Below are 49,389 nucleotides of genomic sequence, written 5' to 3'. Positions count from 1 at the left end.
GGGGGGGGGGGGGGCGACCCCGGGGCGGGGGGGGCGCGCGGGGGGGGGGGGCGCCCCCCCCCCCCGGCGCGGGGGGGGGGGGGGGCCCCGGGGGGGGGGGGGGGGGGCGGGGGCCCCGGCCCCCGGGCCGCTTCGCGATTGTCCGGGGTCAGGCCTTCAGCACCTGGTCGACCCAGCCCCGGGCGGCCGGCTCGAACTGCAGCGCCACGTGGGTGGAGATGGCGGTGACGTCCCGCCACAGCCGCTGCATGGGACCGGAGACCGCCTGCCCGCGGGTGCCGGACTGGCGGAACAGCCGGTCCACCGCGGTCACCGACAGATCGACGGCGAGGGCGCAGTCCCGCAGGTTGCGTGTGGTCTCCAGCGGGCTGGTGGCGGCACCCTCGTCGGCGAGCCGGGCGGCCCTCTCCAGCAGCAGCCGGGCCGCGTCCACCTCGCCGGCCGAGCGGGCCAGCGCCTGCTCGGCGGAGCCCCGCACGCCCTGCACTCCGGTGGTGCCGGGCAGTTGAGGGGCGTTGCCGACCTTCTCCGCGAAGTACGCCGAGAAGATGCGGACCATGCCGAGGGCGGCGCCGACCGCCGGCGCGGCGAACATCAGACCGTTGACCGCTTGGAGCGGGGCGCGGTGGCAGGCCGCCGCCACCCCGCCCCACGCCTCGCTGGTGCGCCCGGCGAACAGGTCGGCCCGGTCGAAGGAGAGGTGCTCGGGCACGAACACCTCGTCGAGGACCAGGGTGTTGCTGCCGGTGGCGGCCATGCCGACGCTGTGCCAGGTGTCCTCGATCCGGTACGCGGAGCGCGGCAGGGCGAACAGCCGGGCCTCGCTGCCCGTGCCGGACTCCACCAGACCGCACATCAGGGCCCAGTCCGAGTAGGCGACGCCGCTGATGTACGGCCAGCGGCCGGCGACGAGCCACCCGCCGGGGGCCGGCCGGGCGGTGCCGAACGGCGTCACCGACCCCACCAGCACCGCGTCGGGGCCGGCCGCCCAGATCGCCGCCTGGCCCCGCTCGGGCAGGAACGCCCCCGCCATCCGGGCGATGGAGGCGATCAGCGAGGCGCACCAGGAACTGGCCGGGCACTCCTCGGCGATCACCTCGACCGCCTCGACCAGCTCGGTGAAAGAACCGGCGTCGCCGCCGACCGCCGCGGGGGCGAAGTGCCGGGCGAATCCCGCCCGGACGAGCTCCCCCATCACGGCGGGGTCGACCTCGCGGACCCGTTCGGCGGCCTCGGCGCGGCGGCCCGCGGCCGGCGCGAGCACGGCCGCGGCGGTGGACAACCCGGCGGTGGGCATCTGTCTTCTCCTCAGCTCTCGGGTGTTCGGGAGGCGGCAGCTGTCGGTGTTCAGGAGGCGGCAGCTCTCGCTGTTCAGGGGGCGGCAGCCCTCGGTGTTCAGGAGGCGGCCGGCAGCCGGTGGAAGGTGTTGCGGAAGAAGGTCAGCGGCCCCTCCTCGCGCTGCACGGCCAGGTCGATCACCTCGCCGATGACGATCACGTGGTCGCCGGCGTCCACCTCGCGTTCGATCCGGCACTCCAGATACGCCAGCGCGTCGGAGAGCACCGGCACGCCGCTGATCCCCGGCCGGGTGTCGGCCTTGGCGGTGTGCCGGGTGTGCCGGCTGGCGAAGGACCGGCACAGCTCCTCCTGGTCGGCGGCCAGGATGTTCACCGCGAAGGCGCCGGTCCGCCGCAGGACAGGCAGTTCACCCGAGTCGTTGTGGATGCAGACCAGGATCAGCGCCGGATCGAGCGAGACCGAGGTGAAGGAGTTCACCGTCAGTCCCGTCGTGCGCTCGGTGCTGCCGCTGGTGATCACCGTGACGCCGGTGGCCCAGTTGGCGCAGACGCTGCGCAGCGCCTGCGGGTCCACCAGGGCCGGGTCCGGCTGCAGTACGCCCGTCGTGCCGCGCTCGCTCATGCCGCACCGTCGAGCAGCGGGTCGACGAAGAGGCCCTGGCTGCCCTCGGAGATCTCCTCCGCCTGGGCCAGCGTCAGCAGCACGGGCCCGGTGTACAGGCCGTCGGTCTGCCAGTTGTCGGGACGCAGGCTGATCGCGTACGGGTTGACCGGCGTCTCCGGGCTCAGGGTGACGCCGAGCTTGCGGGCCGCCCGGTGGAAGATGGCGACCGCGAGCGCCTCGGCGACCCGGACGTCGCGGGCGATCTCGGCGGCCAGCTCGTCGTCGCTGTAGTCGACCACGAGAGTGGCGTGGCTGTCCTTGATCGCCTTGGCCGGCACGTAGGCGTTGGCCGGGCCGTCGGTGACGACCTTCTCCAGCTCGTTCCAGTCGCGGAAGATCTGCTGGACGCGGTCGTTGACCGCGAACAGCTTCTCGATGTCGCCGCGCACCCGCTGCATGAACCCGTAGTCCAGGAAGCGGTTCTTGACGAAGATCAGCACGACGCCGACGTGGTTGAGCATGGCGTCCCAGCACAGCTTCGGCACCATCACCGCGGGGTTGCCGAAGGCCAGGTAGTGGTCCTCGACCTTGGAGACCACGAACCGGAAGGTCCGCAGGTGGAAGTCGTTGTAGAACTCCAGCCGCTCGGCGATGTCCTCGCCGGCGAAGTCGCGGGTGACCAGGTCCGTGGTGACGCTGTTGCCGTAGCCGATCATGTCCGAGCCCGGGGAGTAGAAGGCGTCCGCGAAGGCGCCGGCCTCACCGACCAGCATCCAGCGGTCGGGCGAGTACACCCGCTCGGTGCCGAAGGCGAAGTCCTTCAGGGTGATGAAGTCCGCGACGTCATCGGTGCGCCCGTCGACCACCTCGGCCAGCTGCGGCTCGTTGGCGCGCAGCCACTCCTGGACCTTCTCGAAGGTCTGGATCTCCTCGTACGGGTGGATCCGCGGGTCGGCGCAGACGCCGACCGAGATGTGGTCCGAGCCCAGCGGGATCAGCCACACCCAGTAGCCGTCGCCCATCAGGTGGTTGGTGGAGAACTTGCGGATGCCGGTACGGTTCATCCGCTCCATCCACCGCGGGTCGTCCTTGCCCCACTCCTCCAGGTCGATGCCGCCCGTGAGGCGGAACCAGGAGGCGTTGATGGTGTGCGCCTCCTCGCGGGACAGGCCCAGCTTGCGCTTGACGAAGTGGGCGCGGCCGGCCGCGTCGACCAGCCAGCGGGCGCTGATCGCACGCTCCTCGCCGCCCTGGGTGTAGGAAACCGTGTGGTCCTCGTCGCCCTCGCGGAGCTCGACGTCGGTGATCGAGGCGCCCTGACGCAGGTCCACGCCGGCGTCCAGGGCCATCCGGGTCAGCTCGTTCTCGAACCGGCCGCGGTCGATCTGGTAGTTGTCGTGCGCCGGGAACTCCCGCGGGCCGAGTTCGATCCGTTTGGTGAGTTCCTCGTTGCCGCCCGCGGGCTGGAAGAACCGCAGGCCGTTCTTCTTCAGGTGGAACTTCTCCAGATGTTCCTTCATCCCGATGATCTGGGCGAAGTAGTGCGCGCCCGCCGGCACCGTCGACTCGCCGACCTTGAACGCCGCCTCCGGCGCCAGGCCCTCCCGCTTGTCGAGGATCACCACGTCCGTCTCCGGACGGGCGTTCTTGAGCTGGACCGCGAGCGTGAGGCCCGCGAGGCCGCCGCCGAGGATCACCACATCGGTCGTAGCCTGATCCACCATCGCTCCTCCTGCTGGTAACAAGACGTCAAGAAGTCTGTGCGGGCGCTCTCGTGGCCCGCTCAAGCCCGCGTGGAAGCGGCCGCCCGAGGGTCAGAGCACCTCGGCGACCACCTCGAACAGGCCCGGATTGGCCGTGGCGTACGGCGGGTTGACGGCCTTCCTGGCCTGGAACTCCGGGTCGGCCTGCAGGGCCTTCCACGCCTCGACGCTGGTGTAGTGCGCGACGTTCACCAGCGGCAGGGAGGCGTCGCCGACCGCCTGGTGCATGCGGAAGTCGACGAAGCCCGGTGACTCACTGGCCCGCTGCGCCCGGGGGCGCCAGGCGTCCAGGAACTCCTCGACCCGCTCGTTCGGCAGCTCGAAGGCGTTGACCATGGTCACGCCCGCGCCGTCCGGCCGCTGCCCGGACGCGACCTCGCCGATCACCCGGTACACACCCCGGTGGACGGTCTTGGCGTACTTCTGCGCACCCGGGCCGCCCTGCTCGCCGGCCACCGCGGCGGCCAGGTCCGCGGCGGACGCCCAGTCGGCCACCGCGACCAGCTGGAAGCGGTGGTCCGCGCGCAACGCCCGGTGCAGGCGGGCACCGCGGAAGCCGGGCGCGGTGCGCATCGGTTCCAGGTGGGCGCGCCAGCCCGCGATGAACTCCTCGGTGTTCTCGACCGGCGCTTCGAGCACCGCGATCAGGGTGACCGGGCCGCTCTCGTTGCCCTTGCTCACGTGTCCGTCCTCTCTCCGTGGGATGTGTGGATGGTGGGAATCGCCCGGTCGTCATGCGTGGCAGGCGGGGAAGCCGCCGTGCAGCTCCGCCATGCCGCGGACCATCTCGTCGATGCCGGCGAAGTCCTCCGGGCGTCCGCCGCGCAGTTCGCCGTAGGCGCGGTACAGGTTGGGCACCACACGTTCGGTGTCCAGGTAGTCGGCGAACTCGCCGAGGTCGGCGGCACGGGCCGCCTCCAGCGGGTCAGCGCCCTGGGCGAGGCCGGCCTTGGCCACGTCCAGCAGCCAGGTCAGATAGCGCTCGGTGGTCTCCAGCAGCTCCGGGCCGCCGACCGGGCCGTGCCCGGGTACGACGGTGACCGCGCCCAGCGCCCGCAGCCGGGCCACGGCGTCGCGCAGGCCGCCGACCGAGCCGGTCAGCACGAACGGGGTCACCCCGTTCATCACCAGGTCGCCGGCGAACAGCACCCGGCTCTTCGGCAGCCACGCCACCGTGTCGCAGGAGCTGTGCGCCGGGCCGAAGGCACGCAGCCGCACCTCCCGCTCGCCGACGTGCAGCGTGAGTTCCTCGGCGAAGGTGACGTGGGGCGCGGCCGGCTGGACCGCGCCCCAGTCCACGTCGGGCCACAGGGTGGTCAGATGCAGCCCGGTGCGGACGGCCTCCTGCCGGGTCCGCTCGGCGGCCACCACCACCGCTTCCGGGAAGAGGTGGTTGCCGAAGGTGTGGTCACCGTGCGAGTGGGTGTTGACCAGCAGCCGCGGAAGCCGCGGCGCGGCGCCCGCGACCAGCTCGCGCAGCCGCCCGGCCCGGGCCTCGGTTGCGGCGGTGTCGATCAGCAGCGCGGTGCCGCCGTCGACCACCAGCCCCGCGTTGTTGAGGCACCATCCGCCGTCGGGCTGCAGGAAGGCGTGGATTCCTTCGGCTATCTCTTCGAGTCTTGGTGCACCGGTGAAAGCTGCCATGCGGCCACTGTCGTACGGGGCGCTCGACGGCTGCTCGAAGCGGCTCGCGGCATGTGTCCCGGCGGGATCGGAGCGGATTCCGCCCGGGTTCTCATGGCCTGCGTGCCCCGGCCGTCTCCTGGGTCTGGGCGGGGGATTCGGCCGGGTGCAAGGCGCCTCCGGAGGGCTGTGACAGCCGGTCGAGCCGGAGCAGACGTAGGAGCGGGTCCGTCGCGATGGTGGTCACGAGGGTCATCACCACCAGCACCGCGAACAGCCGGGAGTCGATCACCCCCAGCGAGAGGCCGACGTTGAGCACCACCAGCTCCGTCAGGCCGCGGCAGTTCATCATCACGCCGAGCCCCAGTGCCTCCCGGTTGCCCTCACCGGCCAGCCGGGCCGCGGCGAACGTCCCGCCGACCTTTCCGGCCACCGCCACCAGCAGGATGAGCGCCAGCACACCGAGCGCTGAGAGCGAGAACGCCGACTGCAGCCGGGTCTGCATGCCCACCGCCGCGAAGAAGAACGGCAGCAGCAACCAGAGCGCCAGGCCCTCGGTCCGGTGTGCGAAGTCCCTCACCGTCCGGGAGGAACGCGGCATCACCACGCCCGCCAGGAAGGCGCCGAAGATCGCGTGTACCCCGAACACATTGGTGATCACCGCGCAGATCAGCACGAAGGCCGTGATCAGCATGCCGATCGGCAGCACCCCGCCGCGCCGGCTCTCCAGGACCCGCAACACCTGCGCCAGCGCAGGGCGCACCACGAACCACAGCACCAGCGTGAAGGCCACCACCTCGGCCACGGCGACCAGTACACCCAGCGGCGAGTCGTTGCGCGCCTCGGCGACCACCACGCCCAGCGCACACCAGGCGGTGACGTCGCCGACGCCGGCCATCGCCAGCCCCATCGCGCCCAGCCGGGTGCCGATCAGCTCGCGGTCGGAGAGGATCCGGGCCAGCACCGGGAACGCGGTGACCGACACCGACAGCGCCACGAACAGCAGGAACGGCGTGGCTTCCACACCGTCCGGCTGGTAGTCGTCGCGCAGCCACAGGGCCGCGGCCATGCCCAGCAGGAACGGCACCGCGACCGCCGCGTGCCCGGCGGAGAGAACCTTGCCGCCGAGCCTGCGCAGCATGGTCAGCGGCATCTCCAGGCCGATCAGGAACATGAAGAAGACCACGCCGACCTGCGCCAGGGTGTTCATGGCCGGCGTGACCTCCGGTGGGAACACCTCCTTGGAGACACCGGGAGCCAGCGCCCCGAACACCGAAGGTCCGAGCAGCAGGCCGGCCAGGATCTCGCCGACCACCGGCGACTGGCCGACCGCGCGGGCCGCGAGGCCCATCAGCCCCGCCGCCGCGACCACCACGACCCCGGCCACCATCACCTGGCCGAACAGGTCGGCCGGTTCGCTCGGCTTCGTCGCGCCTGCGGTCTCCTTCACCGGGTGGGCGATGCCGTACTTCAGGAGCAGCAGCGCCAGCGCCAGCGGCACGAGGACCAGCAGCCCGTACGTGACCACCGCACGCGCCGTGCTGCGGGAGGGGGGCGGGTCGTCTTTCGCCTCGCCCGCCACGGAAAGGGATGGATCATGCGTCATTGCCAGGGTTCTCCTCACGGGACGATGACTGCGTCGCCGCCCCGCCTCCGGGGGCGCAGCGGGCAGCCGCGAGCCGGTCCGGGACGCAGCGATCGCTGCGTCCCGGACCTCTCGGGTGGGTGGGTGACGCCGGGTCAGCCGGTGCGCAGCAGGGCGCCGCTCACCGAGCCGCCGCGTACGCCGCTGAGCACCTCGGCCTGCAGCCGCTGGACCTCCGGGGCGGGCTCAAGGCCCAGCTCGGTCTTGAGCACCCGGCGTAGATCCTGGTACGCCCGCAGCGCCTCGGCGCGACAGCCGGTCGCGCGCAGCGAGTCGATCAGCTGGGCGTGCAGCCGCTCGTTGAGCCGGTGTTCGGCGACGAGCGAGCGCAGTTCGGGGATCAGATCCTGGTGCCGGCCGAGCCGGGCGTCCGCCTGGATGCGCAACTCCAGCATGCGCAGCCGCAGTTCGCACAGGTGCGCCTTGTGGATGGTCAGCTCCGGCCCCAGGTTGATGTCGGCCAGCGCGTGGCCGCGCCAGAGGCCGAGCGCCTGCCGCAGCCGCTCGGCGGCCTCCGCGACATGGCCCTGGCGCCACAAGCAGCGGCCCTGTTCGGACAGGGCCAGGAAGCGCTCGGCGTCGGTCCGCCCCGTGCGCAGTTCGTAGCCCGGCGCCCGGGTGACGATGTCGCAGCGCCGCTCACCCTGCGGAGCGGAGTCCAGGATCCGGCGCAGTTGGTAGACGTAGGTCTGCAGAGTGGTGGCCGCACTGCGCGGCGGCCGGTCGTCCCACAGTTCGGCGAAGAGGGTGTCGGTGCTGACCACCCGGTTCGCGTTGAGCGCCAGCAGCGCCAGCACCGCCTTCACCCGCGGTGCGGTCGGCGCCAGGTCGCGCCCGCCCGCGATGACCTCCAATTGTCCCAGCACATTGATCGTGACCACGATCTTTTCCCCCGTCCAGAGTTGCCCGTTCCCCTCGATGCGGAATCGATTCGCTTTCAACCAGTTTCCAACCGAGCCCGCGGGTGCAACAATGCCCTTTCAGTGGGCCGCACGCCACAATCTTCCAAGCCTCCCTCGAGCCGGGCTTGAGCCACCGGGAACGCCAAAAGACGTAGGCGAATACCTCTTTGGATACCGCGGCCGCGAAACTCCACCACAAACAAGTAAAATCAGGTTCGTCAATTGTGAATTCCTTGTTACTGATCAGTCGGTCAGACCCCTCGTCAGCCGTCGGCACGCGGTGCCGCTCCGGTGCTGCCTCTGGTGATGCCTCTTTCGAAGCAGCGCCCTGAGACGCCGCGCGTGCTCACCGGTCGCGGCGCGCCGCCGGGGGCTGGATGACCAGGGCGTTGATCGCCTTGTTGACCGCGTCGATGCGCGAGGTTGCGCCCAGCTTGGAGAAGATGTTGCGCAGGTGGCGCTTGACCGTGGCCTCGGTGATGTCCATCCGCGAGGCGACCTGACGGTTGGTCAGCGCCTCGGCCACCAGGGTCAGCACCACCAGCTCCCGCGCCGAGAGCAGATCGGAAGCCGGCATGTCCCGGGCCGGTTCCGCCGCCGGCTGCGGCACCACGGTCCCGGCCCGCGCGCAGCCCGACGGCACGGTGATGGTGACCGTCTGCTGTTTGGCGCCCGCGATGTCCCGGACGGTCGACAGCAGCAGGCCCTGACTGACGCTCTTGTGCAGGTAGGCGCACACGCCCAGGTCCAGCAGCCGCTGCATGAGCAGAAGGTCGCTCTGCGCGTGCAGCACGACGATCCCCACCGGGTGGCCGCAGTCCAGCAGTTCGCGCACCGCCGACGCCGGGTCCGGGCCGGGCGTCGCGATGTCCAGCAGGACGACGTCAGGCCGGCACTCGGTGACCGCTCGCACCGCGGACGGGCCGGAGTCGACGCCGTGCGCCTCCAGATCCGGCTCGGAGTCCAGGACATGGCAGAGCGCTTCACGTGGCAGGCGATGGTCGTCGACGACGACTATCCGCACAGGTTCCGGAGTCACCTAACCTCCGAAGACGTCCGATGCGAACCGGCGGGCATCCGAAATTCCGCATCCGCGCGGACCCTCGGAAAAACGGAAAGGAGAATTCCACCTCGCCGGGCGATTGGTCGCTGTGCCGCTCTTTTCCACATCTCCCCCTGGATCCCCGTAACCGCGTTTCGAAGTCTACTGCAGCGGCAGTTACGGGAGCCTGTGGCCAGGGCCACGGAAATGGCCGCGACGGGCGCGGAGCGGGTGCCGGTCCGTCGCCGGTCCCGGCCGAAGGGGAATGGTCACGTCCTGTTTCCCCGTCACCGCGTGGTTTTCTTCTCTCAGGTCCGCCGACGGCGTCAACCGGCGCCCAGCGGCTGACCGCCGTACGCGCCGCCCGCCGGGTCGAAGCGCAGAGCGATGTGGCTCGCCGCACAGTGCACGTCACGCCAGATCCGCTGGAGCGGGTCGTCCTGCGCCTGCGCGCCGCAGCCGGCCGAGCGGAACAGCCGTTCCACCGCGTCGACCAACTGGTCCGCGGCCAGCGCGCAGTCCCGTGGCGCGCGGGCCTGTTCGTCCTCGCCGCCCGGCCCGGCGTCGCCGCCCTGGGCCACGCGGCGCAGCAACAGGGCCGCGCTCTCGATCTCGCCCTCGGCCCGGGCGAGCACGCCCCGCACCAGTGGGTTGTCCATGGGCGCGAGCGACTCCCGCGCGGGCTTGCCGGCCAGTCGCCCCGTCCAGGCCCGCACGGCCGCGCGGGCCGCGCCGAGCACGGGGGCGGCGAACAACGTGCCGCTGATCGTGCGCAGTCGGGCGGTGTGGCAGGGCGCGTCGGAGCCGACGGCCCGGCCTCGCCGTACGTCGCCGCGCGCGACGGACCGGTGCCGGGGAACGAACACCTCATCCGCTACAAGGGTGTTGCTGCCCGTGGCGCGCATGCCGACGTTGAACCACGTGTCCACGACGCGGTAGTTGCGGCGCGGCACGGCGAAGACCCGGGCCACCGTCCGCTCGCCCCGGGGCACCAGCGCGCACACCAGCGTCCAGTCGGCGAAGTCCACGCCGCTGACCATCGGCCACTCCCCGGTGAGCCGCCAGCCACCGGTGTCGGGGACGGCATGCCCGCTGGGGTTGAGCGCTGCGGCGATCACGGTGTCAGCGCCGGCGGACCACAGTTCGTGCTGCCCTTCCTCCGGCAGGTACGCGCCCATCCGGGCTGCGCCGGCGACGACCGCGGCGATCCAGGCGGCGGAGGTGCAGCCCTCGCCCACCACGGAGACGGTGTCCAGGAGTTCCGCGAAGCCGCCCGCCCGCCCACCCCAGCGGACCGGCACGAAGTGCCGTGCGAAGCCCGCCGCGATCAGCGCGGCCACGACCTCGCCGGGCAGCCGGCCCACGTGGTCCGCGGCCGCGGCGTGCCGGGCGGCCAGTTCGGCGGCCTCCCGGACCTCGCTCGCCGTGTCGGTGGGGGTGAGTACGAAGCCGGACATGGGCGCTGCCTCCTCGCCGCGGGCCTTGTCCTGAGACCTCGACCTCGCCACAGGCGCCGGAGGAGGCCTGGGGAAATCTCGGGCCTGTCGCCCGCTCAAGCGGGTCGCTGCTCCGACAGTTGACGGTGGGTGAGGTCGAAGATGCTCCCGAGGAGGTCGGTCAAGGTGTATTCGCCCAGGTCCGGCCCGACGGCGGCCGGCGTCTCGCCCAGGCGGGCCTCGTCGTCCCGGGCGTCCGGTCCGCGCAGGTGCACACGGAGACGGCGACGGTCCAGGAGGAGCCCGCCGCCGGACCCACCCCGCTGGACATCTCCCGCGACTTGGAACAACGCCTCGACCGCCGTCACGTCCATGGGCAGGCCACCCCCCGCATCACCGCATCCGAATGCCGGGCCATCCCCGGCGTCTCCAGATACTCGTCCCGGGTGCTGGAGGGTGGCTGGACCTGCGGTCGACGTCGCCTTGCGGCCGGGCCGGGGCGGGCAGTGCCGACCTGGCCGGGCCGGTTCAGGACACGAGGCCGGCCGGGCAGTGTCGGCCTGACCGGGCCGGTCAGGACACGAGGCCGGCCTTCGTCAGCCACTCCTTCGCGACCGTGCCGGCGTCCTCCTTGTCGTTGACGAGCTTCTTCATCATCTCCAGCAGGTCTTCGGTGGTGAGCTTGGCCGAGACACCGTTCAGCGCTGCCTTGGCGGTGTCGTCGACCGCGGACTTGTGGACGAGGGGCGTGACGTTCTGCGAGGAGAAGAGGTTCTTCGGGTCCTCCAGCACCACCAGCTTGTCCTCCACGATGGCGGGATCGGTGGTGTAGATGTTGGCGGCCTGCACCTTGCCCGAGTTCAGCAGCTTCAGCAGGGTGCTCTGGGCACCCGCGTCGAGCGGCTGGAACTTCCCGAACTCGACGCCGTAGATCTTCTTCAGACCGATCCAGCCCTGCGTACGGGTCTTGAACTCCGAGCCGGCGCCGATCGTCCACTCCCCCGCGACCGGCTTGAGGTCGGCGAGGGTCTTGAGGTTGTACTTCTTGGCGGTGGCCGCGGTGACCGTGACCGAGTCCTTGTCCTCGGCCTCGGCGGAGTCGAGGATCTCCACCGACGACGGAAGCTTCTTCTTCAGTTCGGCGTTGATGTCGTCCGTACCGGTCGCGGTGCTGGTCTTGTCGACCGCCGTCGCCAGCAGGGCGCCGTTGTACTCCGGGAAGACCTGGATGCCGCCCTTGACCACCTGGTCGTAGTAGACCTCACGGGCCCCGATGTCGAACTTGCGGGTCACCTTCAGGCCCTTGGCCTCCAGGGCCTCGGCGTAGATCTCGGCGAGCAACTGGTTCTCCGGGAAGTTGGCCGAGCCGACGACGATGGACTTGCCGTCGCCGCTGCCACTGCCCCCGCCGCTGCCCGTCAGCGGGTTGTCGTCGCTGTCGCCGGAGCCGCCGCAGGCGGTCAGCGACAGGGCTGAGATCAGAACGAAGGCGGCGCCGCGGTGGATGGCTCGCATGGGTGTTTCCTTTCTCGGAGCCCGAAGGCTCGGAACAAACCTGGTGAAGAACTCAGGACTTGGACGCCGCGACTCTGAGGCCCGGCGAGACGATGACGCGCCGCAGCGCGGTGAACAGGATCTGGACGACGAGCGCCAGGACGACCACGACGGTGGAGCCGCCGATGACGAGTTCGTAGTCGTTGCGGGAGAGCCCGTCGACGATGAAGCGGCCCAGGCCGCCGAGACCGGGGTAGGCGGCGACGGTCGCGGTCGCCACGACCTGGATGGCGGCGACCCGCAGGCCGAGGAGGATCAGCGGCAGCGCCATCGGCACCTCCACCCGCACCAGGACCTCCCACTCGGTCATGCCGACCCCGCGCGCGGCATCCCTGGTCGCGGGATCCACGCCCCGGACTCCCTCGAAGGTGTTGATGAGGATCGGCGGGACCGCGAGCGCCACGAGGGCGACCAGTACGGGAGTGGTGCTGAGCCCGGCGAGCGTCACGACGAGGACCACCAGGCCGAAGGTGGGGATCGCCCGCGCGAGGTTGGCGACGCTGGCCACGGCGAACGCCCCGCGGCCGGTGTGCCCGACGAGCAGCCCGAGCGTCAGCCCGATCAGGGCGGCGAACAGCAGCGCCAGGCCGCTGTAGGTGAGGTGCTCCAGGAGCCGCTGCGGGATTCCCTCCGCCCCGTGCCACTGCTTCGAGGACGTCAACCAGTCCGCCACGAGTCCGAGTTGGTTCAGGAGATCGTTCATGTCGCCGTCACCTTGTTCCGGGACCAAGGGGTGAGCAGGCGCTGCGCCAGGACCAGCAGTGCGTCGGTGGCGAGCGCGAGCAGCATGATCAGCACGATCGCGGTGACGATCGGGGTCGTGAAGTCGAGCTGGAGGCCCCGGGTGATGTAGTAGCCGAGGCCGCCCTGCCCGATCAGCTGTCCCACGGCGACGAGGCTGATGGAGGAGACGGCGGCGACGCGTACGCCGGCGATGACGACGGGTACGGCGATCGGCAGTTCCACCTGGACGACTCGGCGTACCGGGCCGAAGCCGAGTGCGGTGGCCGCCTGGCGGACCGGTTCGGGGACCGAGGCCAGCCCGTCCACGACGTTGGGCACCAGGACCGACAGGGTGTAGAGCGTCAGCGGGATCATCACGGTGCGTTCCGTCAGCCCGGTGTACTTGACGAAGATCATGAACAGGGCCAGTGACGGGATCGAGTACAGGATGTTGACCACGGTCAGCACCGGCGGGTAGAGCCGGCGCCAGCGGTGGCAGAGGATGCCGACGGGCACCGAGATGATCAGCCCGAACAGCACCGGCAGCAGGCCGAGTCGCAGGTGGACCACGGTGTAGTCGGTCAGCTCGCCGATGTGGTCGCCGATCCAGTCCCACCGGACCAGCGGTTCACCGTCGCTCATCGCTCGCCACCGCCCGGGATGCCGGCTCCGGCTACGGGCGCCGCGGCCGCCGTCTCCGCCGCGGCCGCCGTCCCCGCATCGACCGCGGCCGCCACCGCGGACAGTTCGTGCGCGTCGACGACCCCGACGACCGCGCCGTCCGCGTCCACGCCCACCGCCAGCCGGGAGGGCGACAGGAGCGCCGAGTCGAGGGCGGCGCGCGCCGAGTCGTCGACGATGCTGAAGGTGTGGCCGAGCGGTGTGAGAGGCACGTCGGCGAGAGTGCCGCTCTGCGGCAGCCGCGTGACCGCGGCCCAGCCGAGCGGCCGCCCTTCGTCGTCGACGACGAGCACCCACGGCTCGTCCGCGGCCCTGGCCCGGGTCACGGGCGAGGTCAGCGGCAGCACCGCGCCGTCGCGCAGCGGCACCTCGGCCGCCTTGACGAAGGACAGCCGGCGAATGCCCCGGTCCTGCCCGACGAAGCCGGCCACGAAGTCGTCGGCGGGGTGAGCGAGGAGCCGCTCGGGGGTGTCGAACTGCGCGAGCCTGCCTCCGGTACGGAACACCGCGATGTTGTCGCCGAGTTTGATCGCCTCGTCGATGTCGTGGGTGACGAACACGATCGTCTTGTGCAGCTCCTTCTGCAGCCGGATGAACTCCGCCTGCAACTCCGCCCGCACGATCGGGTCGACCGCGCTGAACGGCTCGTCCATCAGCAGCACCGGCGGATCGGCGCCCAGCGCCCTGGCCACCCCGACGCGCTGCTGCTGGCCGCCGGAGAGCTGGCTGGGGTAGCGCCCCGCCAGCTGGGCCGGGAGGCCCACCAGCTCCAGCAGCTCCGCCGCCCGCGCCCGCGCCCTCTTCCGGCTCCAGCCGAGCAGCAGCGGCACCGTCGCGATGTTGTCGAGGACGGTCCGGTGCGGGAACAGCCCCGCGTGCTGGATCACGTACCCGATGCCCCGGCGCAGCTCGGGGGCGTTGACCTCCCGGATGTCCCGGCCACGCAGGCTCACCGTGCCGGCGGTCGGCTCCACCATGCGGTTGATCATGCGCAGGGTCGTGGTCTTGCCGCAGCCGGAGGGGCCGACCAGGACCGTGATGCCGCCCTCGGCCAACTCCAGGGACAGGTCGTCCACGGCCGTGGTCCCGTTTGGATAGTTCTTGCTCACCGCATCGAATTTGATCAAGGCTGCCCCTCACCTGACTGCATATGCGTATGCACAGTTCCGAGTGCGTGAATGGCAGTCAATGGCCAACCGTGAACGCACTGTTACGTTCGTGCGAAATCAGGCCAGGGGCACCCGAAATGCCCACGTTCCGCGACTGATGTGCCGCTCACAATTGGCCAGCTCAGACGCAAGGGAGACACCCCATGGATCCGGTCTGGTTCACCTTCCTGAACGGCTCGGACATCGAACAGCTCAAGCTGACCGACATCGAGATACTCGACGCCGTCGAGGACGGGCTGCGCGCCCAGGGCCTCGGGGAAACGGTCATCGAACCGCGCGTCCACCTCATGCCCGATCCCGCGTTCAACGGCCACTTCAACGTCCTGCGCGGCTACGTCGCCCCGCTCGCGCTGGCCGGGGTCAAGATCGTGGGCGACTACGTGGGCAACTACCGGCAGGGCCTGCCCTCCGAGATGGCGCTGCTCAACCTCTTCGACCCGCGCACCGGTATGCCGGTGGCCGTCATCGACGCCACCGCCCTCACCGAGATGCGCACCGGCGCCCTCACCGCGCTAGGGGCGCGGCATCTGGCCCGCCCGGACGCCAAGGTGCTCGGGCACATCGGCGCCCGCGCCACGTCGTACTGGAACGTCCGCCTGCTCGACCGGATCTTCGACCTCACCGAGATCCGTGTCCACTCGCGCCGCCCCGAGAGCCGGGAGGCCTTCGCCGAGCGGCTTCAGCGGGAGCTGGGCAAGCCCGTCGTCGTGACCGAGGACTGGAAGACCTGCGTGGAAGGCGCGGACATCGTGGTGGAGGCCTCCCGGCTGGAGCGCCCGGAGCCGCTGCTGAGGACCGAATGGATCGCCCCCGGCTCCCTGGTCGTGCCCTACGGAACGAACAGCGCCGTCGAACTCTCCCTCACCGACGTCATGGACAAGATCGTCGTCGACGACTGGGGCCAGGCGCACGCCGGACCGTTCGGCGCGCTGCGCGCCCACGTCGACAGCGGCAGACTCGACGAGAGCAATCTGCACGCCGAGTTGGGCGAGATCGTCGCCGGCCGCAAGCCCGGCCGGGAGAGCGCGGACGAGACGAACCTGTTCTGGCACCGCGGGCTCTCCCTCTCCGACATCGCGCTGGGTGCGGCCATGCTGAGGAAGGCCGAAGAGCGCGGCCTGGGCCAGAAGCTGCGGTTCTCATGACGCGGATCGTCATCGACGGGCGGACGCTGTCCTACGACGATGTCGTCGCCGTCGCCCACCACGGCGCCGGGGTCGTCCTGGCGGACGGGGTACTCCCGCGCCTCACCCTCGACCGGGCCGTCGTCGACGACGTCGTCGACCGCCAGGTGCCGACGTACGGGCTGACGACCGGGCTGGGCACCCGTGCGTCGTACGCACTGCCACGCGAGGAACTAGGGGAGTTCAGCGTCCGTACCGTCCGAGGGCGGGCCAACGCCGTCGGCGATCCGCTGCCCGTCCCCCTGGTGCGTGCCGCCGTCCTCGCCCGCGTCAACGGGATCGCCGGCGGAGGCAGCGGGGTGCGGCCGGAGATCGCGCGGCTGCTGGTGGACATGCTCAACGCGCGGGTGCATCCGGTGATCCCCGAGGTGGGATCGATCGGCGCCTCCGACCTGTGCCAGATGGCCCATGTCGGCCTGGTCGTCATCGGAGAGGGCAGCGCCGAATACGACGGTGCGGTGCTCGACGGCGGCACGGCACTGCGGCAGGCCGGGCTCACTCCCGCCGCACTCGGCCCGAAGGACGGCCATGTGCTGTGCAGCGCCAGCCCGCTCGCGGCCGGACCGGGCGCCCTCGCCCTGCACGAGGCGGCCGCCGTCCTCACCCTGGCCCAGGCGGTCACCGCTCTGACCTACGAGGGCTTCCGGGCCAACACGAGCCCGCTCGACGCCCGGGTACTGGGCCTGCGCCCCGCTCCCGGCCAGTCCCGCGCGGCCGGCGAGCTGCTCGCCCTGCTGGACGGCGGTGAGCTGGGCGATCCCCGGCACGCGCGCCGGGTCCAGGACCCCGTCAGCCTGCGCTGTGCCGCCCAGGTGCACGGGGCGCTGCACGCCGCGCTGGACTTCGCGGACTCAGCGCTGCGGCCGGAGCTCAACGGCTGCGGAGACAACCCGGTGGTCCTGCCCGACACGGGCGAGATTCTCTCCTCCGGCAATTTCCACACCCCGGCCCTGGCCCTCGCCTTCGACACCCTCGCGCTGGCCCTGACGCAGACCGCGTCGCTCTCCGCCGAGCGCATGCGGCGGCTGCTCGTCCCCGCCGTCAGCGGACTTCCCGCCAATCTCTCGCCGTACGGTCCGGAGCGCTCGGGCTTCGCGCCGCTGACGAAGACGGCTCAGGCGCTCGTCGCCGAGATCCGCATGCTGTCCGTTCCGGTGTGCACCGACCCCCGTCACGGCGCCGACGCCGTCGAGGACGACTCGACCAATGCGGCGCTGGGGGCACGGCGGCTGCTCACGATGCTCGTCCGGCTGCGGCAGCTGCTCGCCGTTGAGGCCGTCGTCGCCGCCCAGGCCGTGGACCTGGCCGCGCCGTCCGTCCTGGGACGCGGACCTCGGCTGCTGCACCGGGCGATCCGGGAGATCGTGCCCCGCCTGGACGACGACCGGCCCTGCGGGGTGGACGTGGAGGCGGTGCACCGTGACGTCCTGGGTGCGGACGGCATTCGTAGCGCCCTGCGGGATGCGGTGGGAGGACTGTCATGACGAACGTCGACGTGCACCAGCATCTGTGGAGTCCCTCACTGGTGGCGGCCCTGCGGTCCCGCGGTGAACCGCCGTTCCTGGACGGCTGGACGCTGATCCTGGACGGTGAGCCGCCGTACGGGATCGCGCCCGCCGACCACGACGTGACCCGACGCGCGGAGCTCGCGACCGCCGACGGCCTCGGCCGGGCACTCGTCTCGCTGTCCGCCCCGATCGGCGTGGAGTGGCTGCCCTCGGCCGAGTCCCGGCCCCTGCTCGACGCCTACCACGAGGGCGCGGCCGCGCTTCCCGAGCCGTTCGGCGCCTGGGCCGCCGCCTGTGTGCGGGACATCGACGCGCGGGCGACGGCCGAGGACCTCGACCGGGGGTTCGTCGGCCTCCAGCTCCCCGCGAACGCCCTTGCCGACGCCGCCGGTTACGCGCGGTGCGCCCCGCTGCTCGATCTGCTCGAAGAGCGCGACCTCCCGCTGTTCGTCCACCCGGGGCCCGCCGCCGGCCGGTCCGAAGGGCCCGGTTGGTGGCCCGCGATGGTCCCCTACGTCCAGCAGATGCACTCGGCCTGGTTCGCCTTCCGGGCCTTCGGCCGCGCGCGCCATCCGAGGCTGCGGGTGTGCTTCGCGCTGCTGGCCGGGCTCGCTCCGCTGCACGGGGAGCGCTTCGCCGCCCGGGGCGACGGCGGCGGCATCGGGGTGGGACCCGGATGTGTTCGTCGAGACGTCCTCGTACGGTCCGCGCGCCGTCGAGGCGATCGTCAGCGCTCTCGGTGTCGACGCCGTCGTCCAGGGCTCGGACCGGCCCTACGCGGAGCCGCCGCGCCACCCCGGCTTCGGTCTGGGCGAAGCCGCGGCGTCCGCCTTTCGCAGCGCCAATCCGCGTCGGCTGCTCACCGGGAGCAGCGACGACGGTCCCTTGCCCCTCCGGTGAGACACCCGCTCCGTACCGCACAAAGGACTGACCATGAACGCGACCGCCATCGACACCACCTCCCTCGCCGAACTCGGCGTGTCCGACCGCCCGTTCCTGCCCGAGGAATGCGCGGACCGGGCCCGCCGGGCGGCGGCCTTCGTCGACACCACCGCGCTGGACCGCTCCGGCCCCGGCTCGTATCTCCTGCTGTGGCGGAACGAGACTTCGGAGGCATGGCTGAACACCTGGTGGGAGTCGCGCGACACCGGCTACCACGACCACCAGGGATCCTGTGTCGGCGTGCACGTGCTCGAGGGCACCGCCTGGCAGGAGGGGCTGCCCGTGGGTGGTCCGCGCCGCGCCCGGCGGTACGGGCCGGGCGAGTCCTTCTCCTTCCCCGGCTCGGGCGTCCACCGGATGGACCACGACGCCGGCGCCGTCACGATCCACGTCTACTCGCCGCCCCTGCGGGCCATCGGGCACTACGAGCTCGTCGACGGCGAGCTCCACCGCACGCCGGGCCTGCCGGACGAGGGCTCACCGGCGAGCCCTCACCTGCTCGACGCCCTCAACGCGATCGGCCGATGAGCGGTCAGGCCGGACCACCCCACAGCACATGCAGGCTGGACGGCTTCCGGAAGACCAGGCCGTACGGAGTCGCGGGGAGGTCCGGGTCGAGGCGCAGGGCGGGGAGTCGTTCGAGCAGGTGCTGGAGGGCGATGCGGGTCTCCAGGCGGGCGAGGTGCGCGGCGATGCAGTGGTGGGGGCCGTGTGCGAACGCCAGTTGGAGCCGCGCGTTCTCCCGGCGGACGTCGAACCGATCGGGGTCGGGGAAGGCCGCCGGGTCGCGGTTGGCGCCCGCGAGGGAGACCGAGACCGCCTCGCCCCGGCGGATCGTGGCCGGGCCGAGGACGGTGTCCCGGGTGGCGTAGCGGTCCACCAGCGTCGCGCCGGGTTCCAGGCGCAGCGACTCCTCGATCGCGTTGTCGAGCAGATCGGCGTCGCCCCGGACGAGAGCGAGCTGGTCGGGGTGGCGCAGCAGTTGCAGCAGCGCGTTGGTGATCATCGCCTCGGTGGTCTCGATGCCTCCGAACATCAGGACCGCGGCATTGGGCGCCACCTCGGCCGGTTCCAGCTGCCCGGCGGCGGCCCTGAGGAGCGAGGCCGCTCCCCCGTCGGCGACCGTGGCTTCCACCGCCGCCCGGAGCCGCGCGTACGCCTCGGCCCCCGCGGGCCCCGCCGCGTGTCCGGCGGTGATGTCCGAGACCGACCGCACGATGGCGTCGTACCAGGACAGCACCGTGGCCGCGTCGACGCCCTCCAGCCCGAGTGCCTCGGCCACGACGGCGACGGCGAGCGGGCCGGCGAAGGCACCGCGCAGTTCGCCGGCGCCCGCCGGTTCCAGTGCGGCCAGGAGGCGGTCGGACTCCCGCTCGATGAAGGAGGCGAACCCCTCGCGCACGGCACGAGGGCGGAAGGGAGCGACGAAGGCCTGGCGGTGGCGCGTGTGCTGGTCGCCGTCCAGGGACAGCATGCTCGGCCCGACGACCTGCGCGGTGGAGAACCGGGGATCGTCGACGGTGAAGGTGGCCGCGTCCCGCATCACCCTCAGCGCGAGGTCACGGCGGGTCACCAGCCAGCCGCCCAGCTCGGGCAGCCAGGACACGGGCTCCTGGGCACGCAGGAGCGCGAGCCGCGGGTGCGGATCCCCGGCGAGTTCGGCGAGGGTGGTCGCGGCGCCGAGCGGGAAGGAGTCGGCACCGCTCGTGGCGCTGGGCGCGACGGGGTTCGGATCGTTCGGGTTCGTGTCCACGGGCCTTGACAGTTCCTCCTCGTGGCGGCGGATCCCGGCACACTACATCCGCCCGCCGACTTCTTGATCGCCCCCGCCGAGCGCCTGGACCGGGGATGTCGAACACGTCGGTGTCCCGCGCCGCCGCGTACACCTGACCGACAAGAACGCGTACACATGACTGACAAGAAGCTGTCACACACGCACCGGAATGCGGCTTCGGCCGAGGCCCGTTCTCACTGACATGACTGTTGGAGTAACGCTCAACGCTTCCGACGCCCCCAATCAGGTAGACGCCACGGTGCAGTTGGCCCGGGAGGCCGCGGCCGCCGGTCTGCGGTCCGCCTGGTTCGGCCAGACCTTCGGCGCGGACTCGCCCCAGCTCGCGGCGCTCGTCGGGCGTGAGGTGCCCGGTCTGCACGTGGGCACCTCCGCGATCCCCGTCTTCGGCCGCCACCCACTGCTCGTCTCCAGCCAGGCCCAGACCGCCCAGGCGGCGACCCACGGCCGCTACCACCTCGGCCTGGCCCTCGGTACGAAACTGCTGACGGAGACCGCCTTCGGCCTGCCCTTCGAACGCCCCATCGCCCGTCTGCGTGAGTTCCTCACCGCATTACGGCAACTGATACAGACCGGCACCGCCGGCTTCCACGGCGAGCTGCTCACCGCCACCACCCCGATGCCGGCGCGCGTAGCAGGTGCCGAGGGCGGCGTCCCCGTGCTGGTCGCCGCGATGGGGCCGCAAGCGCTGCGGGTCAGTGGTGAGCTCGCGGACGGGATCCTGCCCTACCTAGCCGGACCGCGCGCTCTGGCCGAGCACATCGTGCCCGCCCTGACCGCCGCGGCCGAGGCCGCCGGCCGTCCCGCGCCCAGGGTCGTGGCACTGGTGCCCGGCGTGGTCACGGACGACGTGGACGCCGCACGGGCGAAAGCCACCGAGAACCTCGCGTTCTTGGAACAGTTCCCGTCCTACGCACGGGTCATCGAACTGTCCGGCGGCCGACGGGCCGCCGACCTGGCCGTGATCGGCGACGAGAAGACGGTCGAAGCCGAGGTACGGCGCTACCGCGACGCCGGCGCCACCGAGGTCGTGTTCTCGGCCACCGAGATCGCGGGCGAAGCGGACCGCCGACGCACCTGGGCGCTCCTCGGCGAACTGGCCTCGCGCGAAGAAGAACTCACGACCAAGAAGAACTCATGACCGAAGAACCCATGACCAAGGAGGACTCATGACGACCGAGGCGACCACCACCGACCTCCATGCCTTCACCGAGGACTGGCAGGAGTGGCACCGTGCCCAAGAGGCCCGGCTGGCCGCCCCGCACGGGTTCCTGGCGATCACCGGTCTGCACTGGCTCGACGACCGGCCACAGCGCTTCCCCGACGCACCCGGCGCGTGGCACACCGGCCCCGACGGGGTCGTCGTGAACCTCGACGACGGCGAGGAACTGGTCGTCGACGGAACCCCGGTGCGCGGTGAACACCGCTTCGGAGTCCTTCCCGAGCGCGGCGGCGTCGACGCGGTCTGGGGAGACGCCGTCATCGAGGTCGCCAAGCGCGGCGGCAACGACATCCTGCGCCCCCGGCACCCGGACGCTCCGCTGCGCACGGCCTTCACCGGCACCCCCGCCTACGCCCCCGACCCGCGCTGGGCCGTGACGGGCCGGTACATCCCGTTCGACGAGCCGCGGCCGACCACGGTGGGCGCCGCGGTCGAGGGACTTGAGCACGTGTACGACGCTCCGGGCAGGATCGAGTTCGAGCTGGACGGGCGCCGGCTGTCCCTGACCGCGTTCCCCGGAAGCGGCGCCGGCCGGCTGACGGTGCTGTTCACCGACGCGACCTCCGGGGTGACCACCTACGCCGCCAACCGGGCCCTGACTGTCGAGCCGCCCACCGCCGACGGCACGGTCGTCCTGGACTTCAACCGCGCCACGAACCTGCCCTGCGCGTACACGGACCTGGCCACCTGCCCGCTGCCACCGCCCGAGAACCGGCTGCCGGTGGCGATCGAGGCGGGTCAGAAGATCCCCCGGGAGCGCGGCGGTTCGGCCACGGCGGAGGGCTGAGACGCGAACCCTCCGCGCGGGGCGTCGATCCCCCCCGGGGGCGTCACGCCGAGTGCTGGTACGCCGAGTAGGTGAGGTAGCCGTGGTCGCCGCCCTGGAAGTACGTGCTGTCGTCGGCGGGGGCGATCGGGAGACCGGTGCGCAGGCGCTCCACCAGGTCGGGGTTGGCGATGAAGGCGCGTCCGAAGCTGATGAGGTCGGCGCCCAGTCCGAGCCAGCGGTCCGCGTCGGCGCGGCCGGTCTGCTTGGCGCCCATCGGCAGCACCGGGTTCATGATGAGGGCGCCGGGCCAGGTCCGGCGCAGGTCGAGGAGGGTCTCCTCATCGACGGTGGCCTCCAGGTGGACGTAGGCCAGGCGGAGGCGGGACAGCTCGGTCAGGAGTGCGGTGTAGAGCTCGGCGACGTCGGTCTCCTCTATGCCCCAGAAGGTGCCGGCCGGGGAGAGCCGGATCCCGGTCCGCTCGGCGCCGACGGCCTCGACGGTCGCGGCGGCGGCTTCGACGGCGAAGCGGATCCGGTTGGTCACCGAGCCTCCGTAGCGGTCCGTGCGCAGGTTGGTGTTGGAGGAGAGGAACTGTGAGATGAGGTAGCCGTTGGCGCCGTGGAGTTCGACGCCGTCGAACCCGGCGTCGACGGCCCGCCGCGCTGCCTCCGCGTAGGACCGGGCGTGCTCGGGCACCTCGGCGGTGTCCAGGGCGCGCGGAGTCGGCGCGGGCTGCGGTCCGCTCGGGGTGAAGACCTCGCCGACGGCGGGGACGGCCGAGGGCCCGACGGGCCGCAGCCCGGTGGTGTCGGGGTGGGAGACGCGTCCGCCGTGCATGATCTGGGCGAAGATCCGGCCGCCGTTGGTGTGCACGGCATCGGTCACCGGGCGCCATGCGGCCACCTGCTCATCGGTGTACAGCCCCGGAGTGCCCGGGTTGGACTGACCGATCAGGCTGGGCTGCACACCCTCGGAGACGATCAGGCCGGCCGTGGCCCGCTGGGCGTAGTAGCGCGCCATCGACGGGGTCGCCAGACCGCCCTCGGCGGCCCGTACCCGCGACATCGGTGCCATCACCACGCGGTTGGGCAATGCCAGTGAGCCGAGCCGGTAGCCGGTGAAAAGGGTCGTCACGTCAGGTCTCCTTCGTGATCCGTGGTGCCCGCATCCCGGGCACGACGGTTACGCTAAAACCTGACATTGACGTCAGCGGCAAGGGTTGTGTCCCGGATCACAACAGGGAGGGCGGCATGCGGATCGGCGAACTCGCCGCACGGGCAGGAGTCAGCGTCAGGTCCCTGCGCTATTACGAGGAACAGGGCCTGCTCACCAGCGTCCGCAGCGCGAGCGGGCAGCGGCACTACGCGGAGTACCACGTCGAACGGGTCACGTTCCTGCAGCGGATGTACGCGGCGGGCCTGTCCAGCCGGACCATCGCCGAACTGCTGCCATGTGTCGACTCACCGAGCGAGGCCACGTCCGACGCCGCGCTGGAGCGGATGGCCGAGGAGCGGGACCGGCTCTCCGAGCACATCGAGGATCTGATCCGCACCCGGGAGGCTCTCGACCGGCTGATGGCCACGAACCGGGCCCACCGCGCGGCACTGAAGTCGTCCCTGACCGGCTGACCCGCACAGCGGCGACCGGCCCGGGCGGTGCGACCTGACGGGCGGTCATGCCGGCCCACGGCTCAATGGGCGGACCCCGGCTCCATGACACCGAGCCGGGGTCCACATGCCACAGGGGCAGGCTTGTCACTGCCCTTGCGGGCCTGGGAGTCAGTGGTGCTTCCTGTCGACCGCCCGGAAGCTGCCGACCAACGCCATCGGCACCGTGGCACCGTCCATAACCACTGTTCCGGGGATTGCGCTGCTGGAGTTTCCGGGCCCGATCGTGGCAATTGCGGCACCGTTGTCGCACGTAATCCCGTTGAAGAATTCGACCCGCCGGTCGGTCTCGTTCCGGACGTTGAAGGTGGTCGCCGGACTACTGATCACAGCGATGCACTCGCCCTCCCCGGGCGAATACGTCCGCTCGTTGACAAAGACCCGGCCGCGGTCGTCCGCCCCGCGGTCGAACCTCGACTGCCCGTAGCCCCCCGTCTGACCGTCCCCTCCCACCGGGGCGTCTCCTCCCTGAAGCGCGGAGGCGGCGGCCTTCTGGACCGACGCGGCGGATTCCGGTGCGGACCCGGAAGCCGAGGCATAGTCCACACTGGTCACCGCGACGACGGTGACGCCTACCGACAATGCGATCCCGACCACGGTGCGCGTACGCATTCCGCTTTTCCCTCTCACAGGCATGCCGTTTCTCCATCTCTCAGGGACGCCAGCTGACCCGGCCGACTAGAAATGAACCTACTCACGCCGAATTCTGTCGCCACTTCAGAAATTGATGAGGGGCACCAATAGGGGGCCGATCGGGCGTTCGAGAGCCCGGAATTGAATGTGTGACGGTTCGTCAAAAAAGTAAGAGCGGAGGCAACTTGGCTACGCAGTTGAGCCACCCGGGGGACAGACTGACCACCCGTCACACTTCCGCCAGCGTGTCGGGCATTGACAATGCTCCGCACGACGACTAGGCGCCACCGCGAACCTCGGGGTTTGCCCTGTTCAGCGCCTTGGAGGGGGAACGCTAGCGGGCCCGCCCGGCGGCAGCGGGCAGGCTTGCCGGGGCCGTCCCACGAAAGGACGCCTCGCGGGCGGCTGACTGTCACTCAGTCGGCGTGCACTCCTCGGCGTAGCGGGCCAGCCCTTCCGCCATGCCCTCCATGAACCTCTGGAGCGATCGAGGCCGACCGACCGTGTCGTGTCCACACTGTCCACCTTGGACCACAGCGGCCAGCTCGCGGCGTCGACCAGCAGCTTCCATACGATGTCCGGCGCGGCGCACCCGGCCGCCCGCCAGGGCAGAACGGATCAGCGGCCGGTCGTGCCGTCGACGAGTTCGCGGAGGATGTCCGCGTGGCCCGCGTGTCGGCCGGTCTCCTCGATCATGTGGGTGAGCGCCCAGCGAATGCTGGGAGCGGGACGGTCCCGCCGCGCTCGCGGTCGGGGGATCGGTGCGCCCAGATCGGTGCACCCGTCGAGAACGTCGTTCGCGCGCCTGACCGCGTCCCGGTAGCGGGCGACGACTTCGGCGACGCTGTCCTGCGGCGCGGCCTGGAACGACGCCCGCCAGTCGGTGACGTCGTCCCCGAGGAACATCGAGCGCTCGACGAGAGTCAGGTGGTTCAGAAGGCCGAGCAGGTTCGTGCCCGACGGCACCGCGGCTGTTCGCACCTGCGGTTCGGGAGCGCCGTCGACCTTCGCGGCGACGGAGGCCCGGAGGTAGTCGAGGAATCCGCGCAGGACCTCGATCTCGTCGCCGCCGGTCCGCGGCGGCGGGGTGTCGCGGCGGCGGTTGCGGCGCGTGGTGCTGGGCACCGTGGTCTCCCTTCGGTTGTCGCGGGTAAGGCCGGATGCCATGTCAGGGGGCGCGGCGGATGAGGAGGACGTGGTCGGGGCGCCGAGCCCGTGTGAGCGAGTGAGGGTGGCGAGCCGCGACCGCTTCGGTGGTGCTCATCAGGGCTCCTCGGGCCGGCATGCGCTCAGTCTCGCCGGGCACCCCACCACCCGACACGGAATCTTGCGGTTCCGGCAAGATGGGCTGATGGAGCGCAAGACCGACGACGAAGTGCTGGACGGCGTGGGACCGCGCCTTCGAGCGCTGCGTCGTGCCCGCGGCATCACCCTCGCCGGTCTCGCGGCGACGACCGGCGTGTCGGAGAGCACGCTGTCGCGGCTGGAGAGTGGGCAGCGCCGGCCGAGTCTGGAACTGCTGCTGCCGCTGGCTCGCACGTATGACGTTCCGTTGGACGATCTCGTCGGCGCCCCGCGCACCGGCGACCCCCGGATCCACCTCAAGCCGATCACGCGGTTCGGCATGACCTTCGTGCCACTGTCCCGGCGACCGGGCGGGGTGCACGCCTTCAAGATGATCATTCCCGCCCGGCCGGAGCCTCTCGAACCCACCCCCCAGACCCACGAGGGCATCGAGTGGCTCTACGTGCTCACCGGACGCCTGCGGCTCGTGATCGGTGAGCGCGACCTGACGCTGCCGCCCGGTGAGGCGGCCGAGTTCGACACGTCCTTGCCGCACTGGCTGGGCAGCGCCGACGGCGGCGCGGTCGAGCTTCTCATCCTGTTCGGCCTGCAAGGGGTACGGGCGCACGTACGCACCGACCCGCGTCCATCCGATCCGGGTGGGGCCTGACCCCACTCCCCCGCCGTTACGTCTGCGCCCAAGGGGTACCCGTGGGGTGCTGCCGGGTCGTGTCCCCGGCAGCACCCCCATCCCCCACGCCGGAGCAGCCGTGAAAGCACCCCTCGCCCACCGCACCCCATCCCTGTCCGCGCAGCCGCCGAAGGCACCGGCGTGACGGAGACGCCCATGACCTCCACGACCGCCGAATCGATCACCTCCGCCCCGCCGCGCTGCTGGATCCCCCGGGGTGTCTATCCGCCGCAGACCGACACCCGGCTCCTGCGGCGGGCGATGCGCCGGGAGACGATCACTGCACGCACGGACGTGCTGGATCTGGGCACGGGCAGCGGGCTGCTCGCGATCGAGGCCGCGCGGCTCGGCGGCCGGGTCACCGCGGTCGACATCTCCCGGTGGGCGCTCGCCGTGACCTGGTGCAACGCGCTGCTGAACGGACGGACGCTGCGCGTACGCCACGGAGACCTGGCGTCGGCGGTGCCCGGCCGCCGCTTCGACCTGGTGGTCGCCAATCCGCCCTACGTGCCCGCTCCGGGCCAGGCCCCGCCGCGGGGAATCGCCCGGGCCTGGGACGCCGGTCCGGACGGCCGCCGGCTGATCGACCGGATCTGCGACAGCGCTCCGAGGGTGCTGCGGCCGACGGGAACGCTGCTGATGGTGCACTCGCACCTGTGCGGCGTCGACGCCACGCTGACCCGCCTCGGGAACGCCGGTCTGCGCGCGGAGGTCGTCGAGCGCTTTCGGCTCCCGTACGGCCGCGTACTGCTCTCGCGGCTCGGCTGGCTGCGCGAACGGGGACTGACGGGCGACGTCACGACGGAGGAGCTGGTGGTGATCCGTGCCGAACACACCTGAGCGGCCCCGCCGGATCCGGGTCCAACGCGACGGGCCCCTGCTCATCGAGGGACCGGTCGAAGTCGTGGACGACAACGGTGAGGTGACGGTCTCCCGTCGGTTCGCCGTGGCCGTCTGCACCTGCCGCCGCAGCCGCACGTACCCCTGGTGCGACACCAGCCATCGCCGGCGCGACCGCCGATCCTGCGAAGGCGGACCCGCATGAGCCAGTCCCGCCCCCGACCGTTTTCACGGCGCCGGCCGCCTCCGCTGCCCGAGCCGCGCGGCCCGCTGTCCGCCGCCGTGACGGCCCTGCTGCGGGGGTCGGACCCGGGCAACCCCCCGCCCCCGGCGGGCTGTTCTCCGTACGGAGAGGATCTGCAACTCGCCCTCTACGTCCTGTACGAGCTGCACTACCAGGGCTTCGAGGGGGTTCCCGACGACCGTGAGTGGGACAGTGCGCTGCTGGCCCTTCGCGAGGCGATCGAGGGCCGCTTCCTGGGGGCGCTGCGCGAGGACGTGCCGGTCGACGGCACCGACTCGGCCGGGCGGGCGCTGGAGGAGCTCCAGGTCGAACCGGTGGACGGCTCCGGCAGCGTGTCGCATTTCCTCCGCGACCAGGGGAGCCTCGGTCACCTGCGCGACTACGCGGCCCTGCGCTCGCTCTACCACCTCAAGGAGGCGGATCCGCACGCCTGGGTCATCCCCCGGCTCCACGGGCGGGCCAAGGCGGCGATGGTAGCGGTGGAGTTCGACGAGTTCGGAGCGGGCCGCGCGGACGAGATCCACGCCGAGCTGTTCGCCGACCTCATGGCGGACCTGGGGCTGGACACGGCGTACGGGCACTATGTCGACGCCGCCCCGGCCGAGATGCTCGCCACCGTCAATCTGATGTCCCTGTTCGGCCTGCACCGGGCGCTGCGCGGTGCGCTCGTGGGGCATTTCGCCACCGTCGAGGTGACCTCCTCCCCCGCCTCCCGCCGCCTCGCCGAGGCGATGCGCCGGGCGGGCGCCGGGCCGGCGGCCGTACGGTTCTACACCGAGCACGTCGAGGCCGACGCCGTGCACGAACAGGTCGTACGCCATGACGTCGTCGGCGGTCTGCTGGCGGACGAACCGGGTCTGGAGGCCGACGTGGTCTTCGGGATCCGCACGACCACCCACCTGGAGGACCGCCTCGCGGCCCGGCTGCTGGGTGCCTGGCGGGCGGGCTCGCCGGCGCTCTCGCCCCGGCGGTGACGATTCGGGCCGCTGCCTGAATCGGGGTTTGCTGGGAACCCGGCTCGCATGGGTGTGAACCATGACGAGGCTCCGGTTCTCGAAGCGCTGGCCCGCTATCACGACGTCGACGAACTGGGGTTCACTCCCCCGGGTCACAAACAGGCGCGGGGCGCGGACCCACGTGCCCGCGCGGTCCTGGGCGACGCCGTGTTCTTCGGGGACGTCCTGGCCAACGGCGGACTGGACGACCGGCTCGCCCGGCACCGGGTCCTGGAGCGGGCCGAGGTCCTGATGGCGGACGCGGTGCACGCCGATCACACGTACTTCTCGACCTGTGGCAGCTCGCTGTCGGTGAAGGCCGCGATGCTGGCGGTGACCTGCCCGGGGCACCGGCTGCTCGTCGGACGGGACGCCCACAAGTCGGTGATCGCCGGGCTCATCCTGTCCGGGGTCGAACCGGTCTGGGTGGAGCCGCTTTGGGACACCGCCCGGCATCTGGCCCACCCGCCCTCCGCCGCCGCCTACGAGGAGGCGTTCGCGGAGCATCCGGACGCAGACGGAGCGCTCGTCACCAGCCCCACGCCCTACGGCGCCGCCGCCGACCTCGCGGGAATCGCCGAGGTCTGCCACCGCCGGGGGAAGCCGCTGATCGTGGACGAGGCGTGGGGAGCGCATCTGCCCTTCCACGAGGAGCTGCCGTCCTGGGCGATGGACGCGGGCGCCGACATCTGCGTGACCAGCATCCACAAGATGGGCAGCGGTCTGGAGCAGGGCTCGGTCTTCCACCTCCAGGGCGACCTCATCGACGCGGCCGAGCTGGCCTCACGGGCCGATCTCCTCGGCACGACCAGCCCCAACGTCCTGATCTACGCGGGCATCGACGCCTGGCGGCGCCAGATGGTGCAGCAAGGGCGCGAACTCATGAGCGGCGCGCTGGAACTGGCGGCACGCACCCGCAAGGCCATCGAGCAGATCGAGGGTTTCCACGTCAACGACGCGGACGACTTCTGCGGGCCCACTCTCGCGGCGGACTTCGACCCGCTGCCCGTCGTCATCGACATCTCCGAACTGGGCACCAGCGGCTACCGGGCGGCCGACTGGCTGCGGGCGAACCATCACCTCGACATCCACCTCGGCGACCACCGGCGCATCGGCGCCCAGCTCACCCACGCCGACGACGAGCAGACCTGCGCACGCCTCCTCACCGCGCTGCGCGATCTCGCCGCCCACGCCGACGACCTGCGGGACGCCCCCGCGGTGGCCGTCCCGCCTCCGCCCCTTCTCCGGCTGGAGCAGGCCCGCCTGCCCCGGGACGCCTACTTCGCACGGCACACGGACGTCCCCGTGGCACGGGCCGCAGGCCGGATCGCCGCCGAGATGATCACCCCCTATCCGCCCGGCATCCCAGTCGTCCTGCCCGGCGAACGCCTGACGAAGCCGGTGCTGGAGTACCTGACGACGGGCGTACGGGCCGGGATGTTCCTGCCGGACCCGGCCGACTCGGGGCTGGACACGGTGCGGGTCGTCGACGAGGAGTCCGCTTCGTGACCGCGGGTCCGCAGGCGGCGCACCGGCTCGTCGCTGACTGCGCCGGCTCACCTCACCTGCGATCCCCGACGTCCGGCTGTTCCAGGTGTGAGGCCAGTACGGCCGCCTGGACGCGGCGTTGGACGCCCAGCTTGGCCAGGAGCCGGGAGATGTGGTTCTTGACCGTCTTCTCCGACAGGTAGAGCTTCTTGCCGATCTCGCGGTTGGTCAGGCCCTCGCCGATCAGGGCGAGGATGTCCCGCTCCCGGGGCGACAGACCCGCCAGCTCGGGTGGGACGGCCGGTGTCTCGGCCGGGTCGGCGCGCAGGGAGCGCATCAGGCGGGCCGTGGTCGCGGGGTCCAGCATGGACTGGCCGGAGGCGACCGTGCGGACCGCCGAGACCAGGTCGGAGCCCCTGATCTGCTTGAGGACGTAGCCCGAGGCGCCGGCCATGATCGCGTCGAGCAGGGCGTCCTCGTCATCGAACGACGTCAGCATCAGGCACGCCAGCTCCGGCATCTGACTGCGCAGCTCGCGGCAGACCGTGATGCCGTCGCCGTCCGGGAGGCGTACGTCGAGCACGGCGACGTCGGGGCGCAGTGCGGGGCCACGGACGAGGGCGTGTTCGACGGTGTCCGCGTCGCCGACCACCGAGATGTCCGGCTCGGCGTCGAGCAGGTCGGTCAGGCCCCGTCGTACGACCTCGTGGTCGTCCAGCAGGAACACGCGGATGGGATGCCGCTCCGTGAAGGTGCCTGTCGCGGTGCCTGTCTCGGTCATGACGACCCCTTGTTCGCGGTGGCTCACGTCAGCGGGCCCGGCCTCGGACCACGGACTGCTTCTGATCACGATCATTGCTCGCCTGGGCCGGTCGCACCAGGGCCGACCGGCCCTACTCGGCGACGGAGACGACCGCGCCCCGGGGCCGGACCGTGGGTCAGGCCGGACGGGCCGTCGGGGCCGCCCACGCGACCATGTCGCGGCTCTCCAGGTCGAAGTCCACGTCCACCACTCCTTCTACGGCGCGCACGAGGCGTGCGGCCACCGGGATCAGGGACGTGTCCCGGACGCGTCCGGCCAGTTCGACCACGCCGTCGTGCACCTGGACCCGGAGCGCCGAGCCCGGCGTCGGGAAGAGGCGGGCGACGACCTCGCGGCGCACCTCCTCGGCGATCTCGTCGTCGCCGCGCAGGAAGACCTTGAGCAGGTCGGCCCGGCTGACGATGCCCTTCAGCATGCCGATCCGGTCGACCACCGGGAGGCGCTTGACCTTGGCGTGTGCCATGGTGCGGGCGGCCTGGGCGAGCGTCGCGTCGGGGTGGGTGGTGAGCGCCGGGGTGGTCATCAGGTCCTCCGCGGTGAGCGCGCCGGCCTTCGCCAGGTCGGCCAGCCGGCGGAGCTGGGTCCACCGGTCGGGGTCGCTGTCGCGGAACTCCTCCTTGGGCAGCAGGTCGGCCTCGGAGACGACGCCGACGACCCGGCCCTCGCCCTCCAGGACGGGCAGCGCACTGACCTTCCGGTCCTGCATCAGCCGCACGATCTCCTTGAAGGCGGCCCTGCGGCCGACGGCGACGACCGTGCGGGTCATGACGTCGCTGACGGTGTGCGGGGTGCCGTACATGGTGGCTCCTTCCTCGCTCGTGCGCGCGGGAACGTCAGACGCGGCTCCCGGCGCCGTAGGGGGCGTACAGGTCCAGCAGCCGGGTGCGGGCCGAGCGCAGGCGGTGGGCGAGTACGTCGCCGACCCACTGGATGACGGCGTGGCCCAGGTTCGGATCGGCCTGGCACAGCGAGCGGACGGCGTCGGCGTCGAACTCGTACGCCCGCACCGGGGTGGTCGCCTCGGCGCCCAGCTGCCGGACGTGCGGGGTGAACAGCCAGGACCAGCCGACGAGTTCGTTGTGCCGGAGGATCTCGATGACGGCCGCGCGGCGCCCCGGCACGTGCATGTCGAGTTCGACCGTGCCGGTCCGGATGATCCAGAACCGGTCCGCCCGGCTTCCCTCCTCGAACAGGCGGGTGCCTTGAGGGATCGACACCTCGCGGGCGACGCCCATGAGCGCCTGCCGGTGCTCGGCGGGCAGGGCGCGCATCACGCTGGGTGCGGGGCTGGTGATCATGGCTTGCCTCCCGGCGGCGTACGGGGACTTCCACTGCCAGCGTGTGCCGGTCCCGGGCGCCGGACCATGGGCCACCCGGCCCCTCGGAGGGACCTGCGGCCCCTGTCCCGGGCCGGGTCCGAGGGCCAGGCTCGAATCAGGACCACCGCTTCAGGAGATCGGACCACCGCTTCAGGAGGTTGAAGGTCATGACCCGCACCATCGCCCTCACCGTCACCGCCGGTCTCGACGGCTCGCGTGAGAGCCGCGCGGCGGCCGAGTGGGCAGCCCGCGAGGCGCAGTTGCTCGGGCTGCCGCTCAAGCTGGTCCACGTCCGGGAGCCCGTACCGGCGCCCCTGGCACAGGCTCCGCTCCTCGGTGTCGAGACCCGGCAGCAGTGGGACCAGGAGCAGGGGAAGATCCCACGTGACGCCGCCGAAGGGGTCCGAGCGCGCCACCCCGGCCTCGACGTGACCGTCGAGGAACTGCACGGCCGGCCCGCCGAGGCGCTGGCCGACGAGGCCCAGGACGCCGAACTGCTGGTGCTGGGCTCCCGCGGGCTGAGCGGGCTCGGGGGATTCCTGGTCGGGTCGGTCGGCCTGGCCGTCGTGGCCTGCGTCGAGCGGCCGGTCGTCCTCGTCAGGGCGGGTGAACAGGCCGCCGACGAGCACGAGAGCGACCCGGTCGGTATCCCGTCCGCCGCGACCGCGTTCCGGCCCGTCGTCCTCGGCCTCGACACCTACGGCCCGGCCGACGAAGTGATCGAGTTCGCGTTCGCCGCCGCCTCCCGCCGGGGCACCTCCCTGCGCGTCGTGCACGGCTGGAACCCCCCTCCGTACTACGCCTACGCCCTGCCCGCCAATCTCGAACTCCACGCGTCCCTGGGCGCGACCGAGACCGCCGCGCTGGCCGAGGTCATGCGGCCGTGGCGCAAGAAGTTCCCGGACGTCGAGGTCACCGAGGAGTCCCGCTACGGCACGGCCGGCAGCCACCTCGTGGCGGCCTCCCGCGAAGCCTCCCTGGTCGTGGTGGGCCGCCGGATCCGGCGCAGCCCGTTCGGCACCCACATCGGTCCTGTGACCCACGCCGTCCTGCACCACTCCACGGCCCCGGTGGCCGTGGTCCCGCACGACTGACCCGCCGGCCCGGCCGCCGGGGCCGACACCGCCCGGCGTGGCCGAGCAGCGGTCGGGTCGGCTCTGAGAGGAGGCGGACCACCATGACAGGCAAGGTGCTGGTCGCCTACGGAACGACCAACGGATCGACCGCACAGATCGCCGAAGCCGTCGCCGACGTCCTGCGCGAGAGCGGGCTCATGGCGGAGGCCCGGCCCGCCCGGAACGTGGCGAGCGTGTCCTCGTACGACGCCGTCGTCGTCGGCGGCGGACTGTACGCCGGACGCTGGCACAAGGACGCTCGCCGCTTCGTCCGGCGGCACGGCCGGGCCCTCGCCGAACGCCCGGTCTGGCTCTTCAGCAGCGGCCCCCTCGACCCCTCGGCCTCCGAACGGGACATCCCGCCCGTGCCCGGCGTGCGCAAGGCCATGGCGCGTCTGGACGCCAGGGAGCACGTCACCTTCGGGGGCTGCCTGAAGGAGGGCGCCAAAGGCTGGGTGGCCGGGATGATCCTGCGCTCCGGGAAGGGCGGGGACTTCCGGGACTTCACCGCGATCGGGGAGTGGGCCGGGCGAGTGGCCCGCGAGCTGACGGAGGACGGTGCCTGGCCTCTGATCGAAACCCGCCGATGACCGCCCGTCGGGCCGCGCGAGGGGTTCCGTCCGGCCCGTGCGGTCCGCGCGTGTGCGGGTCAAGCTGGACCTACGGGGCACATTCGACGCTGCGACGAGTGGGGAGAGGGACGTCATGAAGGGCTTCGTGTTCCACGGCACCGGACAGTCCGCCTGGGAAGAGGTCCCGGACCCGGCCGTCAAGGAACCGACGGACGCGATCGTGCGCGTCGGGGCCGTCACCATCTGCGGCACGGACCTGCACATCCTCAAGGGGGACGTGCCCGAGGTGCGCCCGGGCACCGTCCTCGGTCATGAGGCCGTCGGCGAGATCGTCGAGATCGGCGGTGACGTCCGGACCGTGCGGCCGGGCGACCGGGTCCTGGTCTCCTGCATCAGCGCGTGCGGGCGTTGCTCGTACTGCCGGCAGGGGACGTACGGCCAGTGCCGGGGCGGTGGCGGCTGGATCCTCGGGCATCTGATCGACGGCACGCAGGCCGAGTACGTCCGGGTGCCGTACGCGGATCTGTCCGTGCACCCGCTGCCGGGCGCGATGGACAGCGCGGAGGCCGTTCTGCTGGCCGACATCTTCCCGACCTCGTACGAGGTGGGCGTGCTCAACGGGCGGGTGCGGCCCGCGGACACCGTGGTCGTGGTCGGCGCCGGTCCCATCGGGCTGGCGGCCATCGCCACGGCCCGGCTGTTCTCCCCCGAGCGGATCGTCGCCGTCGACCTGGCCCCCGCCCGGCTGGAGGCCGCCCGGCGGCTCGGCGCCGACGCCGTGGTCGAGGCCGGGGAGACCCCGGAGGAACTGGTCGCGGACCTCACCGACGGGCTGGGCGCGGACGTCGCCATCGAGGCGGTCGGGGTGCCGGAGAGCTTCGAGCTGTGCACCCGCATGGTGCGGCCCGGCGGGCACGTCGCCAACGTCGGCGTGCACGGCGCTCCCGCGACGCTGCACCTGGAAGACCTCTGGATCAAGAACATCACCATCACCACGGGCCTGGTCGACACCTACTCCACCCCGGCCCTGCTGCGGATGACGGCCGCCGGCCGCCTGCCCACGTCGCAGCTGGTCACCCACACCTTCCCGCTGGAACGCATGGAGGAGGCGTACGACGTCTTCGCCCGGGCCGCCGACACCGCGGCCCTCAAGGTGGTGCTCGGCGGGGAGCAGCACGAGGTCGTCCCCGTGGGCGCGGCCTGACGAAGGGACGTGAGGACCATGGCCGAACGGGCAGAGACCGTACGGCCGCTTGGCGACCTGGGACGCCGCATCGCGGCACGCCGCGCGCAACTGGGCCTGAGCCGACGGGAGACGGCGGCGCGCGCGGGCATGGCGCCCAGCTACCTCAGGCATCTGGAGCATCCCGGCGCCGCACCGGACAGGAGTGTGCTCCTGAACCTGGCCGCGGCCCTGGAGACCACGGTGTCCGAGCTCACCGGCGGAACCACCGATCTGCCGCCCGGACTGGAACGGGCCGCCCGCGCTCCCGAGTTCACCGAGCTGAGCCCCGGCGAGTGCAGGTTCCTCCTCGGCACCCACGGCGTGGGGAGGATAGCGGCGCCCACCGTTTCGGGGCCCGTCGTCGTGCCGGTCAACTACAGCGTCGTGGACGGCGCGATCGTGTTCCGGACGGCGGCCGGCGCGACGCCGGCTCGGGCCGCCGGCCACTACGTCGCCTTCGAGGTCGACCGCATCGACGACGCCTTCAGCCGCGGCTGGAGCGTGCTCGTGCGCGGGCCCGCGCGGGCGGTGACGGAACCCGGCGAGGCCCGCCGGCTCGCGGCGATGTCCCACGGCGGGCCGTGGGCGGGCGGCGAACGCGACCTGTGGGTGCGGGTGGAGCCGCGGACGGTCACCGGGCGCCGGATCTCCGTGTGACCCGCCGTGGCCTCGGGCGTGGCTCAGGCCGCGCCCGAGCGGTCGTCCGCGGTGAGCAGGATGCCCGTGACCAGGTCGGGCCGGATCCGCACCACCTGGTCCATGGCCTGGTCCACCCACGGCCGCACCAGGGCCCGGCAGTGGGCCAGGTCATCGGGGTCGGTCACCAGCCGGGCGTACCCGGTCACCACCACGCTCCAGCCGAGGTGCGTCCGCGGGTCGATCGCGTCGGCCTCGTAGGCGACGACGACGCCCGGGGCACCGGCGTGCCGGGTGTGCGAGGTCAGGGCGGCGCCCTCATGGGTGCGGATGACGATGTCGCCGCCGTCGAGGGCGTGATTGACCGGGCGCACCGTCGGCAGGGCGTGTTGGGTGAAGACGATCCTTCCCAGGGGCACGCTGCCCAGCAGCCGCAGTGCCGAGATGTCGTCGAGCTCGACGCGGTGGCGTGGTGGCGAGGGAGCCGGCCGGCTGTCGTCGTGGATCATGAGGAGCCTTCGTCGAGGGCCTTCACTGTCTCGCGGACCTTGGCCCGCGCCGAGGGCCGAAGGGCCCCCGATGCGGGCCCGAACGTCCCTCCAGTCGGGCCGCCGCTTCGCACTGCGTGCCACCGGATCCGATGCCATACCGGCGGGCGCCGTGGCCCGGTACCGTGAGCCGTGTCCGGAGCGGCCGGTGCCCGCCCGCCCACGTGACCCGAGGAGACGCAGGTGGGAAGCCCCGAGGAGCCTTGGGAGGCCCGCGTACGGCTGCCGCAGCTGAGGCTGGACGAGCTGCTGGAGGAGCTCCAGGCACGCCTGGACGCGGCCCGCGGTACCCGTGACCGGGTGCACAGCCTGCTGGAGGCGGTGCTGGCCGTCGGCCGGGAGCTGGACCTGGAGCAGGCCCTGCGCGGCATCGTCGAGGCCGCCGCGGTGCTGGTGGACGCCGAGTACGCGGCCCTCGGTGTGATCGGCCCGGACGGTACCCGGCTGTCCGCCTTCCACACCGTCGGGGTCAGCGAGGAGCAGATCGGCCGGATCGGCCACTACCCGGAGGGCCACGGCATCCTCGGCGAGCTCATCCGCCGCCCCGAGCCGCTGCGCCTTGCCAAGATCTCCGAGCACCCGGCGTCGTACGGCTTCCCGCCCAACCATCCGCCGATGAACACCTTCCTCGGCGTTCCCATCCGGGTGCGGGACCAGGTCTTCGGCAATCTGTACCTGACCGAGAAGCGGGGCGGGGCGCAGTTCGACGAGGAGGACGAGTCGGTCCTGTCCACCCTGGCGGTGGCGGCCGGCGTCGCCATCGACAACGCCCGCCTGTACGAGGAGTCCCGGCTGCGGGAGCGCTGGCTGCGGGCGAACGCGGAGATCACCCACACGCTGATGTCCGGCGGCGAGCGCGGCGCGGTGCTCGGACTGATCGCCGACCGGGCCCGGGAGATCACGGGTGCGGCGCTCGCACTGGTCGCGATGCCGGTGCAGGACACCGACTCGTTCACGGTGGAACTCGCCGTCGGCACGGACGCGGACCCGCACCGGGGTCTGCTGATCCCCGGCGAGGGCAGCCTGATCGGTGAGGCGTTCGTCTCCGGCGCCCCCGTCACGAGCACGGACGTGTCCCACGACGAACGGATGTCGTCCGCGTCCACCCGTTTCGCCGGCCTCGGCCCGGCCGTCGCCGTCCCGATCGGCACGGACTCGGGCGGCTTCCGGGGTGTGGTGCTGCTGGTCCGGGAGACCGGCCGGACGGTGTTCTCCGGCAAGGAGATCGAACCGCTGAAGGGCTTCGCGGCGCAGGCCGCGGTGGCGATGGAGCTCGCGGAGCGCCGACAGGACGCCGAGGAGGTCGCCGTCCTCAAGGACCGGGACCGCATCGCCCGCGACCTGCACGACCTGGCGATCCAGCGGCTGTTCGCGACGGGCATGACTCTGCAGAGCGCGGGCCGCTTCATCGAGCATCCGGAGGCCTCCGAGCGCGTGGTGCGGGCGGTGGACGACCTGGACGAGACGATCAAGATCATCAGGTCGACGATCTTCGGCCTGCGCTCGCGCGAGGGCGGTGGCGGCTCCGGGCTGCGGGCGGGTGTGGTGCGGATCGCCGGTGAGTCGGCGCCGGTGCTGGGCTTCGCGCCGAGCGTGCGGATGGAGGGGCTGGTGGACACGCGGGTGCCGCGCGAGATCGCCGACCATGTGGTCGCCGTGCTCTCCGAGGCCCTCACCAACATCGCCCGCCACGCCCACGCCGACCGCGCCGACGTCGCCCTCACCACCGACTCCCGCCAGGTCCGTCTCACGGTCACCGACAACGGCGTCGGCATCCCGGCCGGGGGCCGCCGCAGCGGGCTGCGCAACATGGCGGAGCGGGCCCGGCAGCTGGCCGGCGAACTGGAGCTGAGCAGCCCGCCCGACGGCGGCACCACGCTGGTGTGGTGGGTGCCGCTGCCGGGCGAGAAAGCGAGTCACCGTGGCTGACGCCGCCGCTCGAGCACGGCAGCGGGTGGCGGCCGTGCGGAACGACACGGCTCAACGTCTCGCGCTGGCGCGGGATTTCTATCGCGCCGCGCCCGGCCACCTCTCTCGGTACGGACATGCCGAGCTGAGCTTCATGCGCTGGTCGGCCGCTCGTGGCGTGCTGGAGCCGGAGTCCTCGGATCCGGCCGGAAGTCCCTGGTGGCGGAAGGTCAACGAAGCGCTGCTCAGGGACAAGATCGAGGCCGGGATCCTGACCGACGGCGCCTCGGGGGAGGCCGGCAGCCACAGTGTCCGGTACTGGGTGGAGTTCCTCCGGAAGCCGTCGCCGGCACGCTGGTACCGGGCGCACAACGCCAGCATTGTCGCGGGGTATCTCCAGCACGAGGACCTGGCGGGTGAGGAACTCGAGGTAGAGCGGTTCATGATGAACGTCGCGCTGCTCCGGGTCCTCTACACGCACGCGATGCTGGCGAATCCGCGCCTCGCGCTGGGGTGGCTGGCGGTGGTGGGCCCCCGGCTGGTGGATCCGCGGCACCGAAGCGTCAAGTGGTTCCTCGACCTCGGCCGCTCGTTTCCGCGGGAGTACCCGGTGGCCGGATCCGTCGAGGAGGTCGTCCTCGCCGAGCACGCCCTCGCCCGCATGCTCGACTACGGTCTCATCGCTCCCCGGCTCACCGCGCTCTACGCGTACGCGGCCGAGGCGCTCGAGGAGCCGCGGCTGACGTCCCTCCTCGACGACGGCGTTCCGGCCTACGTGTGGCCGCACGCGGATCGTTCGGTCTGGTTCGTCGGGAACACCGGACCGCACCTGCGCGCCATCGCCCGTACGACCGGGGTCCGTCTGCTCTGGGACCCCTCTCCGTTCGGCCGGGGCAACCGCGTGACGCGGGGGTGAGGCTCCGCAGTCCTCGCTCTTCCACTGACGCGACGGACCGTGCGACCATGCGAACGGCCTGACCCGGCCGTCGTCGCCGGGTTCCGGGGCCCCGACGGATCCGCCGACCGGAGTCGTATAGTTGCGCCATGAGCAACTACCCGGCAGAGGGCGCAACAGCGGCGGTGGGCGGCGTGCAGTCCGTCGACCGTGCGGTCAGTGTCCTGGAGATCCTCGCCCGGCGTGGCGAGGCCGGCGTCAGCGAGGTCGCCGGCGAGATCGACGTCCACAAGTCGACCGCGTTCCGGCTGCTCGGAGCGCTGGAGGCGCGTGGGCTGGTCGAGCAGACGGCCGAGCGGGGCAAGTACCGGCTGGGCTTCGGGATCGTGCGGCTGGCCGGCGCGGTCACCGGCCGTCTCGACGTCACCCAGCAGGGCAGGCAGGTGTGCGAGCGGCTCAGCGAGGAGATCGGCGAGACCGTCAACATCGCTGTCCTGCAGGAGCACTTCGCCGTCAACCTCCACCAGGTGCGCGGCCCCGGCGCGGTCGGCACCCACAACTGGGTCGGCCAGCTCACCCCGGTGCACGCCACGTCGAGCGGCAAGATCCTGCTGGCCCACCTCCCGGCAGAGGAGCGTTCCAGGGTGCTCGCGGCGTCCGGGCTGCGGAAGCTGACGCCGCACACCCTCACCGACGGGGCGAAGCTGGAGAAGGACCTCGCCACGGCGCGGGAGCGGGGCTACGCCGTGACGCTGGAGGAACTCGAGATCGGACTGCACGCCGTGGCGGCCCCGATCCGGTCCCGCGGCGGCGAGGTCGTCGCCGCCCTCAGCGCCTCCGGCCCCGCCTACCGCTTCACCGAGGAGCGCATCCACGAGCTCGCCCCGCTGCTCGTCCAGGGCGCGCAGGAGATCAGCCACCGCATGGGCCACCTCGGCTGAGCGGCACCGGACGCCCACCGCCACGGCGCGCACCCGCCACCCCGATCAGGTCACCGGCACGTACTCCGTCGCCGCGTCGAGCAGCCAGTCCGTCAGATAGCCGGCGAACGACGAGCGGACCAGCACCCAGAAGCCGGCCCTGGGTTCGTCCCGGGCGACCAGGACGACCTGGGTGCGGCCGAGGTTCGTCTGGGCGCAGCGTCCGGGTCCGAAGGACCGCGGATGCAGGTCCAGCGCACAGCCGTGGGCCAGCAGGTCGTGGGCGCGGGCGCCCGAGACGAGGAGCGTGGTGCGCTGTGCCGAGACGTCGGTGACGGAGACGTGCTCCTCCCCCGCGGCCTCCCTGATCCGGCTCTCCAGGTCCCGTTCCGTGCCGGGCGGCCCCACCAGCAGCCATTCGTCGGGGCCGAGCCACAGGGCGGTCAGCGCCCCCGACCGTACGGCGGTGTTCGGCTGGAGGGGCAGCGGGAGATCCAGCGCCAGGCCGACGGCTTCGGCCGCCGCTCCCTTGGCGTCGAGGCGGACGTTGAGCTGGGCCAGGAAGGGCAGTTCGGCCAGCCGGATCGCGCCCCGGGAGGCGCGGGTCGCGGCAGCCAGGCGGTCCGCGACCGGCGCCAGAGGGCTGCGGAGTGGGGTGGTCAGGGCGTTGTCAGCCATCGCGGCGTGCTCCCTCGGGGTCGTAGAGGACGGGGCCGGCGACGGTCACCGGGACCAGTCGGTCGCCGACGGGGGCGTACAGCCGCTCGCCGATCCGGTCGCGGCCACCCTTGATCAGGGCGAGCGCGAAGGTCCGGCCGAGGGCCGCGCTGCGGTAGCTGGAGGTGACGTGGCCGAGCATCGGGACGGGCGGGGCCGGCAGCACGCCCTCGGCGATCAGGTGGGTGCCCTCCGGAAGGAAGGTGCCCGGGTCCTCGGGGAGGAGGCCGACGAGGTGCTTGCGGTCGGGGCGGACGGTGTCGGCGCGGGTGTAGGAGCGCTTGCCGATGAAGTCCCGCTTCTTCTTCGACACCACCCAGCTCATGCCGAGGTCCTGCGGGGTGACGGTGCCGTCCGTGTCCTGGCCGATGATCGGGTAGCCCTTCTCGGCCCGCAGGACGTGCATGGTCTCGGTGCCGTACGGGGTGATGCCGTGCGGGGCGCCGGCTTCGTGGACGGCCTCCCAGAGGGCGAGGGCCTGCCACGGTGACACGTTGATCTCATAGGCGAGTTCGCCGGAGAAGCTGATCCGGCAGACCCGGGCGCCGATGCCGGCGACCGTCGTGTCACGCCAGGCCATGAACGGGAAGTCGTCGTTGGCGACGGCCAGTTGGGGTGCGAGCATGCCGAGGACCTCGCGGGACTTCGGACCGACCAGGGCGACGGTGGCCCACTGCTCGGTCACGGAGGTGCAGTGGACCTTCAGCTCGGGCCACTCGGTCTGGAGCCACTCCTCCATCCAGTCGAGCACGGTGGCGGCGTTGCCGGTGGTCGTGGTGGCCAGGAAGCGGTCCTGGGCGAGCCGGATGACCGTGCCGTCGTCGAAGACCATGCCGTCCGGGCGGCACATGACGCCGTAGCGGATCATGCCGACCTTCAGGGTGCTCATCATGTTGGTGTAGAGCCGGTCGAGGAAGACGCCCGCGTCCGGGCCCTGGACGTCGATCTTGCCGAGGGTGGAGGCGTCCATGAAGGCGACGCCCTCGCGGGCGGCCGCGCACTCGCGCAGCACGGCCGCTTCCATGTCCTCGCCGGCCTGCGGGTAGTACCAGGGGCGCTTCCACTGGCCGACGTTCTCGAAGAGGGCGCCGTGTTCGACGTGCCACGCGTGCAGGGCCGTGGTGCGGACCGGGTCGCTCAGCGCGCCGCGGTCCCGGCCGGCCAGCGCCGCGAAGGAGACCGGGGTGTACGGCGGGCGGAACGTGGTGGTGCCGAGCGCCGAGATGTCCACGCCGAGCAGTTCCGCGACCACACCACTGGCCAGGACGCCGGAGGTCTTGCCCTGGTCGTTGGCGGTACCGGCCGTGGTGTAGCGCTTGGTGTGCTCGACCGAGCGCATCCCGGCGCCGGTCGCCCGCCTCAGGTCGTCGACGGTGACGTCGCGCTGGAGGTCGACGAAACGGGGGGCGCCTTCCCTGCCGGGGACGGTGAAGACCCGCATGGGCGGCGTCGGCCGCGGCTGGGCGGGCACCTGCGGCAGGTCGGGGGCCGCGGAGGTGTAGCCCTCGGCCTCGACCGCACGAGCGCCGGCCGCCGCGCCCTGCGCGAGGACGCCGGCCAGCTCGAACACACCGGCCGCGCTGCCCGCGACCTCGACGGCCTGGCGGCCGGTGTCGGGGAGGAAGGTGCCGAGGGCGTCGTCGTAGCGGAGCCTGCCGCCGGACTGGCTGAACAGGTGGGCCACCGGGTTCCAGCCGCCGGACACCAGCAGCAGGTCGGCCGCGAACTCCCGCTGTCCCACGGTCTCTCCGTACGGGGCGACGCTCACCGCCGTCAGCCGAGCCCCGCCCTCCGTGGCGGTGACGGCGTGCCCCGCCAGCACCTCGATACCGGCCGCGCGGGCACGCTGCGCCCACTCCCCCGGCTCCGGGCGGGTGTCGACGACCGCCACCACGTCCACGCCCGCGGAGGAGAGGTCCAGGGCGGCGGCGTAGGCGCTGTCGTTGGTGGTGAAGACGACCGCGTGACGGCCGGGCAGGACGCCGTGCCGGTTGACGTACGTCCGCGCCGAGGCCGCGAGCATCACGCCGGGGCGGTCGTTGTCCGCGAAGGCGAGCGAGCGCTCGTGGGCGCCGGTGGCGAGGACGACCCGGCGGGCGCGGATGCGGTGGACGCGTTCGCGGGAGACGTTCGCCGGGGCGGCGGCGCCGAGGTGGTTGGTGCGGCGTTCGACGGCGAGCAGGTGGTTGTCGTCGTAGTGGCCGAAGACGGTGGTGCGGCGCAGGACGCGGACGTCGGGGGCCGTGTCGAGCCGCTCGCCGATCTCGCTCACCCAGTCGAGGAGTTCGTTCGAACCGGGGAGGCTGCCGCCGAGTTCCGGCCTGTCGTCGGCGAGGATGACGCGGGCGCCGGTGTTCGCCGCCGCGGCGGCCGCGGCGAGGCCGGCCGGGCCGGCGCCGACGATCAGCACGTCGCAGTGGGTGTGTACGGCGTCGTAGCGGGCCGGGTCCGGTTCGGCGGCGAGGCGGCCCTGACCGGGGAGGCTGGTGGCGACCAGACCGTCGTAGAGCTCGACGGTGGTCGCCGGGAGCATCGGCTCGGGGAAGGGTTCCTCGATCTGGATGACGGCGTTGGGCTCCTCCGCGCCCGCCGAGAAGATGCCGCGCGGGCGGCCCAGCTTGATGCTGGTCCCTGTCGCGATGACGCCGTTCGCGAGCAGGGCGGAGGCGAGCGTGTCGCCCTCGCGGCCCTCGTACGCGGTGCCGTCGAAGGTGAAGGTGACGGGGCGGGTGCGGCGCCGTGCCGAGGGCTCTGCCCCCGGACGGGCCGGAGTCGCGGTACCGGGCTCGGCAGTGACCGCACTCGCGGCGGGGGCGGCCGGCCGGGGTTCCGGCGTCCGCGGACGCTCCTCCCCCGCCCGGTACACCGCCAGCACCTCGTTGGTCGCCGTGTCCCGTACCGCGTTGAACCAGCGGCGGCAGCCCGCGGAGTGGCTCCAGCGCTCGGCGAAGGGGCCCTTGGCGTTGTCGCGGAAGAAGAGGTACTTGGCCCACTCCTCGTCGGTGAGGGAGGCCGGGTCCTCCGGATACGGCACGTGCGCCTGGCCGCCGTAGTGGAACTCGGCCTCGTCGCGGGGCCCGCACCACGGGCAGGGGATGAGCAGCATGGTTCGGCTCCCAGGGTTTCCAGTGGTCCTAGTGGGCCACCGCGGCCGCGCCGTGCTCGTCGACGAGCGCGCCGGTGGTGAAACGGTCGAGCGAGAAGGGGGCGTTCAACGGATGCGGGGTGTCGTGGGCGATCGTGTGGGCGTAGACCCAGCCGACGCCCGGGGTGGCCTTGAAACCGCCCGTCCCCCAGCCGCAGTTGAGGTAGAGGTTGTCGACGGGGGTGAGCCCGATGATCGGGGAGGCGTCGGGGCTGACGTCGACGATGCCGCCCCAGGTGCGCAGCACGTGGGCGCGGGCGAAGACCGGGAAGAGCTCCAGGGCCGCCGACATCTGTTCCTCGATGATGTGGAAGGCGCCCCGCTGGGTGTAGGAGTTGTACGCGTCGATGCCCGCGCCCATCACCAGCTCGCCCTTGTGCGCCTGGCTGACGTACACATGGACCGCGTTGGACATGACGACGGTCGGGTGGACCGGCTCCAGCAGCTCCGACACCAGGGCCTGCAACGGGTGGCTCTGGAGCGGGAGTTCGATGCCGGCCATGGCGGCCAGGACCGAGGTGTGGCCCGCCGAGCACAGCGCCACCTTGCCGGCCGCGATGGGGCCCAGGTTCGTCCGGACTCCGACGACCCGGCCACCGACCACGTCCAGGCCGGTGACCTCGCAGTTCTGGATGATGTCGATGCCGGCCGCGTCGGCGGAGCGGGCCAGGCCCCAGGCCACGTGGTCGTGCTTGGCGATGCCGGCGCGCGGCTGGTACGTGGCGCCCAGGACCGGGTAGCGCACGTCCGGGGAGGTGTTGACGATCGGGCAGACCTCTTTGACGCCGTCCGCGTCGAGCCACTCCGCGTCCACGCCGTTGAGGCGGTTGGCCTCGACCCGGCGCACGCTGTCGCGGACGTCCTGGAGGCTGTGCGCCAGGTTCAGCACACCGCGCTGGGAGAAGAGGATCGGGTAGTCGAGCTCCTCCGCCAGCCCCTCCCACAGCTTGAGGGCGTGCTCGTAGATGCCGGCGCTCTCGTCCCACAGGTAGTTGGAGCGGATGATGGTGGTGTTGCGGGCCATGTTGCCGCCCGCCAGCCAGCCCTTCTCCAGCACGGCCACATTGGTGATGCCGTGGTTCCTCGCCAGGTAGTGGGCGGTGGCCAGGCCGTGTCCGCCGCCGCCGACGACCACCACGTCGTACGACCGCTTCGGCTCGGGTGTGCGCCACAGCCAGTCGGGGTGCTCGGGGAGTTCGGCGCCGGGGGTGCGGGGGCTCATCGGACGGCTCCGTCCTTGGGCAGGGGCAGGTTCATACGGTGCTCGTGTTCCTCTCGGCGGCCTCGACGACGTTGGCCAGCAACATGGCGCGGGTCATGGGGCCCACTCCGCCGGGCGTCGGCGCGAGCCATCCGGCGACCGTCGCGGCGTCCGGGTGCACGTCGCCGGCCAGGCCCTCTTCGGTGCGGGTGATGCCGACGTCCAGGACCGCCGCGCCGGGGCGCAGCATGTCCTTGGTGATCAGTCCGGGCGAGCCCGCGGCGGCGACGACGATGTCGGCCTCGCGCACATGCCAGGCCAGGCCCTTGGTGCCGGTGTGGCACAGGGTGACGGTGGCGTTCTCGGAGCGGCGGGTGAGGAGCAGGCCGATCGGGCGGCCCACCGTGATGCCGCGGCCGATCACGCAGACGCGCGCTCCGGCGATCGGCACGTCGTGGCGGCGGAGCAGTTCGACGATGCCGCGCGGTGTGCACGGGAGCGGGGCCTCGACACCGAGGGTGAGCCGGCCGAGGTTGACGGGGTGCAGTCCGTCGGCGTCCTTGGTCGGGTCCATGCGGTCCAGTACGACGCCCGCGTCCAGGTGGGGTGGCAGCGGGAGCTGGACGATGTAACCGGTGCAGTCCGGGTCGGCGTTGAGCTCGTCGATCGTCTCCTCGACCTGCCGCTGCGAGGCGTCGGCGGGCAGCTCCCGGCGCAGGGAGGCGATGCCGACCTGGGCGCAGTCGCGGTGCTTGCCGGCGACGTAGGCGCGACTGCCGGGGTCGTCGCCGACGAGGACGGTACCGAGTCCGGGCCGACGGCCGCCGCCGGCCGTCAACTTGGCTACGCGCTCGGCGAGTTCGCGACGGATGCCAGCCGCGGTCGCCTTGCCGTCAAGGGTTTGTGCGGTCACCGACGGCACTCCTTCCATGAGCCTCGACTGCGACGCCCTCCGGGGGCGCGGGGAACTGCGCGGCCGGCCGCGCTCAGCCACGAAGGCGGGTCATCGCCGGATCGAACAACGGCTCCTCCGCGACGACCGCCTCGACGCGCTGGTCGAAGTAGCCGATGTGCACCGTCCGGCCGGGGACGGCGAGTTCCGCCGGCAGCCACGCGTAGGCGATCCCCTTGCCGATCGTGTAGCCGTACGCGGCGCTCGTGACGTACCCGACCGCGCGCTCACCGTCGTACACCGGCTCCTTGCCGAGGACGACGGACGACGGGTCGTCGATGGTGAGGCAGGTCAGCTTGCGCCGGACGTCGGCCTTGCGGCGCTCCAGTGCCGCCTTGCCGATGAAGTCGTCCTTGTCGAGCTTGACGGCGAAGCCGACGCCGGCCTCGTAGGGGTCGTGCTCGTAGGTCATGTCGGTGCCGAAGGAGCGGTAGCCCTTCTCCAGGCGGAGGCTGTTGAAGGCGCCGCGGCCGGCGATGACGCCGCCGAGGGGCTCCGCGGCCCGCCACAGGGTGTCCCAGAGTTTCAGGCCCTGGTCGGCGGTGGTGTAGAGCTCCCAGCCCAGTTCGCCGACGTACGACAGCCGCATCGCGGTCACCGGGACGCTGCCGACGTAGGCGCGCTTGGCGCGGAAGTACTTCAGGCCGTCGTTGGTGAAGTCCTCGTCCGTCAGGGGCTGGAGGACCTTGCGGGCCAGCGGGCCCCACAGGCCGATGCAGCAGGTGCCCGGGGTGATGTCGCGGACCTGGACGGTGCCGGTGGCCGGGAGGTGGCGGGTGAACCAGTCCAGGTCGAGGTTGCCGTTGGCGCCGACCTGGAAGAGGTCGCGGCCGAGGCGGGCGACGGTGACGTCGCTGCGGATGCCGCCGTCGTGGTCCAGCAGGAGCGTGTACGTGACCGAGCCGACCGACTTGGCGACCTTGCCGGTGCACAGTCGTTCCAGGAACTCGGCGGAGCCGGGCCCGCTCACCTCCAGGCGCTTGAGGGCCGTCATGTCGTACAGGGCGACGGTCTCGCGGGTGACCTGGGCCTCGACGCCGACGACGGGCGACCAGAAGCGCGCGGCCCAGTCGTTGGGGGTCGGGATGTTGCGGCCGTCGACCAGCCGCGCGTTGGCCTCGTACCAGTGCGGGCGCTCCCAGCCGTTCGCCTCCAGGAAGAAGGCGCCGTGCTCCTGCTGGCGGGGGTGGAAGGGGCTGGTGCGGATCGGGCGGGGGTCGCCGGACGGCTGGAGGGGGTGGAGGATGTCGTAGACCTCGACGAAGTTCTGGCAGTCGCGGGCCAGGACGTACTCCGGGGAGAGCTGGTGCGGCTCGAAGCGGTTGACATCGCACTCGTGCAGGTCGAACGACGAGCAGTGGCCGTCGACCAGCCACTCGGCCATGGCCCGGCCGACGCCCGCGGAGTGGGTGACCCAGACGGCCTCGGCGACCCAGAAGCCCTTCACATCCGGGGACTCGCCGAGGAGCGGGAAGTTGTCGGTGGTGAAGGAGAACAGGCCGTTGATGCCCTCCTCCACCTTCGCCTCGCGCGTGGCGGGGAGCAGGGACTGGGTCTCGGTCCAGGCCGGTTCGAAGTCCTCCTCGGTGAACTTCAGGACGGACGGCATCGCGTCGGCCTCGTCCACGGAGAGGATGTCGTCGGCGGAGATCGGCATCGGGCGGTGGCCGTAGTAGCCGATGCCGATGCCGTCGAAGCGGTCGCGGTAGTAGAGGTCGGCGTCCTGGTGGCGCAGGATCGGGCGGACCGCCTCCTCGGTCTGGCCGGCGAGGGCCGGTACGGGGCCGGTCCAGGCGAGCTGGTGGGCGAGCGGCGTGAGCGGGAGGTTCAGGCCGGCCATGCGGGCGATCTTCGGGCCCCAGATGCCGGCGCAGCACACGACGATGTCGGCGGGGATCTCGCCCTGGTCGGTCAGGACGCCGGTCACCTCGCCGTCGGCCTTCAGCACGTCGAGGACCTCGTGGCGGGCGAGGAAGCGCACGCCGCGCTCGGTGGCCCGGCGGATCTGGGCTTCGACGGCGAGGACCGCCTTGGCGAGGCCGTCCGTGGGGACGAGGAGGCCGCCGAGGACCCGGTCGCGGTTGACCAGCGGGTGCTGCTCGACGCACTCGTCGGGGGTCAGCAGCCGGCCCTCGACGCCCCAGGCGGTGATCCAGCCGTGGCGGCGCCGCAGTTCGGTCAGCCGCTCCGGGGTGGTCGCCACTTCCAGGCCGCCGACCTGGAGGAAGCAGGGCTGTCCGTCGACGTCGAGGGAGCAGAACTTCTCGACGGTGTAGCGGGCCAGCTCGGTCATGGTCTTCGAGGAGTTCGTCTGGAAGACCAGGCCCGGTGCGTGCGAGCTGGAGCCGCCGGTGGCGGGGAGCGGGCCCTGGTCGACCACGGTCACCTCGGTCCAGCCTCGCGCGGAGACCTCGTCCGCGAGAGCCGCACCGACGACTCCCGCTCCGATGATGACCACTCGGGGTCCCGCCATCGCCGCACCTCCGGTTCGGTTGCTTTCTACGCAACATGACTCAGGTTGCGCAACTCAATGTGCCTGCCGCGCAAGTGGGTGTCAAGAGGCCGGGTGACGTCCGAAAAGGGCCCGGAAAACGGCAATGCCCGGTGGGCGGCGCGCGTCTTCGCGCACCGCCCACCGGGCATTCGTCCAGCGGCTACTTGAGCCAGGCGTCGACCTTCGCGCGGTTGGCCTCGACCCACTTCTTCGCCGCCGCCTCGGGCGTCATCTTGTCCACCGCGATGTACTTCGCCACGGTGTTCTGGTCGTCGTTCGTCCACGTGAAGTTCTTGACCAGGTCATAGGCCGGGCTGCCGGACTTGGCGAACTTCGCGCTGACGATCTTGTCCAGCTCGTACACGGGGTAGTCGCAGTTCACCTTCTCCGTGTCGGCGTCGCAACCGTCCTTGTACTCGGGCAGCTTGACCTTCACGAGCGGCACCTCGGACATGAACCACTGGGGCTCGTAGAAGTAGCCGATCACCCATTCCTTGTTCTTCTCCGCCTTGCGGAAGGCCTGGATGAGGGCGGTCTCGCTGCCCGCGTACACGACCTTGTAGTCCAGCTTCAGGTTCTTCACCAGCGCCTCGTCGTTGGTGACGAAGGACGGGTCGCCGTCGAGGAGCTGGCCCTTGCCGCCGGACTCGGAGGTCTTGAACTCGGCCGCGTACTTGTCGAGGTTGTTCCAGTCGGTGATGTCCGGGTGCGCCTTGGCCAGCCACGGCGGCACGTACCAGCCGATGAGGCCCTTGTTCCCGGTCAGGCCGGCGTCGACGGCGGTCTTCTGGTCGGTGATGTACTTCTTCTTCAGGTCGTCGTGGCCCCAGTTCTCCACGACGGCGTCGACCTCGCCCGTCCCGAAGCCCTGCCAGGCGATCTCCTCCTTCAGGTCCTTCTTGGTGACGTCACAGCCCAGGTCCTGCTCCGCCACGTACGCGATGACCGCCGCGTTGGCCTCGTAGCCCACCCACGGGTTGACCGCGAGGTTGAAGGCGCCGCACTTGCCGGAGTCGCCCGAGCCGCCGGAACCCGCGGTGTCGTCGCCGACCTTCGCACCGCCGCAGGCGGTGAGAGTGAGGCCGAGGACGGCCAGTCCGGCCGCGCCGGCTCTCCAGTGTCTTGCCATGGTGTGGTGCTCCTTATGCGCTGGTGCGGCGAGCCGCTGCCTGAGTGATCCGGTCGAACATGACGCCGAGAAGGACGATGGCGAGCCCCG

The 49,389-nt window shown here is 71.9% G+C and carries 47 protein-coding genes and 1 pseudogene (1 of these 48 running past the window's edge); 19 read left to right on the top strand and 29 right to left on the bottom strand.

All coding sequences use genetic code 11. The features are described from left to right. Window positions 1-148: 148 nt before the first annotated feature. From ACIRD7_RS37055 to ACIRD7_RS36990, 14 genes are all read right to left on the bottom strand, one after another. A complete protein-coding gene (locus tag ACIRD7_RS37055) occupies window positions 149-1,297 on the bottom strand; it encodes a hydrolase (RefSeq protein ID WP_403460293.1) in 1,149 nt (382 codons plus the stop codon). Window positions 1,298-1,395: 98 nt separating this feature from the next. Then, on the bottom strand, window positions 1,396-1,920 hold the full coding sequence (locus ACIRD7_RS37050; protein WP_403460292.1) for a flavin reductase family protein: 525 nt from the start codon (window positions 1,918-1,920) through the stop codon (window positions 1,396-1,398). Beyond that, a complete protein-coding gene (locus ACIRD7_RS37045; RefSeq protein WP_403460291.1) occupies window positions 1,917-3,626 on the bottom strand; it encodes a tryptophan 7-halogenase in 1,710 nt (569 codons plus the stop codon). The genes ACIRD7_RS37050 and ACIRD7_RS37045 overlap by 4 nt, the downstream gene beginning before the upstream one ends. Window positions 3,627-3,716: 90 nt before the next feature. Beyond that, a complete protein-coding gene (locus tag ACIRD7_RS37040; protein ID WP_403460290.1) occupies window positions 3,717-4,346 on the bottom strand; it encodes an antibiotic biosynthesis monooxygenase in 630 nt (209 codons plus the stop codon). A gap of 51 nt (window positions 4,347-4,397) precedes the next feature. Continuing rightward, window positions 4,398-5,309, bottom strand: coding sequence for an MBL fold metallo-hydrolase (locus tag ACIRD7_RS37035; protein WP_403460289.1), 912 nt, complete (start codon window positions 5,307-5,309; stop codon window positions 4,398-4,400). A 91-nt stretch (window positions 5,310-5,400) separates the two neighbouring features. Next, entirely contained in the window at window positions 5,401-6,894 is a 1,494-nt protein-coding gene (locus ACIRD7_RS37030) for a cation:proton antiporter (RefSeq protein WP_403460288.1), read from the bottom strand. A 134-nt stretch (window positions 6,895-7,028) separates the two neighbouring features. Then, on the bottom strand, window positions 7,029-7,814 hold the full coding sequence (locus ACIRD7_RS37025; protein WP_403460287.1) for a BTAD domain-containing putative transcriptional regulator: 786 nt from the start codon (window positions 7,812-7,814) through the stop codon (window positions 7,029-7,031). Window positions 7,815-8,181: 367 nt separating this feature from the next. Beyond that, window positions 8,182-8,874 carry a LuxR C-terminal-related transcriptional regulator gene (locus ACIRD7_RS37020; RefSeq protein ID WP_403460286.1) on the bottom strand — a complete coding sequence of 231 codons (693 nt, stop codon included), beginning with the start codon at window positions 8,872-8,874 and terminating at the stop codon, window positions 8,182-8,184. 329 nt (window positions 8,875-9,203) lie between these two features. Next, window positions 9,204-10,334 carry an acyl-CoA dehydrogenase family protein gene (locus ACIRD7_RS37015; protein ID WP_403460285.1) on the bottom strand — a complete coding sequence of 377 codons (1,131 nt, stop codon included), beginning with the start codon at window positions 10,332-10,334 and terminating at the stop codon, window positions 9,204-9,206. Between the two features lie 95 nt (window positions 10,335-10,429). Continuing rightward, window positions 10,430-10,687, bottom strand: a complete 258-nt coding sequence (locus tag ACIRD7_RS37010) for a hypothetical protein (RefSeq protein ID WP_403460283.1) — start codon at window positions 10,685-10,687, stop codon at window positions 10,430-10,432. Between the two features lie 199 nt (window positions 10,688-10,886). After that, a complete protein-coding gene (locus ACIRD7_RS37005) occupies window positions 10,887-11,819 on the bottom strand; it encodes an ABC transporter substrate-binding protein (protein WP_403460296.1) in 933 nt (310 codons plus the stop codon). 61 nt (window positions 11,820-11,880) lie between these two features. Then, window positions 11,881-12,570: an ABC transporter permease gene (locus tag ACIRD7_RS37000; RefSeq protein WP_403460282.1), complete on the bottom strand. Its 690-nt coding sequence runs from the start codon at window positions 12,568-12,570 to the stop codon at window positions 11,881-11,883. Beyond that, window positions 12,567-13,232: an ABC transporter permease gene (locus ACIRD7_RS36995; protein WP_403460280.1), complete on the bottom strand. Its 666-nt coding sequence runs from the start codon at window positions 13,230-13,232 to the stop codon at window positions 12,567-12,569. Before ACIRD7_RS36995 ends, ACIRD7_RS37000 begins: the two co-directional genes overlap by 4 nt. Continuing rightward, window positions 13,229-14,398, bottom strand: a complete 1,170-nt coding sequence (locus ACIRD7_RS36990) for an ATP-binding cassette domain-containing protein (protein ID WP_403460279.1) — start codon at window positions 14,396-14,398, stop codon at window positions 13,229-13,231. The genes ACIRD7_RS36995 and ACIRD7_RS36990 overlap by 4 nt, the downstream gene beginning before the upstream one ends. 185 nt (window positions 14,399-14,583) lie before the next feature. Here ACIRD7_RS36990 and ACIRD7_RS36985 point away from each other — a divergent pair, with 185 nt between their 5' ends. The 4 genes and pseudogenes from ACIRD7_RS36985 to ACIRD7_RS36970 all read left to right on the top strand — a co-directional run bounded on the left by ACIRD7_RS36985 (window position 14,584) and on the right by ACIRD7_RS36970 (window position 18,602). After that, entirely contained in the window at window positions 14,584-15,585 is a 1,002-nt protein-coding gene (locus tag ACIRD7_RS36985; protein WP_403460278.1) for an ornithine cyclodeaminase family protein, read from the top strand. Beyond that, window positions 15,582-17,108, top strand: a complete 1,527-nt coding sequence (gene hutH, locus ACIRD7_RS36980) for a histidine ammonia-lyase (protein ID WP_403460277.1) — start codon at window positions 15,582-15,584, stop codon at window positions 17,106-17,108. The genes ACIRD7_RS36985 and hutH overlap by 4 nt, the downstream gene beginning before the upstream one ends. Beyond that, window positions 17,105-18,032: pseudogene (locus tag ACIRD7_RS36975) on the top strand (amidohydrolase). Before hutH ends, ACIRD7_RS36975 begins: the two are co-directional and overlap by 4 nt. A 33-nt stretch (window positions 18,033-18,065) precedes the next feature. Beyond that, entirely contained in the window at window positions 18,066-18,602 is a 537-nt protein-coding gene (locus ACIRD7_RS36970; protein WP_403460276.1) for a hypothetical protein, read from the top strand. A 4-nt stretch (window positions 18,603-18,606) separates the two neighbouring features. Here the strand turns inward: ACIRD7_RS36970 and ACIRD7_RS36965 are convergent, their stop codons facing one another. Then, window positions 18,607-19,827, bottom strand: a complete 1,221-nt coding sequence (locus tag ACIRD7_RS36965; RefSeq protein ID WP_403460275.1) for a cytochrome P450 — start codon at window positions 19,825-19,827, stop codon at window positions 18,607-18,609. 223 nt (window positions 19,828-20,050) lie between these two features. Between ACIRD7_RS36965 and ACIRD7_RS36960 the strand changes: the two genes are divergently transcribed. Further along, the gene (locus tag ACIRD7_RS36960; protein WP_403460274.1) at window positions 20,051-21,007 is read left to right on the top strand and encodes an LLM class F420-dependent oxidoreductase; all 957 of its coding nucleotides are present in this window, start codon (window positions 20,051-20,053) and stop codon (window positions 21,005-21,007) included. Between the two features lie 28 nt (window positions 21,008-21,035). Then, on the top strand, window positions 21,036-21,875 hold the full coding sequence (locus tag ACIRD7_RS36955) for a DUF1684 domain-containing protein (RefSeq protein WP_403460273.1): 840 nt from the start codon (window positions 21,036-21,038) through the stop codon (window positions 21,873-21,875). Window positions 21,876-21,918: 43 nt separating this feature from the next. Here the strand turns inward: ACIRD7_RS36955 and ACIRD7_RS36950 are convergent, their stop codons facing one another. Then, entirely contained in the window at window positions 21,919-22,992 is a 1,074-nt protein-coding gene (locus ACIRD7_RS36950) for an alkene reductase (protein WP_403460272.1), read from the bottom strand. 116 nt (window positions 22,993-23,108) lie between these two features. Here ACIRD7_RS36950 and ACIRD7_RS36945 point away from each other — a divergent pair, with 116 nt between their 5' ends. Then, window positions 23,109-23,486 carry a MerR family transcriptional regulator gene (locus ACIRD7_RS36945; protein WP_403460271.1) on the top strand — a complete coding sequence of 126 codons (378 nt, stop codon included), beginning with the start codon at window positions 23,109-23,111 and terminating at the stop codon, window positions 23,484-23,486. Window positions 23,487-23,636: 150 nt separating this feature from the next. On the opposite strand, the gene ACIRD7_RS36940 is transcribed toward ACIRD7_RS36945, so the two are convergent. Further along, a complete protein-coding gene (locus ACIRD7_RS36940; RefSeq protein ID WP_403460270.1) occupies window positions 23,637-24,161 on the bottom strand; it encodes a hypothetical protein in 525 nt (174 codons plus the stop codon). A gap of 615 nt (window positions 24,162-24,776) precedes the next feature. After that, window positions 24,777-25,325: a DUF664 domain-containing protein gene (locus tag ACIRD7_RS36935; RefSeq protein WP_403460269.1), complete on the bottom strand. Its 549-nt coding sequence runs from the start codon at window positions 25,323-25,325 to the stop codon at window positions 24,777-24,779. Between the two features lie 184 nt (window positions 25,326-25,509). On the opposite strand from ACIRD7_RS36935, the gene ACIRD7_RS36930 reads away from it, so the two are divergent. The 5 genes from ACIRD7_RS36930 (at window position 25,510) to ACIRD7_RS36910 (ending at window position 29,721) form a co-directional block, all read left to right on the top strand. Further along, window positions 25,510-26,112, top strand: coding sequence for a helix-turn-helix domain-containing protein (locus ACIRD7_RS36930; RefSeq protein WP_403460268.1), 603 nt, complete (start codon window positions 25,510-25,512; stop codon window positions 26,110-26,112). Window positions 26,113-26,289: 177 nt separating this feature from the next. After that, window positions 26,290-26,973 carry a HemK2/MTQ2 family protein methyltransferase gene (locus ACIRD7_RS36925; RefSeq protein WP_403460267.1) on the top strand — a complete coding sequence of 228 codons (684 nt, stop codon included), beginning with the start codon at window positions 26,290-26,292 and terminating at the stop codon, window positions 26,971-26,973. Next, the gene (locus tag ACIRD7_RS36920; protein WP_403460266.1) at window positions 26,957-27,178 is read left to right on the top strand and encodes a CDGSH iron-sulfur domain-containing protein; all 222 of its coding nucleotides are present in this window, start codon (window positions 26,957-26,959) and stop codon (window positions 27,176-27,178) included. The genes ACIRD7_RS36925 and ACIRD7_RS36920 overlap by 17 nt, the downstream gene beginning before the upstream one ends. Next, window positions 27,175-28,191, top strand: a complete 1,017-nt coding sequence (locus tag ACIRD7_RS36915) for an iron-containing redox enzyme family protein (RefSeq protein ID WP_403460265.1) — start codon at window positions 27,175-27,177, stop codon at window positions 28,189-28,191. The genes ACIRD7_RS36920 and ACIRD7_RS36915 overlap by 4 nt, the downstream gene beginning before the upstream one ends. 48 nt (window positions 28,192-28,239) lie before the next feature. Then, the gene (locus ACIRD7_RS36910; RefSeq protein WP_403460263.1) at window positions 28,240-29,721 is read left to right on the top strand and encodes an aminotransferase class I/II-fold pyridoxal phosphate-dependent enzyme; all 1,482 of its coding nucleotides are present in this window, start codon (window positions 28,240-28,242) and stop codon (window positions 29,719-29,721) included. A 52-nt stretch (window positions 29,722-29,773) separates the two neighbouring features. On the opposite strand, the gene ACIRD7_RS36905 is transcribed toward ACIRD7_RS36910, so the two are convergent. The 3 genes from ACIRD7_RS36905 to ACIRD7_RS36895 all read right to left on the bottom strand — a co-directional run bounded on the left by ACIRD7_RS36905 (window position 29,774) and on the right by ACIRD7_RS36895 (window position 31,821). Continuing rightward, window positions 29,774-30,481, bottom strand: a complete 708-nt coding sequence (locus ACIRD7_RS36905; RefSeq protein ID WP_403460262.1) for a response regulator — start codon at window positions 30,479-30,481, stop codon at window positions 29,774-29,776. A gap of 157 nt (window positions 30,482-30,638) precedes the next feature. Continuing rightward, complete coding sequence (locus tag ACIRD7_RS36900) at window positions 30,639-31,322, bottom strand: CBS domain-containing protein (protein WP_403460260.1); 684 nt, start codon at window positions 31,320-31,322, stop codon at window positions 30,639-30,641. A gap of 34 nt (window positions 31,323-31,356) precedes the next feature. Next, entirely contained in the window at window positions 31,357-31,821 is a 465-nt protein-coding gene (locus ACIRD7_RS36895) for a Crp/Fnr family transcriptional regulator (protein WP_403460259.1), read from the bottom strand. A 188-nt stretch (window positions 31,822-32,009) separates the two neighbouring features. On the opposite strand from ACIRD7_RS36895, the gene ACIRD7_RS36890 reads away from it, so the two are divergent. From ACIRD7_RS36890 to ACIRD7_RS36875, 4 genes are all read left to right on the top strand, one after another. Beyond that, window positions 32,010-32,936, top strand: coding sequence for a universal stress protein (locus tag ACIRD7_RS36890; protein ID WP_403460258.1), 927 nt, complete (start codon window positions 32,010-32,012; stop codon window positions 32,934-32,936). A gap of 83 nt (window positions 32,937-33,019) precedes the next feature. After that, window positions 33,020-33,547: a flavodoxin domain-containing protein gene (locus ACIRD7_RS36885; protein WP_403460257.1), complete on the top strand. Its 528-nt coding sequence runs from the start codon at window positions 33,020-33,022 to the stop codon at window positions 33,545-33,547. Window positions 33,548-33,662: 115 nt separating this feature from the next. Then, window positions 33,663-34,733: a zinc-dependent alcohol dehydrogenase family protein gene (locus ACIRD7_RS36880; RefSeq protein ID WP_403460255.1), complete on the top strand. Its 1,071-nt coding sequence runs from the start codon at window positions 33,663-33,665 to the stop codon at window positions 34,731-34,733. A gap of 18 nt (window positions 34,734-34,751) precedes the next feature. Then, a complete protein-coding gene (locus ACIRD7_RS36875) occupies window positions 34,752-35,411 on the top strand; it encodes a helix-turn-helix domain-containing protein (RefSeq protein WP_403460254.1) in 660 nt (219 codons plus the stop codon). 23 nt (window positions 35,412-35,434) lie between these two features. Here ACIRD7_RS36875 and ACIRD7_RS36870 read toward each other — a convergent pair whose 3' ends face one another. Next, window positions 35,435-35,899 carry a pyridoxamine 5'-phosphate oxidase family protein gene (locus ACIRD7_RS36870; protein WP_403460253.1) on the bottom strand — a complete coding sequence of 155 codons (465 nt, stop codon included), beginning with the start codon at window positions 35,897-35,899 and terminating at the stop codon, window positions 35,435-35,437. A 222-nt stretch (window positions 35,900-36,121) separates the two neighbouring features. On the opposite strand from ACIRD7_RS36870, the gene ACIRD7_RS36865 reads away from it, so the two are divergent. The 3 genes from ACIRD7_RS36865 to ACIRD7_RS36855 all read left to right on the top strand — a co-directional run bounded on the left by ACIRD7_RS36865 (window position 36,122) and on the right by ACIRD7_RS36855 (window position 39,682). After that, complete coding sequence (locus ACIRD7_RS36865; protein ID WP_403460252.1) at window positions 36,122-37,867, top strand: GAF domain-containing protein; 1,746 nt, start codon at window positions 36,122-36,124, stop codon at window positions 37,865-37,867. Window positions 37,868-37,901: 34 nt separating this feature from the next. Beyond that, window positions 37,902-38,762, top strand: a complete 861-nt coding sequence (locus tag ACIRD7_RS36860) for a hypothetical protein (RefSeq protein WP_403460251.1) — start codon at window positions 37,902-37,904, stop codon at window positions 38,760-38,762. Between the two features lie 128 nt (window positions 38,763-38,890). After that, window positions 38,891-39,682, top strand: coding sequence for an IclR family transcriptional regulator (locus tag ACIRD7_RS36855; RefSeq protein WP_403460250.1), 792 nt, complete (start codon window positions 38,891-38,893; stop codon window positions 39,680-39,682). Between the two features lie 45 nt (window positions 39,683-39,727). On the opposite strand, the gene ACIRD7_RS36850 is transcribed toward ACIRD7_RS36855, so the two are convergent. The 7 genes from ACIRD7_RS36850 to ACIRD7_RS36820 all read right to left on the bottom strand — a co-directional run. Further along, window positions 39,728-40,339 (bottom strand): sarcosine oxidase subunit gamma, encoded by a 612-nt coding sequence (locus ACIRD7_RS36850; protein ID WP_403460249.1) that lies wholly within the window; start codon window positions 40,337-40,339, stop codon window positions 39,728-39,730. Continuing rightward, entirely contained in the window at window positions 40,332-43,484 is a 3,153-nt protein-coding gene (locus ACIRD7_RS36845) for a sarcosine oxidase subunit delta family protein (RefSeq protein ID WP_403460248.1), read from the bottom strand. Before ACIRD7_RS36845 ends, ACIRD7_RS36850 begins: the two co-directional genes overlap by 8 nt. A 28-nt stretch (window positions 43,485-43,512) precedes the next feature. Then, window positions 43,513-44,745 carry a sarcosine oxidase subunit beta family protein gene (locus tag ACIRD7_RS36840; RefSeq protein ID WP_403460247.1) on the bottom strand — a complete coding sequence of 411 codons (1,233 nt, stop codon included), beginning with the start codon at window positions 44,743-44,745 and terminating at the stop codon, window positions 43,513-43,515. Window positions 44,746-44,776: 31 nt separating this feature from the next. Beyond that, window positions 44,777-45,637, bottom strand: coding sequence for a bifunctional methylenetetrahydrofolate dehydrogenase/methenyltetrahydrofolate cyclohydrolase (locus tag ACIRD7_RS36835; protein ID WP_403460246.1), 861 nt, complete (start codon window positions 45,635-45,637; stop codon window positions 44,777-44,779). A 73-nt stretch (window positions 45,638-45,710) separates the two neighbouring features. Further along, a complete protein-coding gene (locus tag ACIRD7_RS36830; RefSeq protein WP_403460245.1) occupies window positions 45,711-48,149 on the bottom strand; it encodes an FAD-dependent oxidoreductase in 2,439 nt (812 codons plus the stop codon). Window positions 48,150-48,330: 181 nt separating this feature from the next. After that, window positions 48,331-49,299, bottom strand: a complete 969-nt coding sequence (locus ACIRD7_RS36825) for an ABC transporter substrate-binding protein (RefSeq protein ID WP_403460243.1) — start codon at window positions 49,297-49,299, stop codon at window positions 48,331-48,333. A 13-nt stretch (window positions 49,300-49,312) separates the two neighbouring features. After that, window positions 49,313-49,389, bottom strand: the end of a protein-coding gene (locus ACIRD7_RS36820; protein WP_403460242.1) for an ABC transporter permease. It continues 1,924 nt past the right edge of the window; the window shows 77 of its 2,001 coding nt (coding positions 1,925-2,001); its start codon lies beyond the right edge, outside the window; it ends in the stop codon at window positions 49,313-49,315.

Source organism: Streptomyces sp. NPDC093568, assembly GCF_044764945.1.
Classification (GTDB): domain Bacteria; phylum Actinomycetota; class Actinomycetes; order Streptomycetales; family Streptomycetaceae; genus Streptomyces.
The sequence above is the reverse complement of the archived record's forward strand: the minus strand, read 5'-3'. Positions and strand labels throughout refer to the sequence as shown.

Bases quoted from the DNA above. Each gene is read 5' to 3' on its own strand.
- ACIRD7_RS37015 (WP_403460285.1), bottom strand. From the start codon at position 10,334: ATGTCCGGCTTCGTACTCACCCCCACCGACACGGCGAGCGAGGTCCGG.
- ACIRD7_RS36925 (WP_403460267.1), top strand. From the start codon at position 26,290: ATGACCTCCACGACCGCCGAATCGATCACCTCCGCCCCGCCGCGCTGC.
- ACIRD7_RS36915 (WP_403460265.1), top strand. From the start codon at position 27,175: ATGAGCCAGTCCCGCCCCCGACCGTTTTCACGGCGCCGGCCGCCTCCG.
- ACIRD7_RS37000 (WP_403460282.1), bottom strand. From the start codon at position 12,570: ATGAACGATCTCCTGAACCAACTCGGACTCGTGGCGGACTGGTTGACG.
- ACIRD7_RS36905 (WP_403460262.1), bottom strand. From the start codon at position 30,481: ATGACCGAGACAGGCACCGCGACAGGCACCTTCACGGAGCGGCATCCC.
- ACIRD7_RS36845 (WP_403460248.1), bottom strand. From the start codon at position 43,484: ATGCTGCTCATCCCCTGCCCGTGGTGCGGGCCCCGCGACGAGGCCGAG.
- ACIRD7_RS36995 (WP_403460280.1), bottom strand. From the start codon at position 13,232: ATGAGCGACGGTGAACCGCTGGTCCGGTGGGACTGGATCGGCGACCAC.
- ACIRD7_RS37035 (WP_403460289.1), bottom strand. From the start codon at position 5,309: ATGGCAGCTTTCACCGGTGCACCAAGACTCGAAGAGATAGCCGAAGGA.
- ACIRD7_RS36825 (WP_403460243.1), bottom strand. From the start codon at position 49,299: ATGGCAAGACACTGGAGAGCCGGCGCGGCCGGACTGGCCGTCCTCGGC.
- hutH (WP_403460277.1), top strand. From the start codon at position 15,582: ATGACGCGGATCGTCATCGACGGGCGGACGCTGTCCTACGACGATGTC.
- ACIRD7_RS36955 (WP_403460273.1), top strand. From the start codon at position 21,036: ATGACGACCGAGGCGACCACCACCGACCTCCATGCCTTCACCGAGGAC.
- ACIRD7_RS37055 (WP_403460293.1), bottom strand. From the start codon at position 1,297: ATGCCCACCGCCGGGTTGTCCACCGCCGCGGCCGTGCTCGCGCCGGCC.
- ACIRD7_RS36945 (WP_403460271.1), top strand. From the start codon at position 23,109: ATGCGGATCGGCGAACTCGCCGCACGGGCAGGAGTCAGCGTCAGGTCC.
- ACIRD7_RS36910 (WP_403460263.1), top strand. From the start codon at position 28,240: ATGGGTGTGAACCATGACGAGGCTCCGGTTCTCGAAGCGCTGGCCCGC.
- ACIRD7_RS36960 (WP_403460274.1), top strand. From the start codon at position 20,051: ATGACTGTTGGAGTAACGCTCAACGCTTCCGACGCCCCCAATCAGGTA.
- ACIRD7_RS36840 (WP_403460247.1), bottom strand. From the start codon at position 44,745: ATGAGCCCCCGCACCCCCGGCGCCGAACTCCCCGAGCACCCCGACTGG.
- ACIRD7_RS36935 (WP_403460269.1), bottom strand. From the start codon at position 25,325: ATGGCATCCGGCCTTACCCGCGACAACCGAAGGGAGACCACGGTGCCC.
- ACIRD7_RS37050 (WP_403460292.1), bottom strand. From the start codon at position 1,920: ATGAGCGAGCGCGGCACGACGGGCGTACTGCAGCCGGACCCGGCCCTG.
- ACIRD7_RS36985 (WP_403460278.1), top strand. From the start codon at position 14,584: ATGGATCCGGTCTGGTTCACCTTCCTGAACGGCTCGGACATCGAACAG.
- ACIRD7_RS36940 (WP_403460270.1), bottom strand. From the start codon at position 24,161: ATGCCTGTGAGAGGGAAAAGCGGAATGCGTACGCGCACCGTGGTCGGG.
- ACIRD7_RS36855 (WP_403460250.1), top strand. From the start codon at position 38,891: ATGAGCAACTACCCGGCAGAGGGCGCAACAGCGGCGGTGGGCGGCGTG.
- ACIRD7_RS37045 (WP_403460291.1), bottom strand. From the start codon at position 3,626: ATGGTGGATCAGGCTACGACCGATGTGGTGATCCTCGGCGGCGGCCTC.
- ACIRD7_RS36930 (WP_403460268.1), top strand. From the start codon at position 25,510: ATGGAGCGCAAGACCGACGACGAAGTGCTGGACGGCGTGGGACCGCGC.
- ACIRD7_RS36900 (WP_403460260.1), bottom strand. From the start codon at position 31,322: ATGTACGGCACCCCGCACACCGTCAGCGACGTCATGACCCGCACGGTC.
- ACIRD7_RS36895 (WP_403460259.1), bottom strand. From the start codon at position 31,821: ATGATCACCAGCCCCGCACCCAGCGTGATGCGCGCCCTGCCCGCCGAG.
- ACIRD7_RS36875 (WP_403460254.1), top strand. From the start codon at position 34,752: ATGGCCGAACGGGCAGAGACCGTACGGCCGCTTGGCGACCTGGGACGC.
- ACIRD7_RS36880 (WP_403460255.1), top strand. From the start codon at position 33,663: ATGAAGGGCTTCGTGTTCCACGGCACCGGACAGTCCGCCTGGGAAGAG.
- ACIRD7_RS36970 (WP_403460276.1), top strand. From the start codon at position 18,066: ATGAACGCGACCGCCATCGACACCACCTCCCTCGCCGAACTCGGCGTG.
- ACIRD7_RS36850 (WP_403460249.1), bottom strand. From the start codon at position 40,339: ATGGCTGACAACGCCCTGACCACCCCACTCCGCAGCCCTCTGGCGCCG.
- ACIRD7_RS36830 (WP_403460245.1), bottom strand. From the start codon at position 48,149: ATGGCGGGACCCCGAGTGGTCATCATCGGAGCGGGAGTCGTCGGTGCG.
- ACIRD7_RS36890 (WP_403460258.1), top strand. From the start codon at position 32,010: ATGACCCGCACCATCGCCCTCACCGTCACCGCCGGTCTCGACGGCTCG.
- ACIRD7_RS36885 (WP_403460257.1), top strand. From the start codon at position 33,020: ATGACAGGCAAGGTGCTGGTCGCCTACGGAACGACCAACGGATCGACC.
- ACIRD7_RS37030 (WP_403460288.1), bottom strand. From the start codon at position 6,894: ATGACGCATGATCCATCCCTTTCCGTGGCGGGCGAGGCGAAAGACGAC.
- ACIRD7_RS36870 (WP_403460253.1), bottom strand. From the start codon at position 35,899: ATGATCCACGACGACAGCCGGCCGGCTCCCTCGCCACCACGCCACCGC.
- ACIRD7_RS37010 (WP_403460283.1), bottom strand. From the start codon at position 10,687: ATGGACGTGACGGCGGTCGAGGCGTTGTTCCAAGTCGCGGGAGATGTC.